Consider the following 56448-nt stretch of genomic DNA (forward strand, 5'->3'; position numbering starts at 1 on the left):
TTTTTAACGTGGGTTCAAAAACCGCGCAGCGGTCGTCCGGCGAAACCAGCCTGTCATGTCGCAGGCACAGGCGGGAATCGCCGAGACTGGCGCCGAAGGCGGACCCCAAAGCCGACAGTCCGGGGATGTCCCGTTCGATATCGGCCCTGGCGCGCCGGCAAAAACGACAGCGCGCGCAGCGGGCAGCGTCGTTTTGCCGCGCCATTACAAATTACCCAGCTGGTTCCAGAAATCGGCGAACACATGGGCGGAAAGGATATAACCGAGGATGACATTGACCACCACCCCAATCGTGAAAGCCCAGAACGGGCGCAGGCCGGTGCTGGCTAGGCGGGAGAATCGGGTACTCAGGCCAATGCTCAAAAAGCAGAAGATAAACGCCCAGGTCCGCAGCGCGGTAATCGGCGCGATAAAAGCCGGCGTCAGGGTTGTGCGGTATTCCGCCAGGGTATAGTGGCTGCTCAGCCAGGTGACGAACAGCGAGGCCAGCACAAATCCCAACACGAATTTCGGGAAACGCCGCCAGATTTCAGTCGCCCCGGTTTTGGCGTCGATCTCATTGTCCGCGTTGCGCCAGCGGGTGGTGGCGACGATGGCCAAGGCAAATGCCCAGATGCCGATCCAGATATCACGGCCGATCACCTTCATCAGGGTAAATGCCTGCACCGCGGCATCGGGTTTGCCGGCAATGGCGCCGGCGGAATGGGCGGCAAAATCGCTGTAGGTTTGCGCCGCCGCTATCCCGGCCGCGTCGGCAAACTCCGAGGTGCCGATCCAGGCGCCGGCGACGCCGGTGGACAGTCCCAGCGTGCGCGCCGCGAACGGCAGCACCAGCAGCGAAACGATCGCCCAGATAATCACCAGTGAAATGGCCACCGACGCCTGTTCGCGTTTGGCGCGCACCGCGCCCGCCACGGCGATGGCCGCCGACACGCCGCACACCGCGCCGCCGACGCCCAGCACCGCGGCGAAACGCTGCTCAAGCCCCAACAGGCGGGCGGCGAAATAAATAACAAAAAAAGTCACCAGCGACACGATGGCCGCCTGTCCGATCGCGACCGGACCGGCCCAGAGGATAAGCGTCAGCGGCAGCGTGGCGCCCAGCAGCACGATGCCGATTTTGATAAAATATTCCACCCGCAGGCTGTGCGCCAGCCAGTCGGGTATCTGCCAGATGTTCGACACCACCAGGCCCAGCACCAAGGCCAGCAGCGGCGGCTCCAGATTGTAGCGCGAGGCGCTGGCCCACGCGCCGAGCTGGAAAATAAACACCGCCACGATAAACAGCACGGTAAAACCGGCGAGGAATTTGCCGGGGCGGTGGCCGATAATGGCGCCGCTGACGGTAAGCAGCACCGCCCAAACCAGATACAGTCCCAAAAGCGACGGCAGGCGGCTGACCAGATCCCGGCCCGCTTCGCCAAGGGTGGTCCATTTCGCCGGCGCGGTGGCCAGCCATTTGATACTGCCGCCCTGTGAAAACAGGATAAACGCGGTGCTTATCAACAGCAGCGCCAGGATGATCGACCACCAGTCTTCCTGGTGCCACCAGCGGGACGTCCGCGGTTCTTCAGGCGGGACGAATGCCGCGCCGTTATGTTCGCTTATGCTCATTATTCCTGCCCTAATGAATGGAGAAGTGATTATTAGAATTATCAGCGGCTAAACGCCGCTGTTCCCCGGAAAATAGCGGAAATACGCCGGGCTGGGTATTACTATTAAGTTATGGTTAATAACTAATGATTATATATTGAGGGGTGGCCGGGATGTGAGTGGTACACACGGCATTTATTTTTTTTATTTCGTGAAATGTTTCTAATAAACCTGAAATCAAGCTATAGACCTGACGCCGGACTTTTATGCTCCGCTTTAGCCGCGATTTGCCTTGTCGCCGCTGAAAGCCTGTTTGCGCGCCATTGTCGGCATGGCATTATCCACTGACCCGCCGGTGCCATGTGATTAATCTGTTATTACACCAACCAGAATAATCAGGACCGCGGAGCAAAGTCATTATATCTTTCACCATAATGACTTAACCCATCCAGGAATCAATATCTAAGCTTGTTGTGTTTAGCGAGGCCGGTCGTCAGGAGGATAATTTCCGGCCTGTTACATGCCGGCACGCCGCTAGATATAAGCAGATCTGAACGTTTTTCAGCGCCATTTTTTCGACGCATTTCAATGAGGATATATATGGATATCTCCGCAATCTCATCCGCCGGTCTTTCACCGGGCCTTGTAAATGGAATTGACCACGCCGGTACGCAGAATCAGGCCCTGATTGCAGCATGGGAAACCTGGGCCGGGCTGGCGCCGGACGGCGCAGCCGAATATCGAGACAAAGCCGTGCTCCTGTTAAAAGATTGCCTGGAACGCGGTGCCGCCTACCTGAATCTTAACTGCCTTAATCTTTCCAGCCTGCCGGAAAGTCTGCCGCCGAACCTGGTGCAGCTCAAAGCCAGCGGCAATGCGTTCACTTCGCTGCCGGCAAACCTGCCGGCGGGTTTGCACGAACTGGACGCGGACAACACGCCGCTTGCCAGCCTGCCGGAAAATCTGCCGCCGGGGTTGAAAAGCCTCTATCTTAACGGCACAAACTTGTCGGCGATCCCCGACGATCTGCCGGCGGAATTAAAGGCGCTGCATCTGAATAATGTCCCCATCGACAGGCTGCCGGCAAACCTGCCGTCGGGATTGCTGCTGCTGTTTGCCGGCGGAACCAATCTGTCCGGTTTGCCCGCCAATCTGTCGTCGACATTAACGCTTTATATCAACAATACCCCACTGGCGTCGTTAATCGACCGGCATTTACCTGGCTTTCTGTCGCCCACGGGTAAGTTCAGCGTCGATGCCTTGCCTGCGGGAATGCTGCCTGAATGGATAACCGGGGCGATACCCGGCGCTGGGATAATCGACGGCGCCGCCGGGGCGATACCCGGCGCCGGGATAATTGACGGCGCCGTCGGGGCGATACCCGGCGGCGAATCAGCGGCCGGCGCGGCGACCGCGGGGCTGGCGGGCGTCATAACCCAATCGGAAGCACTCGATCTCAGTAATATTTCCCTCAGTCGCCAGGCGAGCGGCGAGGCAGCCACGCCTTTACCCGCTGACCCCGAGCCCGTAATGGAATAAAGCCCCGGAGGCCATGCGCCGCAGGCGCCTTTTCCGGCGCGCTGCGCTCAGGCGCTTCGCCTTCTTGACCCATCATCCCCGCGAAAAATGGATGAGGGGCATTGAACCAAAAAAGAAGACCGCCGCACGGTCTTCTTTTTTTGGTGCGCCAAGGGGCGGCCGGCGCGTGTCAAAGGACGGTATGGGGCGCGAACGCCGTTTGCGCGGCGGGTAACTTGCCCGGTTGCCATCCCAGCTCCAGCGAAATTTTATGCGCGGTCTCCATCACCAGCCCGGCCAACCCCTCCAGACGGTGGAGCGGCAAACGTTCCGCCGAGCCGGAAACGCTCACCGCGGCGAAAACCTGGCCGTTGGCGCCACGTATCGGCGCGCCGACGCAATGCACATTGAGCTCATTTTCCTGCAGATCAAAGGCGCAGCCCCGCGCATGGATACGTTTCAGCTCCGCCATCAGCGCCTCTTCGTCGGTAATAGTGTACGGCGTTCTTTCGGCCAGGGAATCACTGATAAGCTTGTTTATCAGGCCGGCGGGCTGCCAGGCGAGAAAGGCCTTGCCGACGCTGGTGCAGTGCACCGGCGCCGATTCGATACGGGTTATCATGGTATTGCCGCTGCTGTTCATTGCCTGCCGTTCCACAAGCGCCATCTGCGCGCCGTCAAATATGCATAAATGCGTGTTTTCGCCGGTGATCAGCTGCAACTGCGTGGCGTAAGGCCGGACATGGCTGTCGAGGTCCAGGTTTTGCAATACCAGGCTCCCGAGCTGGAACAATTTCATGCCCAGTTTGTAGGTATCCCGTTTACCGTTTTGTTCCAACAGACCGATATCACGCAGCGAGGATACCAGTCGGTGGGTCGTGGCGCGCGGTAACCCGGTGCGCGCGGCGATTTCCGCCGGCGTCAGATTGGCGTCGCGCTGAGAGAAGCATTCCAGTATTTGCAGCACCTTGGTCAGGCTTTTAATCGACGCCTGATGGGGTAATCCGGCGTCGGCGCTTTGTTTCATAACCACTCCTGCAAGCAAAAGGCTGACCGCACCGGCGGCCGATCCGCCGTTGCGTCCAGCTTACCATGTCCGGCGGTATTTTCCCCGCGCACCGGCTGTTTTCGCCCGTTGCCGCCTATAGCGCATCCGGCGCCAGTTCGACGGGCAGCAGCGCGGCGGGGAAATCCTGGTAGCATACCGGGCGCAGGAACCGGGCAATGGCCCCGGCGCCCACCGAGGTGGTGCGCGCATCGCTGGTGGCCGGAAAGGGACCGCCATGCACCATGGCGTAACCCACATCCACCCCGGTGGGGAAACCGTTGACCAGCAGGCGTCCGGCGCGGCGTTCAAGGACTGGCAGCAGCGCCCGCGCGTCGTCATGATCGGCCTCATCAAGATGCAGGCTAAGGGTCAGTTGCCCCTCCAGCGCCATTACCGCTTCCCGCAATTGCCGCTTATCCCGGCAGCGTACCACCAGTGAGGTGGGGCCGAACACTTCCTGGCTCAGCGACGGCTGGGACAGGAAATCGCGCGCATCCGCCACCAGCACGGCCGCCTGCGCCTGGTTGGCGCCCTTGGCCGGACGTCCCGCGGCAAGACGGCTTACGCCGGCCACGGCGGCGAGGGCCTCGGTGTTATCCCGCCAGGCCCGCCAGATGCCGCCGGTCAGCATGGTGGCGGCGGGTATGTCCTGCAGCGCCACGGCGACCTGCCGGCAAAAATGTTGCAGCGGTTCACCGTCGATAGCCAGTACCAACCCGGGGCTGGTGCAAAACTGGCCGGCGCCAAGCGCCAGCGACGCCACGTAGCCCGCGGCGATGGCAGCGCCCCGGTCGGCCAGCGCGGACGGCAACAGGATCTGTGGATTGATGCTGCTCATCTCCGCGTACACCGGTATCGGCACGGCGCGGCTGCGCGCCAGCTCCACCAGCGCCAGGCCGGCGGCGCGCGAACCGGTAAACCCCACCGCCTGAATGAGCGGATGCGCCACCAGCCGCCGGCCTACGCCATGTTCGGCGCCGTGCAGCAGGGAAAACACGCCGGGCGGCAGCCGCAGCCGCTCCGCCGCTTGCTGGATGGCCCGTCCCACCAGCTCGCTGGTGCCGGGGTGCGCCGGATGCGCCTTGACGACAATCGGGCAACCGGCCGCCAGCGCCGAGGCGCTGTCGCCGCCGGCTACCGAAAATGCCAGCGGAAAATTACTGGCGCCAAAGACGGCCACCGGCCCGAGCGCGATCTGGCGCCGGCGCAGGTCCGGGCGCGGCAGCGGCCTGCGGTCCGGCAGCGCTTTTTCAATCACCGTGTGCAAAAAATCACCGCGCCGCGCCACATCGGCAAATAGCGCCAGCTGTGCGAGGGTACGGGCGCGTTCGCCCTCGATACGCCCGCGCGGTAGCCCGGTTTCCTCCACGGCCCTAGCGATAAGCGTTTCCCCCAGCGCCATGATATTGTCGCCGATGGCCGTGAGAAAATCGGCGCGCAGCCCCAACGGCAGCGCGCGGTAATCATCAAAAGCGTCCTCGGCCAACTGGCATGCGCGATCGATTTGCGCAGGCGCAGCGGTATAAAATTCGGGCGCCAGCGGCCGATCGCCGGCGGGATCCACGGCGCGAAACCGCGTGCCGCCGCCTCGGGGCATGTCGTTGCCAATAATCAGGTTGCCTGTCAGTTCCATCGCTCACCCCCCTGCAAAGGCTGTGAAGTCAATAACGCTCGCGGTGATAACAATTGCGGGTATTATCCCGAATTGTGGGATATAGCGAGTAATTGTTAATGATTTATACCACTATGTAAACACGCAACCCGGGCTTTTTTTACCTGGCTGCGGGCGGACACATCGGGCGGATATCATTAAATTCGATATTTATCAGCAAAATAAAAATTTTTATTTCTGTAAGGCATGATGTGAGGATTTGATTATATTGCGATGGAATGTGATTTAAATCTCATATTAATGGATTGTATGTTGATAAAAAAACGTTAATCTCACATTAATGGATGCACATCATCTCGGTAACATTTTCATAACAGGAGCGAGCCATGAGTCACCACAACCACGCTGATTTAAAAGCAAAGCTGCGCGGCGTGTTGCCGCCCATAGCCATGCCGTTTGACGAACAGGGTGAACTGGTCAAAGGCGGGCTGAAAGCGCAAATCGATTTTATCATCAATAGCGGCGCGGGCGCGATTGTGGCCGGCGGCAGTACCGGCGAGGGCCATACGCTTTCCGACAGCGAGTTCCAACAGGCGATGACCGAGGCCTATGAAGCGGATAACGGCCGCGTGCCCTTTGTGGCGGGGCTTATCGTTAACAGCACCCGCCAGGCGATAGCCCGCGTCAAGATGCTTGAAGGCATGAAGCTCGATGCGCTGCAGGTGACGCCGGTACACTATTTGTTCAAACCCGACGCCGACGCCACGGTGCGTCATTTCCGGGAAATCTACGATGCCACGGGTGTTCCCATTCTGATCTATAACGTCATTCCCTGGAACTATCTCAGCCTGGAGCTGATGAGCCGTATCATGGATGAAGTGCCGGGGGTGGTGGGCATGAAGCAAAGCTCCGGCGACCTGAAATCGGTGTCCGACCTGTTGCTGAGCTGTCCGGACAAAATCATCCTCAGCGGGGTGGATGCGCTGCTCTATCCCGCCTTCGCCCTGGGCTGCCAGGGCGCGATTTCGGCGCTGACCAGCGCGCTGCCGTCGGTAGTGCATGCGATATTTACCGCCGTGGAGAACAACGATCACGCCACCGCCCGCGCCCTGCATTTCCGCCTGGCCCGGCTTTGGAACACGCTGCCGCACGATAATTTGCCCGCCTGCGTCAAATTTATCCAATCCCTGCAAGGGGTGCCGTTGTTCCAGGCGCGTCGGCCGATGCCGCCCGTCAGCGAAACGCTGAAACGGCAAATCGTCCAGGCTTTTGATCAACTGATGGAGTAACGCCGCTCGGTCCTGCCGTGCCGCAGGCTGATGATGTGACGGGAGACAATCATGACGAATGCGCGACAACCACGGCAGCCCCTGGCCGTAGATGTGCTGGTGGTAGGCGCCGGCTGCGCCGGTGTCGCCGCCGCCGTGGGCGCCGGGGAGGAGGGGGCCGCCACCCTGCTGGTCGACGCGGCGGGCTGTGTCGGCGATACGCTGGCGGGTCACTTACTGGAGCACGGCGGGGGGTTTTATACCATCGACGGGCAGCAGGTGGTGGCCGGGTTTGCCCAGCGGCTGGTGGGCCAGATGCGGCAAACCGGCGCCTCGCCCGGTCATGCGCATGACGATGCCGGCGACACCGCGACACGCGCGCCGATAAACCCTACCGCCCTTATGCTGACCGAGGCCCGGTGTCTGCACGACGCCGGGGTCGGGCTCTGGCTGCATGCGCCGCTGGTGGCGGTCAAACGTCACCGCAACAGGATTGTCTACTGCGCCTTCTCGACGCCGTCGGGCGTTCGCTGGGTGGCGCCGCGCATGGTGATTGACACCAGCGGCGACGCGGTGGCCGCACACCTTGCGCTGGCCGGTTTCCAGCCGGACACGGCGACTGAACGCCAGCCGGCATCCCTGCAGTTCACGCTGTCCGGCGTCGACTTCGCGGCGCTCATGCACTATGTCCGCGGCCATGCCGAGGAATTTCGCCCCGGCGGTCATTTTCCGGCCGCGCCCGAAGATCACGTTGATCTGTGGGGATTTGCCTCATTGCTGCGCCAGGGTTACCAGGAGGGTTCGCTGAGCCTGGCGCGCAACGAAATGCACATTGCCGGCTGGGCGAAACGCGGGGAATTGGGGGTCAACGTGACGCGCTATGACGGCCAGGAGCCGGACGGCGCGGACCACGCGGGCCAGGCCTGGCTGACGCTTTGCCGGCAAATCGTGGAGTATGACCACTGGTTTCGCCGCTGCGTGCCCGGCTGCGCGCGCGCCTACGTCAGCGCCATCGGCGGCCAGGTGGATGGGCGTGTTTCGCGCCGTGTGCTGGGGCGCTACACCGTGACGCAACATGATGTACTGCACGGCGTGCGTTTTCACGACAGCATCGCCTGCGGGGGTTTTCCCATCAAAAGCCCCTTTGCCGACCAACCGGATCTGGCGCCTGCCGATCGCCCCGGGCAGGGCTTCGAGGTGGCGTACCGCAGCCTGCTGCCCGTCAAACCGGACAATCTGCTGGTGGCCGGGCGGTGCCTGTCTTCGGATCACGCAGCGAATCGCGCGCTGCGCGTCACCGCCACCTGTCTCGCCACCGGCGAGGCGGCGGGCGTGGCGGCGGCGCTGGCGGTGCGCCAGGGATGTCCACCCGCCCTGATAGCGGTTGATCAACTGCGGCTTCGGCTGCGCCAGCGCGGCGCGATAGTCAGTCTGGACGGCGACGCCTCCTGAATAAACCCTGGCCCGTCAGCCCGTCTGGTTTTACAGCAAGAAAAACCGCCTCGAACAGAGAGCACCCATGGCAAGATACCGAAGGGTTTTTGATCAATCATTTAGGATAGCGATAGAATTTTTTGCCTCGTAGCGTTGCCTCCGCCGTTATTTTCCTGTGCTTTTTCTTATTGCCACCGATTGCCGCGGGATGTGAAGTTTTTGGTATTAGTTTGTCTGTATTTAACGTATTTTTTACTCTTCATCATGACCAGCCCACCCCGGCGTCGACCGCGATCCATGGGCCTGCTATCTGTACCCGTCATTCTGGATAGAAGGATAAATACGCTATGAAGAACATCGGATTTCTGTCGTTTGGGCACTGGACGCCTTCACCCCAGTCGGGGACCCGCTCGGCCGCCGATGCGCTGCTGCAATCCATCGACCTGGCCGTCGCCGCCGAGGATCTGGGCGCGGACGGCGCCTATTTCCGGGTACATCACTTCGCCCGCCAGCTCAGCTCTCCGTTTCCGCTGCTGGCCGCCATCGGCGCCAAGACCCGCCGTATCGACATCGGCACCGGCGTCATCGACATGCGCTATGAAAACCCGCACTACATGGCCGAAGACGCGGGCGCGGCCGACCTTATCGCCGGCGGACGTCTGCAGCTCGGCATCAGCCGTGGTTCACCCGAACAGGTGATTGAGGGCTGGCGCCATTTCGGCTACCGGCCCGCCGACGGCGAGACGGACGCCGACATGGCCCGGCACCAAACCGAGACGCTGCTTGAACTGCTGCGCGGCGAAGGTTTCGCCCAGCCCAATCCGCAGCCGATGTTTCCCAACCCGCCGGGACTGCTGCGTCTGGAGCCTTTCTCCGCCGGCCTGCGCGAACGTATCTGGTGGGGCGCGGGTTCCAATGCCACCGCGGTCTGGGCGGCAAAATTGGGTATGAACCTGCAAAGCTCCACGCTAAAGGATGACGAGACCGGAGAACCGTTCCATGTCCAGCAGGCCAACCAGATCCGCGCCTACCGGGCGGCCTGGCAAGAGGCCGGCCACGCGCGCGCGCCGCGGGTGTCGGTAAGCCGCAGCATCTTCGCGCTGGTGGACCAGCGCGATCGCGCCTATTTTGGCAACAGCAGCCGGGACGGCGACCAGATCGGCTTTCTCGACGAGAAAACCCGGGCCATCTTCGGGCGCAGCTATGCCGCCGAGCCGGATGTACTGATTAAGGAGCTGGCGCAGGATGAGGCCATCGCCGAGGCCGACACGCTGCTTCTGACCGTGCCCAACCAACTGGGCGTCGACTACAACGCGCACGTTATCGAGGCGATTTTGACCCATGTTGCGCCCGGCCTGGGATGGCGCTGACTATAACGGCATTGTCCGCGGGAGAATGGATAGGCAAGGGGATAGGCACCGCCATGCCGCTGGGCGTCGTCGCCATTTCCCTGGGCCTGGACACCGGCATTCTTACCCGCGTTTCCACCGCCTGCCGGACGCGGCGGGTGAGCATACCTTCAGCACCGAGTTTCTCGATGCCGGCGTAAACGCCTATGCCTTTACGTTTGGCTAGCGGCAAAGATCATCGACCCTGCCGGTTGTCGCTTATTCGCCAATCGGCAGGTATCCCTGCCATTCGGGGGTAAAGTGACTGCCGTCGGGATTTTCCGTCAGGTGAAGAAAGTAGCCGCCAATTTTATCCAGCAGCAGGCAATCGTCCACGTCTTTCAGGTTGTCTTTATGCTGTTGACCGGCGCCGGCAAGCAGGACGCTTAAGGCTTTCTGTTTCGCCTGCGCGGGGTTTTCCGCCACAAAAAGGTCGAATTCATGCAGCTCGGCGAGCGTAGCGGGCGAATAGCCACCGGCGTTGACGAAAAAAAGCCGCTTGCCGCCGCTGTACGGCTGCGCCGATAGATGGATATCATGACCATCCGCCCAGTCGATTTTTGCGTAGCCATCAAGATGGATTTTGTCTTTATCCCCGAACCACGCCGCGCGTAAAAGCGCTTTGGCATCCAGCGGCTGGTCAACGGCGGCAAACTGAATGTCATGTACCTCGATATTGGACCTGCCCGCATTGCCGCCCACATAAAACATATATAAATTCAAGATGTTGTCATCCTTTTGTCCGAAGTGGCATGTCGACCATGATACAAGCCTGCGCGGGTATGGCAATTGTTTCGTTTCACCTCGGTAGCGGCCGTTTTTTTGCTCCGGCTTTTTTGCTTTAGTGCGGCGGGATAATGCTTAACTAAATTTATCATTGCCAGCCAAAGGCCGGGAATGAATATTTCAGCGTGGTTAATATTCCTTCAGATATACTCAATTTACCTTTGCTGCTTATAACAGCATTCAGCCAATTTTGGCCTTGCCGCGCAATGCCAGGTAAAAAATTTCATGATAAGCTGTTGGCCGTCTGTTTATGATTTTCCGAGGTATGTCCCATGCTAGGACTTTCCCAATTGTTGCAAGCGGTAACCTTGGGTCTGGTGTTGCTGTTGCCGCTGGTCAATCCGCTGACATCGGTTGCGCTATTATTAAGTCTTTCCGGCAATATGACCTACAGGGAGGTCAAACATCAGGCGTTCCTGGCCTCGGTATACGTTTTTATCATCATGATCGTCGCCTTCTATGCCGGCCAGCTGGTGATGAATACCTTTGGCATATCCATCCCGGGGCTGCGGATTGCGGGGGGACTGATCGTCGCGTTTATTGGTTTTCGCATGCTTTTCCCCCATCCACGGCATGAGAAATCCTCCATCGTTGATGCCAAGCATCAGGAGATGCTGAACGAGGGTTCGGAAAGTATCGCCTTTGTGCCGCTGGCGATGCCGGGCAGCGCCGGGCCCGGCACCATCGCCATGATCATCAGTTCGGTCTCGACGTTAAAAGATAATTCGCTGGGTTTTGAAAGCTGGGTGCTTATGGTGAGCCCCGCGCTGACTTTCGCCACCATTTCATTTATTCTTTGGGTTTGCCTGAACGGCTCCGGCGTTATTATGCGCCTGATAGGTAAAAGCGGCATCGACGCCATATCCAGATTAATGGGATTTTTGCTGGTGTGCGTCGGCGTGCAGTTTATAATAAACGGTGTATTAGAAATTATCGCAGTTCATTAAGATTTTTTATAGCAAAACATTAAGCCGGCTTAAAATTAAAGCGGCTTAATTTTAATGAAGTTCCGGCGCGGGTAAATGAGCCCCTTTGTTTTCGCCTCATCAGATCTTGGTAATATGCCAGTAACAACTCTATAGTATGGTGGCTACCTCAGAATAGCGGCGCGAAATAGCGTATCAGTAGGTCGTGGACAACAATAATGCCGGGAGGAACTATGCCGGAATGGATACTGACCGCCATTTCCAGTTACGGATACGCGGCCCTGTTTATCGCCGTTCTGGTTGAAGGCCCGATGGCGACGGTCTTTGGCGCGGCATTGGCATCTCAGGGATTGCTGCATATCGGCGGCGTCTTTGCCGTAAGCGTGGCGGGCGACCTGACCGGGGACGTGATTCTGTACGGACTTGGCAGGAGCGGTCGCGTGACGACGTCATTGCTGGGGCGCCGCTTTGGCCTGCGGGACGGCGGGCGGCTGGCGCCGTTCCTGGCGCGGTTTCGCGCCCATCCCGGCCGTATTCTGGTCACGGCGAAGCTCACCCACGCGGCGGGATTCCTGGTGCTGTTAAGCGCCGGCGCGGCAAAGATTCCGTTCTGGCTGTTTCTTGGTTTCAATCTTCTGGCCACCCTGCCCAAGTCCGGCCTGTTTGTGCTGCTGGGATGGATTGCCGGCGCGGCGTGGGCGCGTATCGATTTTTGGCTGTGGCTGTTTTCCTGCGTGTTTCTGGCGGCGCTCGGCATCGCCGTGTTGATTTATCTGCGACGGAACAGCGGAGTTGCGCTGCCAGGGGGGTAATGACATGCGCATTGCGGTATTTACCGACAGCTTTTATCCGGAGCTGGGCGGGATCCAGGATTCGGTATTATCCGGATGCCGGGAGTTGGGCAAGCGCGGCCATCAGGTGATTATTTTTGCCCCGCGCGCCACCGCCCATGACTTTGGCGTGGCCGGCGTACCCGCGCGCGAAATCGACGCCGGGAAAAATGTACGTATCCAGCGCCTGTTTTCGCTGCCGGTGCCCAGTTCGACCGGTCAGTCACGTCTTCTGGTGCCGACCTGGCGGCGCTGGCGCCAACTGCAACGCTTCGCGCCGGATATCATCCATACCCATACCTTTCTCGGCGCGGGCCTGGAGGCGCTGCGCGCCGCGCGCCAACTGGACATTCCGCTGGTGGGGACCAATCACTGGGCCATCGGGGAGTTTGCCGGCTATACCCCGTTTTCGGCCAACTTCTTCCGCAACATCAGCCTGCGGGCGGTAACCCGCTACTATAACCATTGCGCGCTGGTCACCGGCCCTTCTCATTCCGTGATTGATGAAATGTGCGCGTTTGGGCTGCGCAGTCCCCACTGCGTGCTGTCCAACCCGGTCGATAGCGCGCAGTTCCACCCGGTGTCCGCCGAACGGCGCGACGCGCTTAAACGGGCTTACGGTTTCAGTGCCGCAACCATTGTTTACGCCGGCCGGCTGGCGGATGAAAAAAAGATCGATGTGCTGATCCGCGCGCTTAAGCTTATCGCCGCGCAGGTGCCCGATGTGATGCTGGTGCTGGCGGGGCACGGCTCCGCCCGTCATCGCCTGGAGTACCTGGCGCGCGCCCTGGGGGTTGAGGATCGGGTCAGGTTTATCGGCACGCTGGATAAAGCCGCGCTGGCGGATGTTTTCCATGCGGCGGACATTTTCGCCATCGCCAGCACCTCCGAAACGCAAAGCATGGTGCTGATTCAGGCGATGAGCGCGGGGCTGCCGGCGGTGGGCGCCCGCTGGCGCGCGCTGCCGGAATATATCGACGCGCAATCGGGTTTCCTGGCGCAACCGGGCGACCATGAGGATTTTGCCCGCCGGCTCACCCACTTATTGCGCGCCAAGGCGTTACGCCGGCAAATGGGCGAGCATGCCGCCCGCAAGACTACGCATTTTTCCATCACTACCGTGACAAGCCGCTGGGAAGAGATTTATGCCCGGATCGGTCTGGCAGTACCCGAGGGGATGTCGCGTATTTCAGGAGCGTGATTATGAAACTCAGTTTAATAATTCCTGCCTATAACGAAGAGCTGTATCTTGCGACCTGCCTGCACTATGCCATCGCGGAACTGACGGCACACGCCAAGCAAGGCGAGTTTGAGATTATTGTCGTTAACAACGCCAGTACCGACCGGACGGCGGAGGTCGCCGCGCGCTACAGGCAAGTCCGCGTGGTTTACGAACCGATAAAAGGCCTGACCCGCGCCCGGCAGAAGGGGCTTGAGGCGGCGTCCGGCGACATCCTGGCCTTTATCGACGCCGATACGCGCATGCCCGCCGGCTGGCTGATGAAAGTGCTGGATGCCTATGCGCGGCGAGTCGATCTGGTCTGTGTCAGCGGCCCGTACCGTTATTTTGACCTGCCGGGAATTAAAAGCCTGTTGGTGAAATTTTACTGGCTGGCGCTGGCGAAACCCACGTTTTGGTTCACCGGGTATATGGCGGTGGGCGGCAATTTCGCCGCCAGTAAACAGGCCCTGCTGCGCATTGGCGGCTTCGATACCTCCATTGCGTTCTATGGCGAGGACACCAATATCGCCCGCCGGCTTGCCGACGAGGGCCGGGTGTATTTTGACCTGGGCATGATAATGGAAACCTCGGCGCGCCGCCTGAAAGAGGAAGGTTTTATCACCACGGCGATACGCTATGTGGTCAACTTTATGTCCGAGGCCATCCGCAATAAACCCGCCACCTCCGAATATCGGGATATTCGCTAGGTTAACCCGGCTTATCGCGTCCAGGCGCCGCCCGCCGCGACCGGTGTCCCCCCCTGGGCGCGGCGCAGGAAAACACGGGTGCGCTCATGGCGCGGCTGCCTGAAAATACGCTGCGGATCGCCGTATTCAACTATGCGCCCCGCTTCGGTAAAGTACAGCACATCGCTTATCTCCTCGGCGAAGCGCATCTCATGCGTCACCAACACGCAGGTAATGCCGTCGCGCACCAGGTCGCGAATGACATTTAAAACCTCTCCCACCATTTCCGGGTCCAGGGCGGAGGTGACTTCGTCAAACAGAATCAGCTCGGGCCGCATGGCCAGGGCGCGGGCGATAGCGACGCGCTGTTGCTGTCCTCCGGACAGTTCGCCGGGATAGGCTCCTCCCTTATGCTCCATATGGACCTTGCGCAGCAATTCACCGGCGCGCGCCGTGGCCTCCTGGCGCGACAGGCCCAGTACTTTTATCGGCGAAATCACCAGGTTCTCCAGCACGCTTAAATGTGGGAACAGATTGTATTGCTGGAAGACAAATCCCACGCGCTTACGCAGTTCGACAAACTCTTTCTCCGTCTTCAGGGCGTGGACCGGGATGCCGCAGACCTGTATTTCGCCTTGCTGCGGCCGCAGCAGCCCGGTAATGCTGCGTAAAATGGTCGATTTGCCGGAACCGGAAGGACCGATAATGGCCACGGACTGTCCTTGCCGAACGGAAACGTCGATGCCCTTGAGCACCTCATTGTCATTAAATGAAAGATGCACGTTGCTCAGCTGTATCAACGGCCGATCGGACGGGGCACGGGCTGCGGGACAAATCATATCAGAGTCGGTCATGCTGTTTTTCCAGTAGCCGCGTCATACGGGCGATCGGGTAGCAATAGATAAAAAAGAAGAATAACAACGCGAAATACACCAGCACGGTGAAGTCGGTGCGCGCCACCGTATTGCTGGCGATAGTGGCCATGTCGACGATGTCATGCACACCCACCAGCGAGGCCAGCGACGTGCTCATGGTAATACCGGCGTACAGGTTCATCCACGGGGGCAGCATGCGCCGCACGCACTGCGGCAATATCACGTAACGCAAGATCTGGCGGCGGCGGAACGCCAGCGACTGCGCCGCCTCCCATTGCGCGCTGGGAATGGACTGTATGGCGCCGCGAAATATTTCAGCGATAATGGCGCTGGCGGACAGCCCAAGCCCGATAACGACCTTGAGCCAGTCCGGGAAGGGCAGGTAAAAATGGAACAGGGCAAATTCAAACGGAAAAACATAGGTGGTGAAATAGATAAGCACCAGCACCGGCGCATTGCGGAACACCTGTACATAGCCGCGCACCAGAAGACGCAGCAGCCGGGACGGCGACAGCGATAACGCGCCGAAGACCAGGCCGACAAGCGTGCCCAGCAGCATGGCCGCCACGCTGATTTCAATATTGGTCAGCAGACCGCTGAGCATTGCCGGCAGCCAGTGCCATAACAGGCCGACCGGCAGCGGCGCGCTACCGGTGGCCAGCCACATCATATTGACGGCCGCCACCAGCAGGAAGATAACAAACCAGGGGTCGGAATACAGGGCCGAGGCTATATTCCGCCCGCGCGTGTTAGCGGTGAACAGCCTGACGGAAATATCATTGGCCATAACCGGGCATCCTCAAATGATTTTCCAGCCAGCGTCCCGCGACGCTGACCAGCCAGGTGAGCAGGCCGAAATAGAGCAGGATCAGCAGCAACAGTTCCAGCACGTTGTCGCGCTGGGACCAAATCATAATGGACTCGTACGTGATGTCCCCAACCGCAATCGCCGAGGCAATGGCGGTCATTTTCACCAAATCCACCAGATTATTCACCAGCGACGGCAGCGCGAAACGCACGGCCAGCGGCAACTGTACGCACCAAAAGGTTTGCCGGCCGGTAAACGCCAGGGAGCGCGAGGCTTCCAGCATTACCGGCGGCACGGCGCCAATGCCCGCGCGCAGGGCCTCCGCATGGAACACCGCCTTGTGCAGGGCAACAACCAGCACCACCCACATCAATGGCGTTATGGGGCTGGTCCCGCCGGTGATTTTTTGACTGATCAGCATATTAAGGACCAGAAACGCGCAGTAGAGCTGTATCAACGCCGGGGTATTACGCATTAATTCCACCAACGCGCCGAGCGGGGCGACTATCCAGCGGGACTTGCGGGTCAGGGCCGCGGTGATGAGCACGCCGATCAGCAGGCTAAGCGGAATGGTCAACAGGCAGAGTTTGAGCGATACCCAAAGGCCGGCGGCAAACGCCTGCCGGTCGACGGGGTCCAGCATAAAAGAATAGTTCAGGCCCAATGGCCTGAGGGAGGCCACCAGCCAGGCCAGTACCGCCATCATGCGCCACCCCTTCCAGCGCCGCGCCACGCTGTTGAATCCCGGCTCACGCGCCCTGATACTTCTGATGTAATTGCTGCAACAGCGGTTGGGGCGGTGCAATGCCCAGCCGTTTTTCCGTGGCGATAAGCCACCCGGTCCGGTGCCAGGATTGAATCACGCGATCGACGGCGGCGGTGGTGTCCGTCTCGCCTTTACGCGCCCACACCACCGAATCGGCGGGCAGGATTTCATCGGCGATCGGCGCGTGGTAGTCCGCCCATTCCCCGCCTTTACGCGCCAGGGGCTGTAGCAGCGTCGAGTCGTGAACGGCCGCCACGCACTGCCCGCCCTTCAACGCCAGCAGCGAATCAGCGGAACTCTTGAAGCCCTTGGTAATGGCGCCGTACTCCGTGGCCAGCGGCTTGGCGAAGCTGCTGCCCTGGGACACGCACACGGGTTTACCGCGCAGATCCTCCCATTTGGCGATGCCGCTGTTTTTCAGCGTCAGGGCGGTGCCGCCTACCCGATAAAACGGCGTGGGAGCATAACCCATGCTTTGCGCCCGCTCCGGGTTAAGGTCCATGGAGGCGATAAGCAGATCGACCTTGCCGGCCAGCAAGAACTGTGTGCGCGTGGCGGTTTGCACCGGCACCAATTCGGCTTCCACCCCCAAATCCTGCGCCAGTTTGCGCGCCAGCTCGGGATTCCAGCCAATTAGCCGCTGGGTTTGCGGATCCACCGAGCCAAAATCGCCGCCGTTGACCAGTACGCCGATCGCCACTTTGCCGCGCGATGTGATTTTATCAAGCGTGGAGTCGGCTTTGGCGGTAACCGGCAATAAAGCCACCAGCGCCATAGCCGCCGCCAATTTTAGCCACCTGTTGGCCGGGTGGGTTATTTCCTCGGTCATAATTTTGCATCTTCCTTATTTAAAGTCACGCCGTCCAGCAGACGCTTATAATACGAATGCCCGGTATTGAGCGCGCCGATCGGGTTATGGGCCAGGACCCGGTCCTTCACAATCAGGTAGGTGACCGGCGCTTCGGAGTTCTTGATAAATAATGAGTCATGTCCGACACACAGGCCGCTGATGACATTCAGGTCCGTTTTTTCCTGATTGCATAACTTAGCCTGCATAACCGGGTTGCACATGGCCTCATAATTGCCTGGTTTGATTTTATCCCGCTCAGCGATGCCCACGTCGCACTTGTCTTGCGCCCCCACTTTGCACAATACGCCGAACACGTCCAGGCCATTGGCGCGTAATATACTGGCAAAAATGCGGTTTTCCCTGATAAGCCCGGCGCAGGATGCCAGTCCGATTTTTTGCGCGCCGATTTTTTTGGCAAATACGATAATTTCCTCCACCCGGGTTAATTGGCCGTAATACTGGCCTTCAACCTGGGCGGACGCTTGCATAATCTTGGCGACCAGCGGATCGTCGTGATACAACGCCAGGCTTTCTTGCAAAATGGCTTCGTTTTCCGCTGAGGTGGTCAAACATTTTCTGGGAAATTCTTTATCCCGGGTCTGGCAGTTAAGAAAATTACATTCGGTACAGGTAAATTTATTGGCCATGACGGTTTTCCGCCTCCCCCTAAAAACACCTTATTAAATATAAGGTATTCGCCGGTAAAACCAACCAACCATTCCGTATATCGATATGATAATAGTGAGAATCGATCGACAAAACAGTTTGTATCCGTTTTCAACTAAAAATTAACATTGCGCTAATTTTATTAACCATAAATTAGCTATGGAGAAAATGACATTTCAATATTTAAAATTGTTCTTTGACTCTTTTTAGTCTCCATGAAAAGGTGATGTTCCAATAATGACCCTTGACCGTGTTAACGGGAATATCAGCTAAGGAGAACATGTGGCACAGATAAGCATTGGCGAGAAAGCGCATAATTTCCAATATGCCTCTCCCTGGGAGGGTAAAAAGGATTTTTTTACCCAGACCGTGAATCATCGGTCTCTGCTGTTATTTCTGCGTTATTTGGGCTGCACCACCTGCCAGCTGGAAATACATAATCTTATTCAGGATGACCAGAAATTCAAGCAGGCAGGCGTTGACGTGTATGTGGTTTTGCAAAGCAGCGCCGCGACTATTACCGGCGAGGTAAAACAGGGAGATATCCCCTTTGAGCTGGTGCTGGATCCGGACCAGGTATTATACCAAACCTACGGTATCGGCTCGCGCGATCCCGACAAAGCCAGGACCCCGGAGCATCAGGCCAAGGTACAGGCCGCCAAGGCGTTGGGATTGACCCATGGTAAATATGAAGGCAATGAGCTACAGCTGCCGGCAACCTTTATTATCGGGCCGGATCATATCGTCGAATATGCCTATTACGGTAAAGAAGGATCCGATGTCCCCGCGCATGATGTGCTGTTGAAAAAAATTGGGGATGTATCAGTGTAAAGGTCGGCACTGGAGGTTTATTTTATGGGGCACAATAAGCGTTATGATGCAGGTAAATAATATCACCAAGCATTTTGGCAAACAAAAAGTTATCGACAATATCAGCTTCTCGTTAAAAAAAGGGGAGGTGGTGGTGATACTTGGCCCCAGCGGATCGGGAAAAACGACGCTGCTGCGCTGCCTGAATTTTTTAGAGCACGCGGACACAGGAAATATGCGCATCGGCGATGCCGAGGTCACTATCGGCGCATCAGGCAAAAAAGACATCCTGCGGTTCCGCCGTAAAATCGCCATGGTCTTTCAGTCCTATAACTTATTTAATAATAAAACCGCCTTGCAAAATGTCATTGAAGGCCCGCTTATTGTGCAAAAACGCGCCCGGGAAGAATGCATCGCACAGGGGAAAAATCTGCTCGACAGCGTGGGTCTATCAACCAAATACCACAGTTTTCCGTCCCAGCTTTCCGGCGGCCAGCAGCAGCGGGTCGGTATCGCCAGGGCAATGGCGTTAAATCCCGATGTTATTTTATTTGATGAACCGACCAGCGCGCTGGACCCTGAACTGGTCGGCGAAGTGTTATTCGTTATGGCCAGGCTGGCGAAACAGGGCGTCACCATGATTGTGGTCACCCATGAAATGCAATTCGCCCGGGAGATAGCCACCCGCATCCTGGTCATGGATCACGGCCACATTATAGAAGAGGGGCCACCGGCGGACATTTTTAATGCGCCGAAAGAGGAGCGCACCAAAAAACTGCTCAAGCGCACCGCCCCGTTGCTTACCTATGAGATCTGACGCCGGCGTTGCCGCCGGCCATAATTTAATGACAGCCAGGGTTGAATAAATGAAGAATCCAATAAAAAAAATGGCGCCTGCCGCGCTATGCGCCATGGTGCTTTCCGCGGTGCTGGCCAATATAGCCGCCGCCGCTCCCCGGGAAGTTATCGTCGGCGCCCGTAATGGTTTCCAGGGCGTGGCCTATGTCGATGAAAACGGCAACTACACCGGCCTGGAGGCGGAAGTGTTGAAGCAGGTTTTCAAGGCGTTGCCGCAGTATAAATTCGACATCCGCTATCTGGAGCAACGCTCGCTGTTCCCCAGTCTGCTGACCAATAAGGTCGATATGGTGCAGGGCAATCTGCGGCGCAATGAAGTGCGCGAAAAAAACGCCATCCGCACCCGGGTTGCCCATAACTGGACGCCTTACGTCATTACCGTGCCCGACGCCAATACCCAGATTCATTCTTTGGCGGATTTAGAAGGCAAACGCATCGCCCAGAATAAAAACTCCGGTCAGGCGGGCATTATGGAACAGTATATCAAATCCCATAATGCCAATATCGAGATTGTCTATAGCCCGGAGATGCTGACGTTGCTTGCCGACGGACAGGTTGACGCCGTTATTTCGCCGGTATTCAATGTGCCGCAGTTTAATGCGGCACATAAAAATTATAAATTAAAATACGTCGGCGAACCGGTGGGCGGGGAGGCGGGTACGCCGGATAATGACCCCAACGCCTATTTTTGGTTCAGGCCAGATGATAAGCAATTACGCGATGATGTCAGCGCGGTCATTGCGAAACTGCGGGCGGACGGTACGCTGAGCCGGCTGTCACGGCAGTTTTTGAGCGAGGATTATCCGGCCAGGATTGACCAGAAGGCGGAAGAAAACCTGACGCAATAATCGGCTGAAATTTAGCATGTCCGCTATGGATTTTATATTGCAACGGCCACATCGGTCTCTCACAAGCGGCTAAAAGAGTCATTATTATGGGACAGTTATTTGAACTTCATTATGTGTTTGCCGCTTTTCCTCGGCTGCTCCCTTTTATCCCCGAAACGCTCTTTTTGCTGTTCATCTGTATTGTGGCCAGTTTGCTGCTGGGCACCCTATTCGCCTTACTGCAGCTTTTTCCGTTACCGCTGCTGTCCAGGCTGGTGGCGGTAATAGTGTCCTTTGTGCTTGGCATGCCATTGCTCACCTTGCTGTTTCTGTTTTATTTTGGTTTGCCGGAAATATTTTTGCCGCTCGGTATCGATTTCACCCGCACCAATGGCATTTATTTTGTGGTCCTGGCGTTTGGTTTGCATTACGCGGTCATGGTGTCAGAGTCTATTCGCGGCGCGGTAAATAGCGTGGGCAAAGGCCAGTTTGAAGCGGCTTTTTCCATTGGCCTGACCGCCATAGCGGCGTTATGGCGCATCATTATGCCCCAGGCCATGCGGGTGCTGTTGCCTAATTTGGCGAACATTTATTTGCGCGCCATCAAAAGTACTTCAATTGCTTTTTCCGTGGGCGTGGTGGATTTGATGAGCCAGGCGCAGGTTATCGGCCAATCCACCGGACACAATTTCGAAAGCTATTTGGCGGTAACGGTTATCTATTACCTGTTTTATCTTATCCTCAGCGCATTTTTTAAATTGATGGAAAAGTGGTCGTTAGGGCTGAGTTAACCACGGCGCTATTGATTATTTGCAAAATGCTTTCTGGATAACCTGGGGTGGTGTGATGCGTTTTGATCTGGATTTTATGCTATTGGTGATTAAAGAAGTTATCTACAAGCTGCCGGTCAATATCATGCTGGCGACCAACGCTTTTGCGCTGGGATTGTTTCTGGCGGTGGTGATTACGGTTATCAGGTTTTATCGATTGCGTTTTGTCATCAAAATAATCGATTTTTATATATCGCTGGCGCGGGGTATCCCGCTATATCTGCAAATCGTATTGTTTTTTTTCGGCCTGCCGATCGTGTTGAAAACCCTGGCCGACGCGCTGGGCATGGAGTTCAGCATCCGGCATTTTTCACCGGCGGCGTCGGTCGTGGCCGCGCTGACCTTTAACGTCACCGCTTCGCTGTCGGAATCGCTGCGTGGCGGGGTTGCCGGCATCAGGCGCGGGGAAATCGAGGCCGGCCATTCCATCGGCATGACCCTATGGCAAATTTTGCACCGGGTGGTGGTTCCCCAGTCCGCCGTGCTCTGCCTGCCCAATTTCTGCGTGTTGTTTATCGGCCTGGTCCACAGCACCACCCTGGCGTTTGGGGCGACGATTATTGAAATGAACGGCCAGGCGAGCCTGTTGGCCGATGACAATGGCCGCTATTTTGAGGCTTTTCTCGCGGCCGGGATATTTTTTTGGGCCATTACCCTGGTTATCCAGAAGATATTTAAATTATTGGAAAATCATTTTATTGCCAAGACAAAACTGAATCATGCCGACGCGCAGTAAATATCCGTAAGGCTCATAGCGAACGCTTTCGCGGGAAAGTTTTTAACAATATTCGATACCATAAACCCCCGCCTGTTATCCGGCGGATGAATAGTATTATGCCATTAGAGGTCCCAATGATGAAAATTACACAAGTTGAAGTATTGCATATCCATGAAATTGCCACCGATGGCCACAAGGGGCAGCGTCCCGTGCTGGTACGCATCGATACCGACGCGGGTATTTACGGGTTAGGGGAGGTGGGCCTGGCATACGGTTCCGCCGGCAGGGCGGCTTTTGGTATTATCCAGGATTTAGCCCGGCATATTATCGGAAAAGACCCGTTTAATATCGAAGGCATTTGGGAAACATTATTTAAAGAAACTTTCTGGGGGCAGGGCGGGGGCGCGGTTATTTTTGGCGGCATCAGCGGTATTGATATCGCCCTCTGGGATATCAAGGGCAAAGCTCTGGGTGTGCCGGTATATCAATTGTTGGGCGGCAAAACCCGCGATAAAATCAGGAGTTATGCCTCGCAAATACAGTTGGGATGGTCCTCAAAGCGTGTGCCGGCGGCGCACCCGGAAGAATATGCCGCCAACGCCAGAACCGCGCTGAACGCCGGGTTTGATGCGGTAAAAGTGGACGTTATCATGTTCGATAAGCTTGGTAAAAGCGTCGGCAGGCTCGAAGGCCCGCTGCCCCAGGCCACCCTGCGCCTGGCGCGGGACAGGGTAAAGGCGATCCGGGAAGAGGTCGGCCCCGACGTGGATATCATTATTGAAAATCACGCCCGCACCGATATCACCAGCAGCATTCAGCTGGCGAAGGCCATCGAGGAATTTGCCATATTTTATTATGAGGAAATCAATACGCCGCTAAATCCTAAACTGCATAAACTGGCCAAAGAAAAAATCAATATACCCATCGCCTCAGGGGAGCGCATTTATTCCCGTTGGGGATTCCTGCCTTTTCTTACCGACCGCTCGCTGGATGTGGTCCAACCTGATTTGGGCACCAGCGGCGGATTGAGCGAAGTTAAGAAAATCAGCGAACTGGCGCATATTTACGAAAGCACGGTGCAAGTCCATATCGCGGGTTCGGGGGTTATCGCCGCCGCGGCGCTGCATTTGGAAGCGGCAATCCCCAATTTTATCATTCATGAACATCATCAGAAAACCTTGATTCCCGGTTACATCGAATTATGCGAGCACAATTATCAACCGGTTAGCGGGCATTTCGCCGTGCCTGAACTGCCCGGTATCGGCCAGGAATTAACCAAAACCGCGTATCAAAAAGCGGACCGGATCACGATAAAATAAGCGCCACGCCGGGTGCAACGTCAGCGATCCCGGGCGCTGGGACCGTTATTCCCCCGCGCCCGCCGCGCTATCAAACGCGCGATCGATATCCCGCGTTAAATCCTGCGGATTTTCCAACCCGATATGCAGGCGTATCAGCGCCGTGTCGCCTTGCCAATCGCCATGCTTGCTTAGCAGCGCCGGATCGGCGATGGTCGCCAGGCTTTCGTAGCCGCCCCAGGAGGCGCCGATGGCAAACAGCGACAGCGCGTCCACGAACGCCGCGGCAAACCCCGGCGCCTTTCGGCGCACGGTAAAAGACACCAGCCCGCTGGCGCCGGTAAAATCACGTTGCCATAACGCATGGCCCGGATCCGACGGCAGCGCCGGATAAAACACCCGCGCGACCTCGGCATGACCCGCCAGATGCCGGGCCACCTCGGTGGCATTGATCTGGTGGCGCGGCATGCGTACCGCCAGGGTGCGGATACCGCGCAGCGTGAGATACGCATCGTCCGCGCCCACGGTCAATCCCAGCGCATCGTAGGCGGCGCCAATCCGCGCCGCCAGTTCGGGACCGTCGACCACCACGACCCCCTGCATGACGTCCGAATGTCCCGCCAGATATTTGGTGGCCGCCTGGAGCGAAATATTAGCGCCCAGCGCCAGTGGTTTGAAAAAATAGCCGCCGCTCCAGGTATTATCCGCGGCCACCAGGATCCCGCGCCGGCGGGCCAGCGCGACTATCGCCGGGAAATCCAGCACCTCATACAATAACGAGCCGGGGGATTCCAGGTAAATTAGCCGCGTGTTCGGCCGGACAAGCGCCGCCAGATCGTCCCCGGACGGTGAAAAATACTGCAACTGTATGCCATAACGCGACAGCAGCGCCCGGTCGATACGATGTATCGGCGAATAAACGCTGTCCGCCACCAGGATATGGTCGCCCGGTGACGCCAGCGCGATAAACACCAGGGAAATCGCCGACAGGCCGGAAGGCGTGAGGAATGCGCGATGGCCTCCCTCAAGGGTCGAGACCGCCGACTCCAGCGCCTGATGGGTATCCATGCCGTGGCGGCCATAGCTGGCGACGCGTTCACCCGCGCTGTGTCGTTGATGATAGTCGGCCATGGTGGCGACCGAGGCGAAACGCACGGTGCTGGCGCGCACCACCGGGATATTGACCGGCCCGGCGCCGGCGGGGTCGGGTGCGGGCGCGCCGCTATGGATCAACAGGGTTTCCGCCCGCAGGGGGGGCTGCGGGGGCTGCGGTTTTCCGCTCATGCCTTGCTCCTGTCGGGCGTCATCTGGGTGGCGTTGTAAGGGGTGACGGCGCCGGTGACCGGATCGAACGCCACCCGTCGCACCAGCGTTTCCAACGGACGCCCGTATAAATGCAAATGCCGGGTCGTGCGCTTGCCGGTGACATGGATGCTATGGATATCCTCCGGCAGGAAGGCGATGGGCGTGCCCGGCTCAACCACCACTTCCCGCAGCAGGCGCAATTCGGCGTGATCCGGCCTGCCATGATCGTCATGGCGCTCATAGATGCGGTTCAGTTCCTGTCCTTCGACGGCGGCAATGGCGGCCCAGGTGGTATGGTTATGCGGCACCGAGTTTTTATCCGCCAGCAGCACGTTCAGATAGAGCGCGATGTCGTCATCGCCGTCGTGCGCGTTAAGACGGTAGCGCGCGGAGGCTTCGCCGTCGGCCGTCGGCGGCGGAAAATCGCGCGCGCTGAATAAGCTTTCATCCGCGGCCAGTCGCGCCAGACGCTGGGTCACCTGCTCCAGCAACGGACGGGATAATGGCTGTCCGTCCAAAATGGCGCGGATCTCCCGCAGCGTATCTTCTACCGCTTGCCGACGGCGTGAGGCCGATATATCCAGGGTAGTCATGACTCTTCTCCCATAAGTGAGTAAACGATGTGGTGCTTAAGCGACGGTAGAAACCCTCTTTATTCCCGGAACGCCTCCCGCCGGGTGCGGCGTATCGCCGGCAGCGCCACCAGCAGGACCAGTCCGGCCGCCGCAGCCAGCAGGGACGCCGACAGCGGGCGGGTGACGAACGTGCTTAAGTCGCCGTGGGACAACAGCAGGGCGCGCCGGAAATATTCCTCCAGCAGCGGCCCAAGGACGAACCCCATCAACAGCGGCGCGGGTTCGCAGTCCAGTTTCAACAAAACGTATCCCAGCAGGCCGAAACCGACCGCCTGCAGTACGTCGAACACCGCGTTTTGCACCGAATACACGCCGATGCAGCAAAACACCAGGATCGCCGGATACAGAAAGCGGTAGGGGATGCGCAGCAGGCCGGCCCACAGGCCCACCAGCGGCAGGTTCAGGATCACCAGCATCAGATTGCCAATCCACATCGAGGCCAGCAGTCCCCAGAACAGGGCGGGATTATTGGTCATGACCTGCGGCCCCGGCTGGATATCATGGATCATCATCGCGCCCACCATCAGCGCCATCACGGCGTTGGAAGGAATGCCGAGCGTCAGCAGGGGAATAAACGAGGTCTGCGCCGCCGCGTTGTTGGCGGCTTCAGGCCCGGCCACGCCCTCAATGGCGCCGTGGCCGAACTCGGCGCTGAATTTGCTGATTTTTTTCTCCAGCGCATAGGCCGAGAACGAGGCAAGCGTCGCGCCGCCGCCGGGTAATATCCCCAGGATCGAGCCAAGCAGCGTGCCGCGATAAATAGCCGGCCGCATGCGTTTAAAGTCGGTTTTATCCGGCCAAAGCGTGGAGATTCTGCTGACGTCGACCCCGTTGCCGTCGTTGTCCTCCAGATTGCGGATGATTTGCGCAAAACCGAAGATGCCCATCGCCAGCGCGACAAAGCTCAGCCCGTCGGACAGTTCGGCAATGCCCAGGGTAAAGCGCTGGGCGCCGGAATTGATATCGGTGCCCACCAGGCCCAGCAGCAGTCCCAGGACAATCATGGACAGCGCTTTCAGCAGTGAGCCCGACGACAGCACCACCGCGCCGATAAGCCCGAGAAACATCAGCGAGAAATACTCGGCCGGGCCGAAGCGAAAGGCGACTTCGGTCAAGGGTATGGCAAAGGCCGCCAGAACCAGCGTGGCGACGCTGCCGGCAAAAAACGACCCGATGGCGGAGGTGGCCAGCGCCACGCCGGCCCGTCCCTGCCGCGCCATTTGATGCCCGTCGAGGGTGGTGACAACCGACGCGGACTCGCCGGGGATATTCAACAGGATGGCGGTGGTGGATCCGCCGTATTGCGCGCCATAATAAATACCGGCCAGCATAATCAGCGCCGCCTCCGGCGGCAGGGCGTAGGTCGCCGGCAATAGCATGGCGATAGCCGCCACCGGCCCCAGGCCGGGCAACACGCCGATCAGGGTGCCGAGCGTACAGCCGATAAAGCAGTACAGCAGGTTTTCCCAGGACAGCGCGGTACTGAAACCCAGCATCAGATGCGTTAATAACGCCATAACCAAACCCTAGTGGCTAATAAACGCGGGCCAGACCGGGATTAATTGATCCAGTCCCCAGATAAACAACGTCACATTCAGCATGACCAGTACGGCCGTATTGGCAAGCGCGCCCCTGAGGGTGAACTGGCTGCTGGCCCTACTGGCAATCAGCACCAGCAGTGATACCGAAATCACCAGCCCCGCCGGCTCGAGCAATAGCGCGAATACCGTGGCGGCGCCCAGTACCCACAGCACTTTCCCCGCCCGCCACGGCGGCGCGGGGGCCGCCATGCGGCGGGCGGATAAAGAGAAAAGGATGACCAGCAGACCGAATGCCGCCAATAAGATCCCAAGGCAAAGCGGGAAAAACCCCGCGCCCATCCGGGAGGCGGTGCCCATCGGGTATTGCCCCGCCAGGACGCTGAAACCGCCGCCCGTCAGGAAAAAAAAACAGCCGGACCAGAAATTCCGCCGATGGCGTATGGCCGGCAGGCCGCCGCGGCGCACCGCGTCGATTGTAAGGGAAGTGATATTCACTATGGTTCCGCCTGTAAGAGCCGCCGCCCGCGGCAGCCGCTATCATTGAATACTGATGCCCGCGTCGTGGACGATTTTGCCGTAACGCGTCGCGTCAGCGGCCAGTGTCTCGGCCAACTCTTGCGGCGTGCCGGCCTTTACGCCGTAACCCAGGTTCTCCAGTTCGCGCTTCACCCCGGGTGAACGCAGCACCTCGGCGAAGTCGCGGTTCAGCCGGTCGACGACGGCGGGGGGCGTGCCGGCCGGCGCCAGGTACCCCTGCCAGCTTTCAACGCTATAACCCGGCTGGCCCGATTCGGCCATGGTCGGCACCTCGGGCAACGCCGGCGACCGGTATGTCGTGGTCACCGCCAGCGCTTTTAACCGCCCGCTTTTAACATATTCGGTTACCGCCGCCAGGGTAATCAGCGTGGCGTTGGTATGGCCGGCGATAACATCCACCGCCGCCGGTCCGCCGCCGGGATAGGGGATATAGGTCACCTTGCCGCCGGTGCGCTGATTGAGAATTTCATGGGCAATCTGGGCAATGCCGCCGTTGGTGGGCAGCCCCAGGCTGATGGCGCCGGGTTTTTCCCGGGTTTCGGCCACATACTGCGCAAACGTAGCGATGCCGAGATTGGGATTGACCACCAGGATTTGCGGATTGACCACCGCTTTGATGACAGGCGTAAAGGCGGCGGAATCATAGGGCAATTTCTTGAACAACAGCGCGTTAAGCGTCAGCGCTTCGCCGGTTTGCAGCAGGGTATAACCGTCGGCGGGCGCCTTCGCCACCTTGGCGCTGCCGATGGTGCCGCTGGCGCCGGGGACGTTTTCCACAATGACCGCTTGGCCCCATTTCTCACTGAGCTTTTCCGCCAGCACGCGCGTAAGTTTATCGGCGCTGCCGCCGGCGGCCACCGGTACAATGATTTTGACCGGCTTTTGCGGAAATCCGGCGCGGTCCTCGGCGTTGGCCACCCCAAGCGTTGCAATCAGCAGACCCAAAGCCAGGGTTTTGTACGGTAACATGGGACGTATCTCCGGTAATAAAAGCCTGTTTGAATTATCTTACCGGCGAAAGGGACGTTAATTAACTGATTAAACCGGCTATGGTTAGCAACTATTGGTCTAGACGCGGGAAACGCCGACCCACCCGCGCCAACCGGCGCTTCCCAAACGCCGGAGGCCATAGTAAGCTTATTTCTCACATAATATTAACATGAGCTGAAAGGTAATAATGTCCATACTGCAAGGCACTGAACGTATTTTAACCACCCATGTCGGCAGTCTCCCGCGCCCGGTAAAATTGCTGGATCTGATGAAGTCGAATATCGACGGCGCGGATAATCAGGTGGAGCTGGAAAGCTGTATCAAAGACGCGGTGATCGAGTCGGTTCAGCAGCAGGTCGATGACGGTATCGATATTGTCACCGACGGAGAACAATCCAAGGTCGGCTTTTTTGCCTATGTCCGTGACCGCCTGAGCGGTTTTTCTCCTCGTCCGGGGCAGCGCTATACCGCTTTCGACGCGGAGGTCGAGGCGTTCCCCGACTATTACAAACACTACTTCGGCGAGGCGATGCTCGGCGGCAACCTGGTGCCTTTCGTGCCGGTGGCCTGCACCGGCACGATTGCCTATCACGGCACCGCGCAATTACAGCGCGATCTGGCCAATCTGACGCAGGCGCTGGATAAAGCCGACGCCCACGCGGCGTTTATCCCGTCGGTGGCGCCGACCGGCGTGGGCAGCAACGAGTTTTACCCCAGCGAAGGCGAGTACCTGGCCGCGGTCGCCGAGGCGCTGCGCGTTGAGTACAAAGCGGTGATTGACGCCGGGTTCAGCCTGCAAATCGACGATCCCTTCCTGCCCGATTTGTTTGCCGATCGCGCCCTGGACAATAGTGCTATCCACCGCAAGGCGGGTGAATATGTCGAGATCCTCAATCATGCGCTGCGGGGGCTGCCGCAGGAAAAAATCCGTTATCACACCTGCTACAGTATCAACGAAGGCCCGCGCATTCACGATGTGCCTTTCGTCGAGTTTGTGCGCTATATGCTCAATATCAACGCGGCGGATTATTCCTTCGAGGCGGGCAATGTCCGCCATGAGCATGAATACCACCTCTGGGAAGAGATAAAGCTGCCGGCGGGTAAGCGATTGATACCGGGCGTGATCTGCCATGCCAGCAACACCGTGGAGCATCCGGAGCTGATTGCCGAACGCCTGGTCCGCTTTGCCGAGCGCGTGGGACGGGAAAACGTCATCGCCGGGGCCGACTGCGGCTTTTCATCGCAGGCGACCTATAGGACGGAAGTGCATCCCACCGTGGTGCGCGAAAAATTCCGCGCCATGCGCGCGGGCGCCGACCTCGCCAGCCAACGGCTGTGGAAAAAATAAGCAGGCGCCGTCTCAAGGCCGGATAGGGTACGGTGGGCACCATGGCACACCGACCCGGCCCTGAGGCCGCCAAGGTGATGTGGTCTAGCAATAATGCGTCCTATTGCGGCGGCGGCATCAATGCCGCCGCCCGGCGATGACCCTTTACGCCGCCACCGCACGCGTAGGCTACCCCGGCGTTCCTGCATGTCTTTGCCCCCTTTACCATTTCACCTGATCGCGCTGCCAGGCCAGCGTGCGATCGCGAACATAAAACAGCAATGTGATCAGCGAGGAAAACAGCAGCGCCATCACAATCAGCGCGGCGTACATATTGGCGTAGGCGGCCCAGCCCTGCGCCCATTGCAGATACCAGCCCAGCCCTGATTTCACCCCCATCATCTCCGCCGCCACCAGCACCGAAAACGAGGCGCCCAGCCCCATGAACAGGCCGACGAAAACGTGCGGCAGCGACGCCGGCACCGCCACCCGCAGAATCAAAAACAGCGTATTGGCGCCAAGCGTGCGCGCGACGTCATAGTAGCGGGTGTCGACGCTGGCCACCCCGGACCAGGTCAGCACCGTCACCGGGAACCAGGTGGCGAGCGCGATAAGGAAAATCGCGGCGGAAAAGCTCGACGGAAAAAAGTACAGCGACAGCGGCAGCAGCGCGGTCGACGGCACCGGGCCGAGGAAGCGCAGGATCGGATGGACCCAGTACCCCAGCCCGCGCGACCAGCCGATGGCGACGCCGGTCACGAAACCGCTCAGGCTGCCGAAGAAAAAACCCAGCGCCAGCAAGCGCATCGAGTGCACAACGCTATCGCCCAGCCGCTGCCAATCGGTGGCATAGGCCTCGACAAGCCCGCGCGGCGGGGCAAAAAACGGCACCGGCAGCAGGCCCAGTTTGGCGGTAGTGACTTCCCAGACCGCGATATACGCCGCCAGCGCAATCAGCCAACGGCCGGCCCATAGCAGCGGCTGCAGCAGCCAGGGCAACGAGCACAGGCGCCCGGCCGCCGCCGCCAGCGTCAGCAGCGCCGCCAGGGCGATAAACAGCTGATGGGTTTCAGTGACGAATCGCGGCGGCGCGAAGCCCTGGGGCTTGTCGGGCCACCACGCCATCAGCGCCGCCAGCGCCCACCAGGCGATTACCGCGACGATAAGCGGCGGCGACAACCGCAGGCGCGTGGTTTTATCTGCGTACAGATGCACAGCTTCACTGGACATGCTTTCTCCTGATAACTCGCCGCAGCAGGCTCACGCGGCGGCGTGGTGTTCGTGATGAGCCGCGTCCGCGGGGATCAAATCGGGTACATAATGTTCGGCAAATCGCTGTGCGTCGGTATCGGGCCGGATGACGTTGATGGTCTTCAGCTCATTGACATAGAAGGCCACTTCCTGGCGCAGCCGCGCGCCGGTGGAATGATGTTGATGGGTATGTTCCCGCAGCATGGCGGCAATATCCCCCGGCGCCACCGTTCCCGGCACGAAGGGGGCGAAAATTTTGGCGGTCTCGTCCGGATGTTCGGCGGTCCACTGCTGGGCATCGACTATCGCCTGGGTAACGGCGCGGGCAATCGCCGGGTTTTCCCGGACCAGCGAGCCGCGCAGCCCCAGCACGCAGCAGGTGAGATTGGCGTATTCGCCGCTGAGATTGTTATCCACCTCCAGCAGGTCGTAGCGTTTTTTCAGCAGCCAGCCCTGCGGATCGTCACTGGCGATGGCCTGCACCTCGCCCTTGCGCAACGCCTCGCCGAACAGATCGGCCGGGTACTGTACCCAATTGACCTGCTTATCGGGATCGATACCCTGCCTGGCCAACTGAATGGCGAAAAAGTTGCGGATCGGACTGGCCTGGTCGCTGACCGCCACCGATTTGCCCACCAGATCCTTAACACCGCCGATACCGGCGGTTTTCGGCGCCAGCAAGCGCATGCAGCCGCCGTGCGTGCCAACGGTAAGATCGACGTCAAAGCCCTGTTCCAGCGGTTTTAGCCAGCGCAGCGCCATGCCGATGCCGCCATCCGCCTGCCCGGTGGCGATGGCCTGCAACAGCGCGTCGGTGGGACCGCTGAAATTGACCGGTTCGACGTTCAGGCCGTAGCGTGTGAAAAACCCCTGTTTCAGCGCCACCGAAATGGGCGACTGGCAGACCGCGGTCTGGCCCCAGGCCAGCTTGATGGTTTTCAGTTGCGTATCGGCCGCACGCGCAAGCGTAGGTAATAACGGACTCAGGCTGAGACCCGCGCCGACAAGACCCACATTGCGCAAAAAATGCCGCCGGGAAAACGTTAAATTATTGTTGCCCATTTTTGTTATTTACCTATTTGAGGATGTTTATAATTATTACTATCCGCATAAAGGTGCGAAGAATTAAATAACATTTTCTCATATTCAAATGTGATTATTTATTTGCGTTTTACGGCTTAACTTAATTCATTATTCGCATTTCCTTTTTTCTTCCGCCGGCGTTAGGTTGCTTAGCTACAGGAGAAAAATAATGGCATCTATCCCGCTGGAAAATAGTCGTGGCCTGGAATTGAATGTGGCGAATGTCAGCCACCAGTTTTATTTGGGCGGCAAAACGTTACCGGTATTGGATCGGGTCTCGCTGAAGGTGCGCGCCGGGGAATTTGTGGCGCTGCTGGGGCCTTCGGGCTGCGGTAAATCCACCTTGCTGCGGCTGGTCGCCGGCCTGGATTCACCCACCTCGGGCGCTATCACCGAAGACAATGTGGCGCTGGTGGCCCCGGCGCCGTCCAGGGTGGTGGTCTTCCAGGATCCCACGCTTTACCCCTGGCGCACGGTCTATGACAACGTCGGCCTGGGATTGCAGACCGGGAAAAAGCGGCCGCCGGACGCGCGATCGCGGATTGAACGCATCCTGCAGCGGGTAGGGCTGGCGGAGTTCGCCAATGCCTGGCCCAGCCAGCTTTCCGGCGGCATGGCCCAGCGCGCGGCATTGGCCAGGGCGCTTATCAACCATCCGCGCCTGCTGATCCTGGATGAACCGCTGGGCAAGCTGGATTCCCTGACGCGAATCCATATGCAGCGCGAACTGGTCGATTTATGGCGCGAGCAGCGCTTCAGCGCACTGATGGTGACGCATGACGTGGAGGAGGCGCTGCTGATGGCCAATCGCGTGATTATCTTCAGTCCCCGGCCGGCGTCCATCATCGACACCATCGAGGTGGAATTACCCTATCCGCGGCGCCGCAGCGATCCGCGGTTAATCGCCCTGCGTACGCAGGCTTTAGCGCAATTAGGCGCGGAATCAGCCATGGAAGAACCATCATGAGCAACTTGCAACAGTATTTGGTGCAAAAACGCGCGGCGTTGCTGGCGCGCAATGCCGTCGATCCCGCCACCCTGGCGCCGGTGACGCTGAAAGCGCGCGCCACGGCGGAAGGGCGCAGCGGCATCCGTCATATCCGTATCCGCCAGCATCATATTATCAGCGATAGTCCGGCGGATTTTGCCGGCTACGACCTGGGGCCGGCCTCGCCCGAGATTTTCCTCGGCTCGCTGTCCAGTTGTCTGACGCATATTTTCCTGATCCACGCAGCCGACCGCCAGATCCCGCTGTCGCGCCTGGAAGTGGAGGTACAGGCGGAAATCGATCAGCGCGGCGGCAAGGCGCCCGGCTTTGAAACGGTGCCGTTCTATCCCTACAATATTCGCTATATCGTCGAACTGGACTCCAGCGCCAGCGAAGCGGAGATAGCCGCCCTGCACCACGCGGTGGAAACCTGGTGCCCGGTGCTGAACCTCATCAAAAACCCGCAGTCGCTGGAAGGCACGCTGATTTATAAACACGTCGCCTGACATCCCCGCCAATACGGCGGGTCTCGCCAGGCCGCCCGCGCCGGGTGTAAAAACTAGTAGCGGGCGGGCTTGGCCGCAAATTTCGACAGGGTCGCGTAGGTGAGTTTTTCAAGATACTTCATCAACCGGCGCACCGCCAGTCGCGCGGCCCGCTCATCTCGGGCGATAATCGTGTTCAACACATCGCTGTGGCATTTCGCGCCTTCGGCGAAGGCTTGGTTTTGCTGGATATTTTGATACCAGAATCGTCGCGACTGGGCATGACTGGTCATCATGATCTGGGTCAACATGCTGTTGTGCGCGGCTTTGACTTCATTTTCATGAATCTGGCGATTATATTTAAGATATTGAATCGTATCGCCCTTGGCCGCCGCCTGAAGAATGCCGCGGCTGAGGTGGGCCATGACGTCAAGCTCTTCGGCGGTTGCGCGCACGCAGGCGCATCCGACCATCAACTCTTCCAACGGTTTTCTCACCTCCAACAGCTCAAATTGCTGGTGAATGTCGGTACCGCAGACCATAGTGCCGCGACGGGGCTGCATTTCCACGAAACCAATCTGGCGCAAACGTTGCAAGGCTTCACGAATTGGCGTGCGGCCCATATTGAGCTGGGTCGCCAATTGCTGCTCTGACACCATCGTATTGGGCGGTAGTTGCCGCATCACGATCATCTCTTCCAGCTGTTCAAAAGCGATATCCGTCAATCTCAGCTCGGGTTCCGGCCGCATGGCCACGATCGCGTCCCCTTTTTTTGCACTCATCCACATATCCTTTCCGTTGCACTTGACACTGAATAGTATACATATTAAACATGTCGACATCTGACATATCAGGAGTCGACAATATGGATATCAATATAACCGATCGTCGCGGGGTCCAGGCCCGTGATTGCGATGTGCTGGTCGTTGGCGGCGGCGCAGCCGGTCTGGCCTGCGCGGTAACGGCGGCGCGACAGGGTTTGAACGTCATTTTGCTGGAGCGTTATGGCTATTGCGGTGGCGGGGCGGTCGCCGGCCTTTCGGGGACAGTGTGCGGTTTATACCTGGCGAGTGAAACGGCGGAGCAAAAGCCGCAGCAGATTGTTTTTGGTTTTACCGAGACGTTTTGCCAGGCATTAGAGGCCCGGGGCGGCCTGAGTGAACCGCTGCGTTACGGCAAGACGTGGACGCGCGTTCATGATCCGCTGAAATGGCGAATGACGGCCGATGATTTATTATGCGATGCCGGTGTAAACGTGATTTACCACTCGGTTGCTATTGGCGTGTTGCTTGACGGCGGCGAGAAAGTCGATGGCGCCATGGTCTGGACCAAAGAGGGATTATTGCGCATCAACGCCGGGATAACCGTTGACGCCAGCGGCGATGCCGACGTCGTCGCGATGGCGGGCCGGCCCGATATCATAGGGGACCAGGGCGTGGTGCAGAATCCCACCATGATATTTCATTTACAGGGTGTGGATGTGCCCCGGTTTCTGGCCCGCCATGGTGCCGATACCATTATGGATGAATCGGTTTCCGCGCTGATTTATGAGAAGAACCAGTCGGGAGCCTATGCCTTGCCCCGCAATAAAATCTGGCTGTTCCCCACCACCCAGCCGGGTGAACTCCTGTGCAACTGTACCCGCATTACCGGTTGCGATAATCGTGAACTCAACGCCCTCTATTACCGTGATTTTACCGAGGCGGAAATAAACGGACGACGGCAGGCTATGGAATATGCGCGGTTTTTCCGCGATAACCTGACCGGATGCGAACACGCCTGGTTAAGCGACACCGCGCATCAGGTCGGTATCCGCCAGAGCCGTCAGCTGCGGGGGCGGAGGGAGCTGAAAAACGCCGATGTGGTCAATGGCCGCAAATGTGCCGCCGCCATTGCCCGTTCCGCCTGGCCAATCGAGCTTCATGCGGGGAGCAAACCCAAAGTGGAATGGCTGCTGGACGATTATTACGACATTCCCTACGACTGTTTTGTGCCCGCATCAGGGCGGGGATTGCTGGTCGCCGGGCGCTGCCTGTCGGCCGAGCATGAAGCGGTCGCCTCCGCCAGGGTGACCGCCCAATGTTTTGCCTACGGCCATGCCATCGGCCACGCCGCCGCGATTGCGGTGAATAACGGCCTGGATCCCGATGAGATCGACCCATTGGAGATTCGCCAATTTTTGCGCCGCGATGGCGCATCTCTGGAATGACCCAGGAGTGTTAAATCATGTTGAGTGTTGAAACCCACGGCGCTACCCGTCGTCTGATCCTCAGTCGCCCCGAGCGCAGGAACGCCTTGGGCGGTGAAATCATGTCCATGCTGTTGGCCGAATTGAAACAGGCGGAGCGGGAGCCTCAAATCCGGGCCATTGTGCTGACCGGCGCGCCCCCCGCGTTTTGCGCAGGCAGTGATTTAAAGGAGCTGGGCGGATTATCCATAGCCGATATGTGTCTGCACGAAGCGGATACGGCCGCGGTTGCCCGCTATTTCGCGGTGCTGAGCAAGCCGATTATCGCCGCGGTCGAGGGTTACGCGCTAGGGGGCGGTTTTATCCTGGCGGCGTCTTGTGACGTGGTGGTCAGTGCTGCCGATGCGCGCTGGCATTTGCCTGAAGTGTCCAACGGCTGGTTGCCGCCATGGGGCCTGCAGGCGCTGATTGCCCGCACCGGCGCGCATCGCGCGCGCGCGTTGTGCTGGGGCATTGCCGCCATGGACGGCGCCCAGGCACAGGCCATCGGCCTGGTCGACCAGATCTGTCAACCCACGCGGGCCGATGAGCAGGCCATGGCCATCGCGGAAAAATTCGCCTTGCTGCCGCCATCGGCGGTGGCTTCGTGCAAGCGCTATTTTGATCCCCTTTTGAATAATAATGCGGACTATCTTGACCGCCTCGCTTCCCGGCACTTTGCCGACGATTGCCTTGGCGGCCAGGCACAAACCGTCCTCGCCAAATATGGAGAAAAAAAATGAATAAAATCATGACGGCGGAACAGGCCGTCGCCGGTATTCAAGACGGACAAACCGTGGCGGCGGTGGGCGTAATCGGGTGGATTGTGCCGGACCAGACGCTGAAGGCATTAGGCCAACGTTTCAAAAATACCGGCGCGCCGCGCAACCTGACTTTTTATTTCCCCTGCGGCACCGGTGATGCGGTAAATATCAAGGGCATGGACCATGTAGCGCAGCCAGGACTGATGAAGCGCATTGTCTCAGGTTCGTATATCAATCCCGTCGATCCCGCCACCGGTAAGCGGCCGGCCCTGATGGGATTGATACAGGATAATAACGTTGAGGCCTATTCATGGCCGATCGGCGCTTCCATGCAATGGCTACGTGAAGTGGCGCGAAAATCTCCCGGCTATATTTCCCGCATCGGCTTAGGCACCTATGTCGACCCCGATTTTGGCGGCGGCAAGTTTACCGCCCGCTGTGAAGAAGACTTAATCCGTAAAATCCATATTGATGGAGAAGAGCTGCTTTATTACCCGACATGGGATATTGATGTGGCCATAATCCGCGCCAGCAGCGCGGATGAGTTTGGCAATCTTTCTTTCGAGGAGGAGCCGTTGCTGTCGTCTGGCATAGCGCTGGCGCTTGCCGCCAAAGCCTGCGGCGGCAAAGTCATCGCGCAGGTAAAAAATATCGTCAAGCGGGGTGAACGCCTGGCCAACGACATTCGTCTTCCGGGTATTTTTATCGACAGCATCGTCCAGGATCCCGATATGCACATGGGCAGCAATGTCGGCGACGACAAACATTATCTGCAACCTGCCGTTGCGTTTACTCATTTGCCGGATATTCCCTTCGGTCCGGATAAAGTTATCGCCCGCCGCGCCGCAAAAGAAGTGCGCCGGCAAGAACTGTCGATATTCGGGTTTGGCGCGGCGGCGGATATTCCGCTGGTTATGGTCGAGCAGGGTATTATCGATCCCGGCAATTGCTATGAGGATTACTGGTTCACCACTGAGCACGGATCTTATGGCGGTATTGTCATGAATGGCTGGCAATTCTCCGCCAATCGCCATCCTGACGCATTGCTGGACGGCTTGACGCAATTTGATGTAATCGATGGAGGATTATGTCGTTTTGCCGCCCTAGCGTTCGCGGAATATGACGCGCGCGGCAACGTCAACGTCAGTAAATTTGGCAAGGCCAACCCCGGCGCGGGAGGCTTTACCGATATTGCCTTTAACGCGCGGCGCCTGGTTTTTACCGGCTCGTTCACCACCGGCGGCCTGGATATTGCCTATCAACAAGGAAAGATGCATATCCGCCAGGAAGGCAAGGTCAGTAAATTTGTTCATCAGGCGCAAAGCATTACCTATGCTGTCGGACAGGGGATAAAGAAAGGGCAGGACGCGCTGATTATTACCGAACGGGCGGTGTTTGAAGCGACGGCGGACGGCCTGATATTAACCGAAATTGCCCCGGGCGCGGATTTGCAGCGCGACATTCTTGATAAAATGGAGTTCGCTCCCGTTGGTATCCTTGATCCGCTTCCTTTGATGGAATCATCATTATTCGTTGAATAATAATTAATGAGGCCTGTTATATTCAACAGGCCTTGAGCCGTATCTGTCCCTATATTAGCCGCAAACGGCGGGCGCCGTTAATACTGTTATTATCGGTCTCGCCGCCGTCGGCTAAACCTACAATAAATTATATGGCGACAAGCCAGAGGGTACTTCTATGCTCAAGCGTTTACGGTGGACAATGGTTTTTATGTTGTTTATGGCCGGCGTCATCAGTTATCTGGATCGCGCGGCGCTGTCCGTTGCCGCCCCTTTGCTGACCAAGGATTTAAACCTGGACCCGGCTGAACTGGGTATTGTATTCAGCAGCTTCTTCATTGGCTATTCGCTGTTCTGTTTTGTCGGCGGACACTTATCCGATCGCCTGGGGCCAAAAAAAGTCTTGCTGGCGGCCATGCTGGTGTGGTCGCTGTTCTGCGCCTTAACGGCCGGCGTGGCCGGTATCCTCTCCTTGTTGGTGGTCCGGGTAATCTTCGGCATGGGGGAGGGGCCTTATGCCACATGCACCAATAAAATCATCCACCAATGGTTTCCGGTCGAGAAACGCACCACGGCGGTGGGTTTGGCTAACGCGGGTCAACAGGTGGGCGGCGCCATCGCCGGTCCGTTAGTCGGATTGATTGCCGTCACCTGGGGGTGGCGCGTTCCTTTTCTTCTTATCGGCTTTTTGGGGTTGATATGGCTAATCGTGTGGCGTTTTACCGCCAGCGACAAGCCGCAACTGCATCCCTGGCTGCGCGGCCGCCTTGACGAGTCAATCGACCCTACGCCCTCCGTTGCCCGCGAGGACACGCCCGCTGTTTCCCTGGGGCAATATTTGCGCCGGCCGACCGTTCTTGCCACGTCCTTTGCCTTTTTCGGCTACGCCTATGTTCTTTACTTCTTCCTGTCATGGTTCCCGAGCTTCCTGATGATGGAGCGTCATCTGAGCCTGGCCAGCATGAGCTGGGCGAATATTGTGCCCTGGGTGTTCGGGGCCAGCGGCATCATCTTGGGCGGCCTGATTTGCGATTTGTTGTATCGAAAACTGAAAAAAGGCATTCTCGCCCATAAAATCGTCATCGTGGTCAGCCTGTTGATTTCCGCCTGCTGCGTCGCCCTGGCCGGGCAGGCTTTCAGCGTCGCCGTGGCCATTGGCCTGATGTCGGGCGCCGCCTTTTTCACCAACCTTACCCTGAGCGCCTATTGGGGCATTATCTCGGATACGGTGCATGCCAGCCGCATCGGCAGCGTGGGGGGATTTATGCATCTGGTGGCTAATACCGCCGGCATTATCGCGCCCACGTTAACCGGTTTTCTCGTCAAGGCCACCGGGACATTCCAGAGCGCTTTTCTTATTTCCGGCGCCGTTGCGTTGCTCGGCGCGCTGGGGGTGGCTATTTTTGTCCGCCAACCCACTCTTTATACAGCGCGTCGCCGATCGTCCGACATTCGTGCCGACGGTTAACCAGGGGCGATGATAGCCAGATTAAAGCGGATGATACATAATCGTATACCCGCTTTTCTTTTGCAGGAGTCCTGTGGTGTCCGATCCTTTTGCGCAAGTGGTTGCCTTGCTCCAGCCGAGCACACCCTATTCCAAGATTGCCAGCGGCGCGGGCCGCTGGCGCGTTCAGCGCTCTGAGCCGGGACGGCCATTTTACTGCGCGGTTCTCGAAGGTGCCTGCCGGCTCGCGGCCGATGGCAACGAACCGCTGATCCTGGCCGAGGGTGACTTTGTCCTGATCCCGGCGGTGCATAACTTCTCGACGTCCAGCCTGCTTGCGGCGGGTCCGCAAGACCTCGTCGTCGCGCCAACCCTATTGGCCAATGGCGAATTCAGGCTAGGTAATGCGCATGGCCCCGCCGAGGTTCGCTTGCTGATAGGCTACTGCGTTTTTGATTCTCCCGACGCGGCGTTGCTGGTTTCGCTGCTGCCCAGGTTGGTGCATGTCCGCGGCGAAAAGCGGCTGGCCACCATCCTGCAGCTGGTGAGGGAAGAAGCGCGTTCGCAGAGGCCCGCGCGCGATATTATCCTGGCGCGGCTGCTGGAGGTGCTGTTTATCGAAGCCCTGCGCTCAACGGTTGGGACGTCGGCGTCGCCCGGACTTTTGCGCGGGCTGGCCGACGACCGCGTCGCGGGCGCATTGCGCGGCATGCATGAAACGCCGTCACGCCCCTGGACCGTTGCGCAATTGGCGAAAGAAGCCTCCCTCTCGCGATCGGCGTTTTTTGAGCGTTTTCATCGTGCCCTGGGCGTCGCCCCGATGGAATACCTGCTCGCCTGGCGCATGGCATTGGCCAAGAATTTTCTGCGTAGCGGAAACCTGGCCATGACCGAAGTCGCCCAGCGGGTCGGCTACAGTTCGGCCAGTTCGTTCAGCGTGGCGTTTAACCGCTATGCGGGGCTGCCCCCGGCCCGGTACGCGCGCGAACAGGGCGAAGGGGCCGAGTAAACAATCCGGCGCTAGCGGTCATGCAGCAACAGCTCGCCGCACCCATACCGGCGCGTCCGCTCAAGCGTCGCCATGACATCCCGGTAAGCATGCTCGATCGCCTGCGGGAGGGGGATGTTTTTCAGCATATAGCCGGTCAACGCCGCGCTGAAAAGATCGCCCGTCCCTTTCGGCGTGGCGTTGATGCGCGGATGCGCGAACACCTGTTCCTGGTCGCGGGTCACCATAATGACGCGCATCGCTTGTTCGCTATCGTCGAGGGGCGCCGGCGCGGCGCTGGTGACCACGACCCACCGGGTCCTGCCGGTGAGCAGGGTACGGGCCGCGGCGATGGCCTGGTCTATCGTGGTGATGCGGCGCCCGGTTAATGTTTCCAGCTCAAAGCAATTGGGCGTCATCCCCTGGGCGTGTGGCAGCAGGGTGTCAAGGTAGGCCCGGGTCATCCTGGGGTCGACGTAGATGCCGGTATCATAATCGCCGATAACCGGATCAATGATAACCATAATCTCCGGGCGGCGGGCGACAAGTTGCGTTAACCATTCGGCCAATATTTCCGCCTGCGAGGGGCCGCCCATATAGCCGACCAGGACGGCCCGGGTCTGCCCGGCCACGCCACGGTCATCAAGTCCCCGCAGATAGCCCCTAAACCATTCATCCGGCACCGCGCCGCCGTACAGGGAGGGGTAGTGCGGCGTATTGCTGAACATCACCGTGGGCACCGCCGCGGCGCTGAAACCCATGCGTTGCAAGGTTGGAATGGCGACACTGTTGCCCACGCAACCATAGACCACCTGGGACTGGACGGATATCACATCCACCGGCAGGGTTTTTAGCGACTCGTTGATCATAAAAAATATGCCTTAACCTGATTCTCGTGCATCACTGCGCCTACCCGGCGATAACGGACCCGGACCCCGGCCGGGTTTTTTCATGCATCGCATGCCGGGCTTAGCCAACCCTATAGTACTGTATTCCTTTGGGCAATACTCCCTGCCGCGACCGGTGTAAACAATGAAACAACAGGGATTTTTTTCCTCGCGCAAGCGCTATTTTCAGCGCGACGCATCATGGCGCCTGATTTTAGGGCGCGCGGCGCTGGCGTCAACCGGGCAATGAACAGATTTCGCTGTAATAATGGCGCGGGGCTGCTTAGTATGGCAGATGCCTTTTATCAGCACGGGATGATAGTGATGACCATTGAAAATCCAACCATTGCCCTCGTCGGGCCGGGTGCCATCGGCACGACCCTGGCGGCGGCGCTGCATGAAGCCGGACGCACGCCAACCCTCTGCGGGCGCACGGCGCTTGAGCGCCTGGAGCTGCGCTTCGACGGCGGTCGTATCCTGGTGCCCGGGCCCGTGCATACCGATCCGGGCTTGATCAAGCATACCTTCGACCTGGTTTTCGTCGCGGTCAAGACGACCCAGGTGGCGGCGGCGGCGCCGTGGCTGTACGCATTGTGCGGCGCGAAAACGGTGGTCTGCGTACTGCAAAACGGCGTTGAGCAGCAAACGCTTTTCGCGCCGTTTTTATCCGGCGGCCCGGTGCTGCCCTCGGTGGTATGGTGTCCCGCGCAACGGGAACCGGACGCCTCGGTATGGCTGCGCGCCGAAGCACGCCTCACCCTGCCGGACACGCCGGCGGCCAGCCTGGTGATCGCCGCTTTGCGCGGCACCCGTTGTTCGGTCGACCTGGCGCAGGATTTTACCTCCGTCGCGTGGCGAAAACTGCTGCAGAACGCGGTCGCGGGTTTAATGGTGCTGGCCGGTCGCCGTGCCGGCATGTTCGCGCGCGCCGATATCTCCGGTCTGGCCCTGGCCTACCTGAGGGAATGTCTTGCGGTGGCGCGCGCCGAGGGCGCATTGCTGGGCGACGACGTACCGCAGGAGATCCTCGAGGGCTTTCATCGCTCCCCGCCCGACCTGGGCACCTCCATCCTTGCCGACCGCCAGGCCGGCAACCCGCTTGAATGGGACTGCCGGAACGGGGTGGTGCGCAGATGTGGCCAGGCTCGCGGCATTCCAACGCCGATAAGCGATCTGGTGGTGCCGCTGCTGGCCGCCGCCAGCGACGGACCCGGCTGATTCGAGCGGATGGTCTTTCGCGCCGGGGCCGCGTAAGCCCTGGCGCGCTTCGGGTCGGCATCCTTATCTTCCCCAGGCTCAGCCCGGCCAAGCAGAGGCCGAACCGCGCCCCGTCATTGTCGCGGCGCATTAAAAATGTTTTTATAAACAAGATATAGATCACACTTAGTATTTCTTCTTTAAATCAATAGATTAACCATGATTTTTGTATTTTTGCTTAAAAGTCGTTGTAATTGCAAATCCACGCCGTTGACATCAATGCACACGTGTGCATAAATTAAGTCAATCGCGGCAAAGAATAACGGTTGTGAAAAGAGCGCTTACGCATTGGTATTCATTTAAGCAGGTTAAATTTAAGTGAATCGCCGTTTTTGGGTAAACAACGGGCAGCTGTTGAATAATTGACAATTCTTATTGTTGATGGGTTTAGTGCGCGTTTAAAAACCATGCCGGTCTAAAGTTGGCCAGAGAAGGGTGACATATGGGAAATAGTTTTATAGACCTGTCGGCTGAACATCAGGCCATCCAGGAGGTGCTGCAAAATATGGGACTATTGCATGCGGGTAATACCTGGCATGCCACCGCCCTGACCGGCGGCGTATCCTCTAATATTTTAAAAATCACCGTCGGCAATCGGCAATTCTGTCTTAAACAGGCCTTGCCTACGCTTAAAGTCGCCAAAGAATGGCACGCGCCATTGGAGCGGATTTTTGCCGAAATCGACTGGATGAAAACCGTTGCGCGGATTGAACCCCATGTAGTGCCAAAGATATTGGGCGTGGATAACCGGCATCTCTGTTTCGTCATGGAATATTTGCCTGCGGAACACTATCGCAATTGGAAATCCCAGCTATTGAACGGCGAGATTGATGTTGGTTTCGCCGAACGAATGGGGGGCATTCTTAATAACATACATAAACAAACGGCAAAGAATAACGAACTGGCGAGAATGTTTGCCTACGATGAGAACTTTTTCTCGCTGCGGCTGGATCCCTATCTTGGGGAAATCGCGCGCCATTGCCCTGAGCACTCCGCCTCTATTCTATCCATATTGCATCGCACCCAAACCACGAAAATCGCTTTGGTTCATGGTGATGTCAGTCCAAAGAATATTCTGCGCGGACCGCAAGGCCCGGTGATCCTGGATGCGGAATGTGCCTGGTACGGCGATCCCGCTTTTGATTTGGCATTCTGCCTCAATCATTTTTTACTGAAATCCGTTATCGCAAAAAAGAGCATTGATAAACAGCGGCTGCTGGCTTCGTTTCAGGCCCTGAGTGAAAAATATATTGCCGATATAGATTGGGAGCCTGCGGCGGATTTGAATCTGCGCGCGGCAACGCTTTTGCCTTGTCTGCTGCTGGCGCGGGTTGATGGAAAATCACCGGCCGAATATATACAAGGCCGGGATGCGGATCGGGTGCGCCAGGCAAGTTTCACCTTACTTGACCGTGGATATACGCAATTAAAAGATATCCAGGAATTCTGGAAGAAGGAGATAGGTTTATGAGTAAAATAAAAAATATCGTTGCCCGGCGTATATGGGATTCCCGCGGCTGGCCGACCGTTGAAGCCGAAGTTCATTTAGATAACGGCGTTATCGGCCGGGGTTTGGCCCCGGCCGGCGCCTCGCGCGGTATGCATGAAGCCGTTGAACTGCGCGACGGCGGCGCCACGCTCTCGGGCAAGGACGTGCGGCAGGCATTGTTGAATATCAAACATGAAATCGCCCCCGCGCTGATCGGCCTGGACGTCACCGACCAGCGGTTAATCGATAATACCTTGATTGAACTGGATGGCACCGGCAACTTTGCCCGTTTGGGCGCCAATGCCACCGTAGCCTGCTCGATGGCCGCTATATACGCGGCCGCGGGCCACGCGCATGTGCCTTTGTGGAAATATCTTGCCGGCGGCAACCCTGTCGCCATGCCTTTGCCGCAGATTCAAATTTTCGGCGGCGGGGCCCATGCCGGCCGGCGTATCGATATCCAGGATCTGATGGTGATTGCCAACGGCGCAACCTCCTTCCAGGAAGCCCTGGTGATGACCGCCGAGGTCTATCACAGCGCGGGTCGAATCATGGAGCGGCGCGGGCAGTTAAATGGCGTCGCCGATGAGGGCGGCTGGTGGCCCGCGTTTTCAAATAACGAGCAAGCGCTTGATACGCTGGTTAAGGCGATTGAGGGCGCGGGTTACACGCCGGGCCAGGATGTGTCCATCGCGTTGGACATCGCGTCGTCCGAGTTTGGTCAAAACGGACGTTATCGTCTGGCGCTGGAGTCAACCGAATATGACTCGGACGGCATGTGCGAATTATTACTCGGCTGGCTTGACCGCTATCCCATTATTTCCATTGAAGACCCGTTAGCTGAAGATGATGAGGCGGGATTGATTGCCTTTACCAAAGCGGCGGGCGCGCGCGTTCAAATCGTCGGTGATGACTATTTCGTGACCAATGCCGATCGGGTCAAGGCCGCCGTGGCGAAAGGAGCCTGCAACGCCGTGCTGTTAAAACCCAATCAGGCCGGCACCCTTACCCAATTATTCAATGCCTGTGAACAGGCAAAGTCGGCCGGCTTTGGGACGATTATTTCGGCCCGCTCCGGGGAGACGGAGGATAATATCATCGTACATTTAGCCCTGGGCCTGAATGCCGGGCAATTAAAAGTGGGCTCCATAACACGCGCCGAGCGTACCTCGAAATGGAATGAGGCCATTCGCCTGGAAGATTCAAACGATTTGGGTTTTTTAGGGATAAGGGCACTGGGAAATAAATAACTGAAGGTTTACATGATTTATTAGCTGAACAGGCGTTATCTATAGGTTTTATTATCCTATATCCTGCCGTTTTTTGACTGTCTGTTCTGGTTATAGGAATTTTTGCAATTCAATATTTGCAATCAGGAGATTCAAATGACCGAATACGGCAGTGAAACTTTACCCGTGGCTGAAAAAAAGGTGCAGGTAAAACCCATCATTCAGGTGGGGGCGGGCAACGCGCTCGAAATATATGATTTTATGATCTATGGGTATTATGCCCGTTATATATCCCAGGCATATTTTCCTTCAGATAATGAATATACTTCACTTATGCTAACGCTGATGACCTTTGCGCTGGGTTTCTTTGCCCGGCCATTCGGGGCGATTATATTAGGATCCTATACCGATCGGCATGGACGAAGAAAAGGCTTGGTTTTATCGCTGTTTTTAATGTCGCTCGGGATCCTGTGTATTGCCCTCACGCCGACCTATGCCGCCATAGGCGTGGCCGCGCCGATTATTGTACTGTTAGGCCGGCTGCTGCAAGGGTTCTCCGCCGGTGCTGAATTAGGTGGCGTGGTGGTCTATTTAGCCGAAATATCACCGCCCCATCGCCGGGCTTTTTATACCTGCTGGCAGGTGGGTTCGCAGCAGTTTGCCGTCATGACGGCGTCGATTGTAGGCCTGGTCCTGCTTTATGCCATGCCGACCGCGCAACTGCACGACTGGGGCTGGCGTATCCCCTTGCTCATTGGCTGCGCCGTTATTCCGCTGATGTTCTGGTTACGTTCAAATCTCCAGGAAACCGCGGTTTTCGCCAAGAAAAAAAGAACGCCGACGGTAAAGGAAATTTGCTCTAGCCTGACCACCGGATGGCGCACCATAGTGACCTGTATGGGCATGGTGGCCATGGCGACCGTTACCGCGCAAACTGTTACCACCTATGCGCCAACCTATATCAAAAGCCTTAACCTGGGGGAAAACGTGGGTTTTATTACGTTATTCTTCGTTGGTTTGTCTATTTTATTCTGGTTGCCCATCACCGCGTCTATCGCCGATCGCGTCAACCGGCGCACGATGATGATAATAGTGACGCTGCTGGCCGCCGTCACCGCTTATCCTCTTCTATCATGGCTTTCAGCGGAACCCACCATCCTTAAGTTTGTGGTGTTCGAGCTGTGGTTCTCATTTATTTACGCCTGCTATAGCTCGGTACAGGTCGCCGCCATGGTGGAAATGGTGCCGGCGCATGCCCGCACCGCGGGTTATTCCTTTGCGCAGGCGGTAGCCGCCGCCGTCCTGGGCGGGTTGACCCCGGCCATTTACACCTGGCTGAACCATGCTTTCAACAGCAATGCGATGGTCGGGGTCTGGCTTGGTTTCAACGCGCTGCTGAGCCTTATCGCCGTATTGACGCTTGACCATAAACAAACAAAGATAAATCAATTCGTTGAATTGCATTGAATGTGCTCGCCGCGCTAGGGCGCGCGGAGATGGCACGCGTAAGGTTTTAATTCATCCGGTAGGTATTATATGAAAATAGTTATTTTAGATGGCGGCGTGCTCAATCCCGGCGATCTTTCATGGACGCGGCTTGAGCAGTTGGGAGAGATACAGGTTTATGAAAATTCGGCGCCGGAGGAGGTGGTGGAACGCATAGGCCGTGCGGAGATCGCTATCGTCAATAAGGTGTCTTTGGGCCGGAAAGAATTTGAGCGCTGTCCTGAGCTCAGGTTTATCGGCGTTACGGCGACCGGTTATAATAACATCGATCTTGCCGCCGCCGGAAACCAGGGTATCGCCGTGGCCAATGTTCCCACCTACGGCACGGTTACCGTGGCGCAATTTACCACTTCGCTGATGCTCGAACTCTGTAATCACGTGGGTGAACACGCGCTTGACGTCCGCGCCGGCGGCTGGAGCCGAAAAACCGACTTTTGCTATTGGCTGAAACCAATGATCGAGGTCGCCGATAAAAGCGTCGGCATTATCGGCTTCGGCCGCATTGGCCAGGCGTTCGGCATGGTTGCCCAGGCGCTCGGGATGAAGGTCCTGGCCTATGATGAGCATCGCGACCTGTCGCTGGAAAATGAGCGGGTCCGATATGTCGATTTGGACACTCTGTATGCGCAAGCGGATATCATCAGCCTGCACTGTTTATTGACCGGCAAAACGCAGGGCATGATTAACGCCGCCGCCATCGGCAAAATGAAAAAATCGGTGTTGATCCTGAACGCCTCACGGGGCGACCTGGTCAATGAAGCGGATTTGGCCGCGGCGTTAAACAGCGGCCGCGTCGCCGGCGCGGCGGTGGATGTGCTATCGCAGGAGCCGCCGTCGCCGGATAATCCGCTGCTGTCCGCCAGGAACTGCCTGGTTACGCCGCATATTGCCTGGGCTTCGGTCGAGGCGCGCGGGCGGATTCTCGCCATCACCGCCGACAACGTCAAGGCGTTTATCAACGGTCACCCGCAAAATCGGGTTGATACTCTCTAACAGCACATGGGGTATTGAAAACAGCATAATGGAAAATTCAATTACCAACGCGGCGGATGTGATTCGCGCGGCATGGGAAAATGGCAAAGCCGGGCAACCCATCCGCGCTGCTTTCAGTGATGACGATACCGTCAGCGGATATAGGATCCAGGAATACAATGATACCCTTTGGCAGGCGCAAGGGCGCCGGCGGGTCGGCCGCAAGCTGGCGTTGACCAATAAAGCCGTGCAGCGGCAATTCGGCATGTCCCGGCCCTGCCATGGGAATATCTATGCCGACATGGTATTGGTGGAAGGAACCGAAATCACCAGGCGGGCCTCCTCCGAGCAGCGCGTCGAAACTGAAATAGCGGTGGTGCTTAAAAAAGACCTGACGCAGACCACTCATACCATCCTGGATATTATCGACGCCTGCGATTATATATTGCCCGCCTTTGAAATTGTGGATAGCCGCTTTATCGGCTGGAATGTCAGGTCCTGTGATTTTATCGCCGATAATACCTCCGCCTGCCTGGTGGTTTTTGGCACCAAACCGGTCAGGTTGTCTGATTTTGATATGACGCGCAGCCTGATGACCACCAAAAGAGGTGATGAGGTGGTCTCTGTAGGCGCCGCGGCGGCGTGCCTGGGCCATCCCTTGCACGCCCTCAAATGGCTTGCCGATGAACTTGTTCGCGCCGGGAATCCGCTCAGGGCGGGGGAATTCGTCATCACCGGCGCGCTGGGGCCGGCGGTCGCCGCCGCGCCCGGCGATACGTTTACCGCCGAGATCACCGGCCTGGGTTCGGTTACCACGGTTTTTGCTCGATAATCAGCAAAATCTCTCGCCAGAATGGCAGGATAAATCATGACACGACAGCGTGAACTGCAGCAGAATCATTTTAAGCATGCGATTAAACAGGGGCAGGTTCAACTGGGTTTGTGGACGCAGCTGGGCAGCGCTATTGCCGCGGAAATCCTCTCCGGCTGCGGCTACGATTTCATGGGTTTGGACGCGGAGCATGGCCCCAGCGAGTATATGGATATCTATGCCCAACTGCAGGCCTGCGCCGCCGGCGGCCCGACACAGCCGGTGGTCCGGCTGCCCAACCAGGATATCTCGCTGATAAAACGCTATCTCGACGCCGGGGCGAATACGCTGATGGTGCCGCAGGTGGATACCCCGGAACAGGCCGAAACGCTCGTCTCGGCGGTGCGCTATCCGCCCCGGGGCATTCGTGGTTATTGCGGCGCGCCCAGGGCGTCAAACTTCGGCAGGATAAAAAATTACGCCGCCGTCTGCGAACGCGAAATTTGCCTGATCGTGATGCCGGAGACCATCACTGCCCTTGATAACCTTGAAAAAATGGCTGCGATTGACGGCATCGACGGCTTTTTTATCGGCCCGGGGGATTTGGCCGCCAGTCTGGGATATATCGGCCAGCCCATGCATCCGGAGGTCATCAAGACCATTGAAGAGAGCGGCAGACGAATTAAGGCCGCGGGTAAAGCCGCCGGCATTCTGTGTACCGATGAACAGCAAACGCGGCGCTATATTGAAGTGGGTTTTCAGATTATCGCGATCGGATCGGATCAGGGGCTGTTAACCCAAGGCGCTGAAAACCTGTTGGCAAAATTTCGGCAATAAGCAGGGTCAACGAATCAGGTGGTTTTTTGCTCTAATGGCGGTATGTTTGGATGCGTATATTACCTACGCATCCGTTTTTTTATCCAGGTTACCGTTCTGACCGGTTCACGCCGGTTGAATCGCCAAGCGCCAGCCGTGGCGTAAATAGCTGGTTTTCTGTCGAGCGGATAAATTCATCATGGGTTAAAGTCAATTCGCTGTCCATGATGTGGCGAATCATATCCACGCAGGCGTCAGTCACTTCTTTTTCCGGTAGCACGACCGTCGTGAGCTGCATATCCAGCAAACTTCCCCAGGGCACCAGGCCATAGGCCACCACGGAAAGATCCTGCGGAATGCGAACGCGCAGCGCTTTGGCGGCGGTCAACATGCCCATGGCGTAACGCGGGCTGCCCAGCACCAGCGCGCTTGGCGCGTGGTCCACGCTCATGATCCGTTTAAAGGCGGCGGTGCCGAACTCGGCCTGCGGCGGTCCGATATGGATAATATCCTTGAGCGCCGCCTGCTCCGCACTCGAGAAATGCTGTAAAAACCCCTGCAATCGTTCAAAGCCGGTGCTCAGGTCGGTGGATGACCCTATATAGCCAATCCGGGTATGGCCGAGTCTGCGCAAATGCACGGTGGCGAGACTGATGCCATAACGATCGTCAATCGCGATAAGCGGCGCCTGGATGCCGTCATGGCGGCGGAGCAGCTGCACCGCATGGGTACGGGTGATAAGCTCCCGCGTTTCGGGCAGGGGATTTGCCGAGGGCGCAATAATAATGCCATCCACGCTTGCGGCCATCATCCGGCGCAAAACGTGATATTCCGTATCAGGGTGATCTTCGGTAATGGCCAGGATCATTTGCCACGATCGTTTACCCGCCTCGCGGGCGATGGCATTGGTTACGGAAATAAAAAAGTCGTTCTGGATATCGGGAATAATGACCCCAAAAGCGCCGCTTGTCGCATTACGCAATGCCTGCGCGGCGCTGTTGGGAATATAGCCATATTTTTTTGCAGCCTGTAGCACGCTTTCTCGGGTGGATTGACTGATTGCCGGGTGACCGTTTAAGGCACGGGAAACCGTGGAATGAGACAATCCCAAAATAGCAGCCAATTTCTTTATCGTCACCGAGCTACCTTTAATTCGGCCAGGTCCTGGTTTCCCTAACTTATGTATAGTATTAAAATACTTAATAATATTACCATCAGTCACACTGAAACCCTCTGTGCCGACTTTATCATAACCGGTATGCGGCTAACAGCGACATAGGTCCGGAACCCCAACCATAATTCGCGGCAATCTTCCGCTTTTTAGTCAATGTACGCCGCCCGGCCCTCGGGCACACCGCTATCAACACCGCATACCCGGCATTATCGGTGCTTGACAGGTAATCTACCAACTAGTAGGATGACAAGCGTTGTAACCCAAACCGCAATGGCGCGATTGAATCATTGCCAACAACCTAATTTATTGATTAACAGGAAAAAATATGACGGATATTCATTTTAAACAGCCCAGTCCGGCCCAGGGAAACCAGTGGCTTAAACCTTATTATTTCACGCGCGCCATTGTTTCAATCCTATGGGTAGCGGCAGCGTTCACCGTCGGCACCCATATTCCCGCGGTCGCCGCCGGATTGCTGGTTATCTATCCCGCCTGGGACGCCGTGGCCAATTTCGTGGATTCACAACGAAACGGCGGACTGAAGCGAAATCCGACCCAGGCGCTCAACGTGGTCGTCAGCGCACTGACGACGGCGGCCGTGGCGTTCGCGCTCGGGATGGGCATGAACCTGGTGCTGGCCGTTTTCGGCCTGTGGGCGGCGCTGTCCGGCCTGTTCCAACTGGCGACGGGCGTTCGCCGCTGGAAACGGTATGGCGCGCAATGGGCCATGATACTCAGCGGCGCGCAATCGGCGCTGGCGGGCGTCTTTTTTATCAGACAGGCAAGCGGCCCCGGCATGCCGGGCATTACCGACATCGCCCCCTATGCCGCCTTCGGCGCCTTCTATTTTCTCGTCTCGGCCCTGTGGCTTACGGTATCCGACGCGCGACGCCGAAAAGCTGATTTAATCAACGATTAACCCATAGCATTATTATTAAAGCCGCTGGCATAGTCGTTTACTGGACAATAAAGCTACCAACTAGTAGCATGATTAGCTGATTTCAACAGCCAGCCTGGCTTCGCAAACACGTATCGGCATTGGATTTTTACCATGAACACAGAACTGTCGCCTAAAGCCACGGAAATCGTCATGCACGCGAAATTGCTGCTCGCGGCGGGCGGCTACAATAGTTTCAGCTACGCCGATATTTCCGAACGGGTGCATATCAGCAAGGCCAGCATCCATCACCATTTCCCGAGCAAGGCGGAACTGGTCCGGGTCGTGGTCGCGCGCTACCGTGAGGAGGCGCGGGTCGGCATGGCAATGCTCGATAGCCAAGTGTCCGATCCCCTGGCCGAGCTTCATGCCTATACGGATTACTGGTCCACCTGTATCTATGAGGGGACGTCGTCGTTTTGCATTTGCGCCATGCTTGCCGCCGAACTGCTCACCATCCCCGGCCTGGTTGCGGAGGAAGTCCGCGGCCATTTCCAGGATCAGACCATTTGGCTGGGGACGATTCTTCAGAAAGGCGCAGCGCAAGGGCAGTTCCGCCTGTGGGACAGCCCGGTCGTTGAGGCGGGAACCTTTATGGCCACGGTTCACGGCGCGATGCTGGCCGCGCGGGCCTATGGCGATCCCCAGACTTTCCAGGCAATCGTACGGCCCGCCATCAGCAAACTGACCCAGGCGGCATGACCGGCCGCGCCGGGGTCCTGTTCACACGCCCAACCGGTAACTGTGCAGCCATGAGAAATGCCGGCTAAGGCTATTGAGCACAGCGTGTCGTTCCAGGCGCGCGGGTCCCTCGGGAAGGTGCAGGCAATCATTGAGCCTGCGCGAGGATTTCTGAATTCTTTCCCCGCGCGCTTTCCGCTCCAGCTGGTAGCTCGCGAGCTGCGTTTCGATGGAGGAAAGGGAATCATCATTCAAAATATGCGCGAGGGCGACCGCGTCTTCAAACGATGAAATGGCGCCCTGGCCGTGATGCGGCATCATCCCATGCGCGGCATCACCGATCAGCACCACGCGCCCACGATACCAGGACGGCATCGGGCTGACCTGGAACATCCCCCAGCGCTCGGACAGATTAACGTGTTCAAGAAGCTGGCCGACGGCGGGGTGCCAATCCTTGAACTTCCCGGCAATGGCCGCGGCATCGGACGGCACCCGCCAGGCATCCTGTCGCCATGTTTCCGGACCTTCCATGAACACCACTATCGTCTGGTATTCAAAGTCTTTTCCGATGGGGAAATTCAGCACGTGCCGGCCATCGCCCATCCAGTCGGTAAATGAACAGGGTTCGGGAAGCAGATCAAGGTCGGCCGTCCTGGCCATGCCGCGAAACGCACTGTTGCCGGTAAACACGGGCGTGGCCGATTCACAGACTGCCTGGCGGACCACCGATTTGATGCCGTCGGCGCCGACCACCAGATCCGCGGTGTCAAACGAACCATCAGCCCAGTATAGCTTCGCCTCGCCCCCCTCATCCTCCAGCCGGATAAGCTGTTTGCCCAGCCGGATTGTGGTGTTCCCCATCGCCTCAAGCATGGCCGCCTGCAGGTCGGTACGGAATGCGCCATAATAGGGATAACCGTATTCGTTCCTGTACCAGTTATCACGGGCCAGCGGCTGGCAAGCCGCCACGCCGCCGTCTTCATTGCGGAAAAAAGCGGCTTCGGTTTCACAAGAACGTTCAGCCATACGGGCTGCAATGCCCATTTCCTCAAACAGGCGGGTACCGTTCGCCCACAGAGAAATCCCGGCGCCAAGCTCAAGCAGTTCATTAGCCTGCTCATACACAATAACGTCGTGCCTGCTGTTTTTCATGGCGCAGGCAAATGCCAGTCCGCCCATGCCTGCCCCAACTACTGCAATTCGTGCCATCGTATTACCTCCGCGCATAAAAGGCCGCCATGCCATGGCGCCTTTTATTTATCAGCGTTAGGGTGATTAATCAGAGAATCCTTTATTTCCGCCAAGACGTATTCCGGTAATATCAATCACTATTGCGCCGGATACGTTAAATAACTCATGCCAGTAATCCATTCCGGTACGGATTCATAGGCGACATAATCAGGCCGCGCGCCTTTCATCGCCCCCATGAGGGCCACCCAATTAAGCGCCTCGTGCCCGCCATGACCGCCGCGCTCCTCCACTTCGTCAAAGGTCAGCGCGCGCATATAGTCAACATCACCCGCCGCAAAACGCGCCAGCATTTCCCTATCCCATTCTTCATTTACCAAAGGGTGGCTATGGCCGAGAGGCCATTCCATTTTGCTCATCATATCAATTTCATATTGGGCAAAATCCGTATATAGCGTTGGGTCGTTTATCAATGCTTCCTTGCCGACGGTCTGGTAAACTTTCATCCGCTGTAGCAGCTTATCCTCTTCCGGCGCGCCTTCCGTCCATACCGGCGGCCAGTGCGATAGCCCTCCCGTCGCCAGAAAGTGAATACGATAGTCATCAGGCAATGAATCAATGATTTCGCGAACTTTCACGCCCAGATCGTAAGCCCGGGAATAAGGCATAAGCGGCGGGGAGAAGACATTGATATAGACCGGCACCACCGGAATAGTAAACTCAGGATTGATGAATACCAGGGGCATCATCAGGTTATTACCGTATTCAATCGCCCCCATGCGGGTGGCGTCGAATCCGCCATGGATCAGTTTTTCAAGCAGGGTTTGGGCGATGTCGGCATTGCTCGCAATGCTGTGCTGGCGATCAAACTTCAGCGCTTCCATCATGTATTGCGCCGGCCCGATATTCGCCTCGCTGATGGGGATGCCAAGCGTAGGCATCAGGTTTCTGAAATTGTTTTCAAAGTGATCGTCCAAGAAAGCGATAATAAGATTCGGTTTCGTGTCGTCGATACAGCGTTTTAATCGCGCATGGATATCAGCCAGACGTTTGCGCTGTGCAGGCGAGGGCGCATCCGCCCAGCCGAGGGCGCCGGGAACATGGGACATACTGATGGCACTGACAATCTTAGCCATAACATAACCTCTTTATTTGAAAACGTGACAGGCAAAAGTGAACACCGCCGCCGGGACAGTGCCTTGGCCAGGTTGTTTACACTGGCGATATTAAATAATCGTATTGGTTAACTCGCCTATTTCGGCCATCGAGACCGTGACTTTATCGCCTATGGCTAAATACCTCGGCGGGGTAAAACCCAATCCAACGCCCGCAGGCGTACCGGTGGCGATAATATCCCCCGGCAATAGCGTAATATTTTGTCCAATGGTTTTGATTAAGGTCGGGATGTCGAAAATCAGATCCGAAATGGCGGCTTCCTGGCGTGGTTCGCCGTTTACGGTACAACGTATTTTCTGGTTGGCGGGGACGCCAAACTCATCAGCGGTCACCAGCACCGGGCCCATCGGGCAGAATCCGTCGATGCCCTTGCCGAGCAACCATTGACTATGGCGTTTTTGCAGCTGGCGCGAGGTGAGGTCATTGACCAGCGTATAGCCAAAGACATAGGTCATGGGATCGTCGCTGTCCGACACGCGGCCTTTTTTTCCCAGCACCACCGCGAGTTCCGCCTCGTAATCGATGGTATTGCAGGGGTCAAGCGTACTGTCCACCGTAGCGCCCGGGCCACAAACGGAAGTTGACGGCTTGCTGAAGATAATCGGATAAGCGGGAACATTTCCCGCCGCGGCGCTTGAATCAAACCCGCTGTTGCCGAACTCCTGCGCATGAGCGTAGTAATTTTTGCCGACGCAGAAAATATTGCGCCGGATAGCGGGAATAGGCGCCATTAAATGAACGTCCGCCAGGGGCAATCCGCGCGCATCGGAATCGACGCATATTTTTTTCAGCAGATGTTCAACGGCGGCATATTGCTCAATAAGTACATTCATATCATCGGTATTAACGATGTCCGTAATATCAATGACGTTACCCGAATTATGGATGACGCCAATTTTTTTCACGCCCAAGAGCAAATAGGTTACCAGTTTCATATTTCACCTTACGATATTCTACGGTGTTAATCACGCGACCGGGCAACGGCTTCTACTTCAATCAGAAATTCCTCTTTTACCAGCCTGTCTACCACCAGAAGGGTATTCGGCGCATAGTCCGGCGTCGCGAACAGGGTGGGGAACAGCGCTCGGCGGTTTTTCATAAAATTGTCGATGTGCTGAGATGCAACCAGATAGGTATTGAATTTCACCACATCGTTGTAATCACACCCCACCGCCGCCAGCACGTCGGTCAAATTTTTAAACACCTGGGCAAACTGTGCGTCAAAATCGCCTTTGCCGACGACGTTTCCTTCCAGGTCCACGGAAAGTTGACCGGAGATAAAATACAGATCTCCCGCGCTGACTTTTGTCAGGTTGGAATACAGGCCTTGCGCGGGACTGGCGTTGTCCGGATTGATATAGGTCACTTTATCAGACACGGTAATACTCCTCTGGGGTTATCTGAATAAAAAATATTGTATAAAAAACGGTTATTCGTCGGCGAAATCACCGTGGATCCTGCCGGCGAAAACGATCGAGGATCACCGCCAGAATAATGACGATACCCACGGCCAGGGTCTGATAATAGGCGGATACGCCGACCATATTCATCACGTTTGACAGCAGTGTTAATACCACGACACCGGTTATGACCTGGCGAAGATTGCCCGCGCCCCCGGTC

At 57.6% G+C, this 56448-nt stretch carries 57 protein-coding genes (1 of these 57 only partly in view); 32 read left to right on the forward strand and 25 right to left on the reverse strand.

The window, feature by feature from the left end; translation table 11 throughout:
- Positions 1-205, reverse strand: a 205-nt coding sequence (locus VGC33_RS01475) for a hypothetical protein (RefSeq protein ID WP_331118296.1), incomplete at its 3' end; no start/stop codon positions are given.
- Positions 205-1614 (reverse strand): YeiH family protein, encoded by a 1410-nt coding sequence (locus VGC33_RS01480; RefSeq protein WP_331118298.1) that lies wholly within the window; start codon positions 1612-1614, stop codon positions 205-207. The genes VGC33_RS01480 and VGC33_RS01475, both read right to left, overlap by 1 nt.
- Before the next feature lie 579 nt (positions 1615-2193).
- On the opposite strand from VGC33_RS01480, the gene VGC33_RS01485 reads away from it, so the two are divergent.
- Positions 2194-3132, forward strand: coding sequence for a leucine-rich repeat domain-containing protein (locus VGC33_RS01485; RefSeq protein WP_331118300.1), 939 nt, complete (start codon positions 2194-2196; stop codon positions 3130-3132).
- Between the two features lie 169 nt (positions 3133-3301).
- On the opposite strand, the gene VGC33_RS01490 is transcribed toward VGC33_RS01485, so the two are convergent.
- Both VGC33_RS01490 and VGC33_RS01495 read right to left on the reverse strand, forming a co-directional pair.
- Entirely contained in the window at positions 3302-4138 is an 837-nt protein-coding gene (locus tag VGC33_RS01490) for an IclR family transcriptional regulator (RefSeq protein ID WP_331118302.1), read from the reverse strand.
- Between the two features lie 115 nt (positions 4139-4253).
- Positions 4254-5792: an aldehyde dehydrogenase (NADP(+)) gene (locus tag VGC33_RS01495; RefSeq protein WP_331118305.1), complete on the reverse strand. Its 1539-nt coding sequence runs from the start codon at positions 5790-5792 to the stop codon at positions 4254-4256.
- A gap of 365 nt (positions 5793-6157) precedes the next feature.
- Here VGC33_RS01495 and VGC33_RS01500 point away from each other — a divergent pair, with 365 nt between their 5' ends.
- The 4 genes from VGC33_RS01500 to VGC33_RS01515 all read left to right on the forward strand — a co-directional run bounded on the left by VGC33_RS01500 (position 6158) and on the right by VGC33_RS01515 (position 10022).
- Positions 6158-7060, forward strand: a complete 903-nt coding sequence (locus tag VGC33_RS01500; RefSeq protein ID WP_331118307.1) for a dihydrodipicolinate synthase family protein — start codon at positions 6158-6160, stop codon at positions 7058-7060.
- A 51-nt stretch (positions 7061-7111) separates the two neighbouring features.
- A complete protein-coding gene (locus VGC33_RS01505; RefSeq protein WP_331118309.1) occupies positions 7112-8491 on the forward strand; it encodes an FAD-dependent oxidoreductase in 1380 nt (459 codons plus the stop codon).
- A gap of 329 nt (positions 8492-8820) precedes the next feature.
- Entirely contained in the window at positions 8821-9843 is a 1023-nt protein-coding gene (locus tag VGC33_RS01510) for an LLM class flavin-dependent oxidoreductase (RefSeq protein WP_331118310.1), read from the forward strand.
- Complete coding sequence (locus tag VGC33_RS01515; protein WP_331118312.1) at positions 9834-10022, forward strand: hypothetical protein; 189 nt, start codon at positions 9834-9836, stop codon at positions 10020-10022. The genes VGC33_RS01510 and VGC33_RS01515 overlap by 10 nt, the downstream gene beginning before the upstream one ends.
- Positions 10023-10080: 58 nt before the next feature.
- Here VGC33_RS01515 and VGC33_RS01520 read toward each other — a convergent pair whose 3' ends face one another.
- On the reverse strand, positions 10081-10584 hold the full coding sequence (locus tag VGC33_RS01520; RefSeq protein WP_331118314.1) for a DUF1543 domain-containing protein: 504 nt from the start codon (positions 10582-10584) through the stop codon (positions 10081-10083).
- A 335-nt stretch (positions 10585-10919) separates the two neighbouring features.
- On the opposite strand from VGC33_RS01520, the gene VGC33_RS01525 reads away from it, so the two are divergent.
- The 4 genes from VGC33_RS01525 to VGC33_RS01540 all read left to right on the forward strand — a co-directional run bounded on the left by VGC33_RS01525 (position 10920) and on the right by VGC33_RS01540 (position 14332).
- A complete protein-coding gene (locus VGC33_RS01525; protein ID WP_331118316.1) occupies positions 10920-11594 on the forward strand; it encodes a MarC family NAAT transporter in 675 nt (224 codons plus the stop codon).
- Positions 11595-11806: 212 nt separating this feature from the next.
- On the forward strand, positions 11807-12385 hold the full coding sequence (locus VGC33_RS01530) for a DedA family protein (RefSeq protein WP_331118318.1): 579 nt from the start codon (positions 11807-11809) through the stop codon (positions 12383-12385).
- A gap of 4 nt (positions 12386-12389) precedes the next feature.
- Positions 12390-13604 (forward strand): glycosyltransferase, encoded by a 1215-nt coding sequence (locus VGC33_RS01535; RefSeq protein WP_331118320.1) that lies wholly within the window; start codon positions 12390-12392, stop codon positions 13602-13604.
- Positions 13605-13606: 2 nt separating this feature from the next.
- Positions 13607-14332 carry a glycosyltransferase family 2 protein gene (locus VGC33_RS01540; RefSeq protein WP_331118322.1) on the forward strand — a complete coding sequence of 242 codons (726 nt, stop codon included), beginning with the start codon at positions 13607-13609 and terminating at the stop codon, positions 14330-14332.
- Between the two features lie 11 nt (positions 14333-14343).
- On the opposite strand, the gene VGC33_RS01545 is transcribed toward VGC33_RS01540, so the two are convergent.
- Genes VGC33_RS01545 through VGC33_RS01565 form a run of 5 tightly spaced genes read right to left on the reverse strand, consistent with a single transcriptional unit; the run spans position 14344 to position 18257 of the window.
- On the reverse strand, positions 14344-15165 hold the full coding sequence (locus VGC33_RS01545; RefSeq protein WP_331118324.1) for an amino acid ABC transporter ATP-binding protein: 822 nt from the start codon (positions 15163-15165) through the stop codon (positions 14344-14346).
- Positions 15152-15973 carry an amino acid ABC transporter permease gene (locus VGC33_RS01550; protein ID WP_331118326.1) on the reverse strand — a complete coding sequence of 274 codons (822 nt, stop codon included), beginning with the start codon at positions 15971-15973 and terminating at the stop codon, positions 15152-15154. Before VGC33_RS01550 ends, VGC33_RS01545 begins: the two co-directional genes overlap by 14 nt.
- Positions 15963-16700 carry an amino acid ABC transporter permease gene (locus VGC33_RS01555; protein WP_331118328.1) on the reverse strand — a complete coding sequence of 246 codons (738 nt, stop codon included), beginning with the start codon at positions 16698-16700 and terminating at the stop codon, positions 15963-15965. Before VGC33_RS01555 ends, VGC33_RS01550 begins: the two co-directional genes overlap by 11 nt.
- Before the next feature lie 43 nt (positions 16701-16743).
- Positions 16744-17589, reverse strand: coding sequence for a transporter substrate-binding domain-containing protein (locus VGC33_RS01560; protein WP_331118330.1), 846 nt, complete (start codon positions 17587-17589; stop codon positions 16744-16746).
- The gene (locus VGC33_RS01565) at positions 17586-18257 is read right to left on the reverse strand and encodes a DUF1847 domain-containing protein (RefSeq protein WP_331118332.1); all 672 of its coding nucleotides are present in this window, start codon (positions 18255-18257) and stop codon (positions 17586-17588) included. The genes VGC33_RS01560 and VGC33_RS01565 overlap by 4 nt, the downstream gene beginning before the upstream one ends.
- Positions 18258-18558: 301 nt before the next feature.
- On the opposite strand from VGC33_RS01565, the gene VGC33_RS01570 reads away from it, so the two are divergent.
- From VGC33_RS01570 to VGC33_RS01595, 6 genes are all read left to right on the forward strand, one after another.
- Positions 18559-19107: a peroxiredoxin-like family protein gene (locus tag VGC33_RS01570; RefSeq protein ID WP_331118334.1), complete on the forward strand. Its 549-nt coding sequence runs from the start codon at positions 18559-18561 to the stop codon at positions 19105-19107.
- A 43-nt stretch (positions 19108-19150) separates the two neighbouring features.
- Positions 19151-19903 carry an amino acid ABC transporter ATP-binding protein gene (locus tag VGC33_RS01575; RefSeq protein ID WP_331118336.1) on the forward strand — a complete coding sequence of 251 codons (753 nt, stop codon included), beginning with the start codon at positions 19151-19153 and terminating at the stop codon, positions 19901-19903.
- A 49-nt stretch (positions 19904-19952) separates the two neighbouring features.
- Positions 19953-20792 (forward strand): transporter substrate-binding domain-containing protein, encoded by an 840-nt coding sequence (locus VGC33_RS01580; protein ID WP_331118338.1) that lies wholly within the window; start codon positions 19953-19955, stop codon positions 20790-20792.
- Positions 20793-20878: 86 nt separating this feature from the next.
- On the forward strand, positions 20879-21562 hold the full coding sequence (locus tag VGC33_RS01585; protein WP_331118340.1) for an ABC transporter permease subunit: 684 nt from the start codon (positions 20879-20881) through the stop codon (positions 21560-21562).
- A gap of 55 nt (positions 21563-21617) precedes the next feature.
- Positions 21618-22337, forward strand: a complete 720-nt coding sequence (locus VGC33_RS01590) for an amino acid ABC transporter permease (protein WP_331118342.1) — start codon at positions 21618-21620, stop codon at positions 22335-22337.
- A gap of 119 nt (positions 22338-22456) precedes the next feature.
- Positions 22457-23638, forward strand: a complete 1182-nt coding sequence (locus tag VGC33_RS01595) for a mandelate racemase/muconate lactonizing enzyme family protein (RefSeq protein WP_331118344.1) — start codon at positions 22457-22459, stop codon at positions 23636-23638.
- A gap of 45 nt (positions 23639-23683) precedes the next feature.
- On the opposite strand, the gene metC is transcribed toward VGC33_RS01595, so the two are convergent.
- The 5 genes from metC to VGC33_RS01620 are packed head-to-tail and all read right to left on the reverse strand — an operon-like array spanning position 23684 to position 28604.
- Positions 23684-24901 (reverse strand): cystathionine beta-lyase, encoded by a 1218-nt coding sequence (gene metC / locus VGC33_RS01600; protein ID WP_331118346.1) that lies wholly within the window; start codon positions 24899-24901, stop codon positions 23684-23686.
- The gene (locus tag VGC33_RS01605; protein WP_331118348.1) at positions 24898-25515 is read right to left on the reverse strand and encodes a cysteine dioxygenase family protein; all 618 of its coding nucleotides are present in this window, start codon (positions 25513-25515) and stop codon (positions 24898-24900) included. Before VGC33_RS01605 ends, metC begins: the two co-directional genes overlap by 4 nt.
- A 59-nt stretch (positions 25516-25574) precedes the next feature.
- On the reverse strand, positions 25575-27074 hold the full coding sequence (locus tag VGC33_RS01610; RefSeq protein WP_331118350.1) for a tripartite tricarboxylate transporter permease: 1500 nt from the start codon (positions 27072-27074) through the stop codon (positions 25575-25577).
- Positions 27075-27083: 9 nt separating this feature from the next.
- On the reverse strand, positions 27084-27593 hold the full coding sequence (locus tag VGC33_RS01615) for a tripartite tricarboxylate transporter TctB family protein (protein WP_331118352.1): 510 nt from the start codon (positions 27591-27593) through the stop codon (positions 27084-27086).
- Between the two features lie 42 nt (positions 27594-27635).
- Positions 27636-28604 carry a tripartite tricarboxylate transporter substrate binding protein gene (locus tag VGC33_RS01620; protein WP_331118354.1) on the reverse strand — a complete coding sequence of 323 codons (969 nt, stop codon included), beginning with the start codon at positions 28602-28604 and terminating at the stop codon, positions 27636-27638.
- Positions 28605-28812: 208 nt separating this feature from the next.
- Between VGC33_RS01620 and VGC33_RS01625 the strand changes: the two genes are divergently transcribed.
- A complete protein-coding gene (locus VGC33_RS01625; protein ID WP_331118357.1) occupies positions 28813-29973 on the forward strand; it encodes a cobalamin-independent methionine synthase II family protein in 1161 nt (386 codons plus the stop codon).
- Positions 29974-30174: 201 nt separating this feature from the next.
- Here VGC33_RS01625 and VGC33_RS01630 read toward each other — a convergent pair whose 3' ends face one another.
- Positions 30175-31182, reverse strand: coding sequence for an ABC transporter permease (locus VGC33_RS01630; protein ID WP_331118359.1), 1008 nt, complete (start codon positions 31180-31182; stop codon positions 30175-30177).
- A 30-nt stretch (positions 31183-31212) separates the two neighbouring features.
- Entirely contained in the window at positions 31213-32265 is a 1053-nt protein-coding gene (locus VGC33_RS01635) for an ABC transporter substrate-binding protein (RefSeq protein ID WP_331118361.1), read from the reverse strand.
- A gap of 190 nt (positions 32266-32455) precedes the next feature.
- Here VGC33_RS01635 and VGC33_RS01640 point away from each other — a divergent pair, with 190 nt between their 5' ends.
- Complete coding sequence (locus VGC33_RS01640) at positions 32456-33253, forward strand: ABC transporter ATP-binding protein (protein ID WP_331118363.1); 798 nt, start codon at positions 32456-32458, stop codon at positions 33251-33253.
- Positions 33250-33780, forward strand: a complete 531-nt coding sequence (locus tag VGC33_RS01645; RefSeq protein WP_331118365.1) for an OsmC family protein — start codon at positions 33250-33252, stop codon at positions 33778-33780. Before VGC33_RS01640 ends, VGC33_RS01645 begins: the two co-directional genes overlap by 4 nt.
- A gap of 53 nt (positions 33781-33833) precedes the next feature.
- On the opposite strand, the gene VGC33_RS01650 is transcribed toward VGC33_RS01645, so the two are convergent.
- Positions 33834-34541 (reverse strand): GntR family transcriptional regulator, encoded by a 708-nt coding sequence (locus tag VGC33_RS01650; protein WP_331118367.1) that lies wholly within the window; start codon positions 34539-34541, stop codon positions 33834-33836.
- Positions 34542-34624: 83 nt separating this feature from the next.
- On the opposite strand from VGC33_RS01650, the gene VGC33_RS01655 reads away from it, so the two are divergent.
- From VGC33_RS01655 to VGC33_RS01675, 5 genes are all read left to right on the forward strand, one after another.
- On the forward strand, positions 34625-35968 hold the full coding sequence (locus VGC33_RS01655) for an FAD-dependent oxidoreductase (RefSeq protein WP_331118369.1): 1344 nt from the start codon (positions 34625-34627) through the stop codon (positions 35966-35968).
- A gap of 17 nt (positions 35969-35985) precedes the next feature.
- A complete protein-coding gene (locus tag VGC33_RS01660; protein ID WP_331118371.1) occupies positions 35986-36729 on the forward strand; it encodes an enoyl-CoA hydratase/isomerase family protein in 744 nt (247 codons plus the stop codon).
- Complete coding sequence (locus VGC33_RS01665) at positions 36726-38291, forward strand: CoA-transferase (RefSeq protein ID WP_331118373.1); 1566 nt, start codon at positions 36726-36728, stop codon at positions 38289-38291. The genes VGC33_RS01660 and VGC33_RS01665 overlap by 4 nt, the downstream gene beginning before the upstream one ends.
- 181 nt (positions 38292-38472) lie before the next feature.
- Positions 38473-39738, forward strand: coding sequence for an MFS transporter (locus tag VGC33_RS01670; RefSeq protein ID WP_331118375.1), 1266 nt, complete (start codon positions 38473-38475; stop codon positions 39736-39738).
- 76 nt (positions 39739-39814) lie between these two features.
- Positions 39815-40726 (forward strand): AraC family transcriptional regulator, encoded by a 912-nt coding sequence (locus tag VGC33_RS01675; protein ID WP_331118377.1) that lies wholly within the window; start codon positions 39815-39817, stop codon positions 40724-40726.
- Between the two features lie 11 nt (positions 40727-40737).
- On the opposite strand, the gene pdxK is transcribed toward VGC33_RS01675, so the two are convergent.
- Positions 40738-41574, reverse strand: coding sequence for a pyridoxine/pyridoxal/pyridoxamine kinase (gene pdxK, locus VGC33_RS01680; RefSeq protein WP_331118379.1), 837 nt, complete (start codon positions 41572-41574; stop codon positions 40738-40740).
- A 342-nt stretch (positions 41575-41916) separates the two neighbouring features.
- Here pdxK and VGC33_RS01685 point away from each other — a divergent pair, with 342 nt between their 5' ends.
- The 7 genes from VGC33_RS01685 (at position 41917) to VGC33_RS01715 (ending at position 49693) form a co-directional block, all read left to right on the forward strand.
- The gene (locus tag VGC33_RS01685) at positions 41917-42810 is read left to right on the forward strand and encodes an oxidoreductase (RefSeq protein ID WP_331118427.1); all 894 of its coding nucleotides are present in this window, start codon (positions 41917-41919) and stop codon (positions 42808-42810) included.
- 481 nt (positions 42811-43291) lie between these two features.
- Positions 43292-44320, forward strand: coding sequence for a phosphotransferase (locus VGC33_RS01690; protein ID WP_331118381.1), 1029 nt, complete (start codon positions 43292-43294; stop codon positions 44318-44320).
- Positions 44317-45588: a phosphopyruvate hydratase gene (gene eno / locus VGC33_RS01695; protein WP_331118383.1), complete on the forward strand. Its 1272-nt coding sequence runs from the start codon at positions 44317-44319 to the stop codon at positions 45586-45588. The genes VGC33_RS01690 and eno overlap by 4 nt, the downstream gene beginning before the upstream one ends.
- Positions 45589-45723: 135 nt before the next feature.
- Positions 45724-47034, forward strand: a complete 1311-nt coding sequence (gene tcuC, locus VGC33_RS01700) for a tricarballylate/proton symporter TcuC (protein WP_331118385.1) — start codon at positions 45724-45726, stop codon at positions 47032-47034.
- A 69-nt stretch (positions 47035-47103) separates the two neighbouring features.
- On the forward strand, positions 47104-48066 hold the full coding sequence (locus VGC33_RS01705; RefSeq protein ID WP_331118387.1) for a D-2-hydroxyacid dehydrogenase: 963 nt from the start codon (positions 47104-47106) through the stop codon (positions 48064-48066).
- Between the two features lie 28 nt (positions 48067-48094).
- A complete protein-coding gene (locus VGC33_RS01710; protein ID WP_331118389.1) occupies positions 48095-48877 on the forward strand; it encodes a 2-keto-4-pentenoate hydratase in 783 nt (260 codons plus the stop codon).
- 36 nt (positions 48878-48913) lie between these two features.
- Positions 48914-49693, forward strand: coding sequence for an HpcH/HpaI aldolase family protein (locus tag VGC33_RS01715; protein WP_331118391.1), 780 nt, complete (start codon positions 48914-48916; stop codon positions 49691-49693).
- Between the two features lie 88 nt (positions 49694-49781).
- Here the strand turns inward: VGC33_RS01715 and VGC33_RS01720 are convergent, their stop codons facing one another.
- Positions 49782-50894 (reverse strand): LacI family DNA-binding transcriptional regulator, encoded by a 1113-nt coding sequence (locus tag VGC33_RS01720; protein ID WP_331118393.1) that lies wholly within the window; start codon positions 50892-50894, stop codon positions 49782-49784.
- Positions 50895-51171: 277 nt separating this feature from the next.
- Between VGC33_RS01720 and VGC33_RS01725 the strand changes: the two genes are divergently transcribed.
- Both VGC33_RS01725 and VGC33_RS01730 read left to right on the forward strand, forming a co-directional pair.
- Entirely contained in the window at positions 51172-51765 is a 594-nt protein-coding gene (locus VGC33_RS01725) for a DUF308 domain-containing protein (protein WP_331118395.1), read from the forward strand.
- 132 nt (positions 51766-51897) lie between these two features.
- A complete protein-coding gene (locus VGC33_RS01730) occupies positions 51898-52485 on the forward strand; it encodes a TetR/AcrR family transcriptional regulator (protein ID WP_331118397.1) in 588 nt (195 codons plus the stop codon).
- A gap of 21 nt (positions 52486-52506) precedes the next feature.
- On the opposite strand, the gene VGC33_RS01735 is transcribed toward VGC33_RS01730, so the two are convergent.
- The 5 genes from VGC33_RS01735 to VGC33_RS01755 form a co-directional block, all read right to left on the reverse strand.
- Positions 52507-53673 (reverse strand): FAD-dependent oxidoreductase, encoded by a 1167-nt coding sequence (locus VGC33_RS01735; protein ID WP_331118399.1) that lies wholly within the window; start codon positions 53671-53673, stop codon positions 52507-52509.
- Between the two features lie 119 nt (positions 53674-53792).
- Positions 53793-54788, reverse strand: a complete 996-nt coding sequence (locus tag VGC33_RS01740) for a DODA-type extradiol aromatic ring-opening family dioxygenase (RefSeq protein ID WP_331118401.1) — start codon at positions 54786-54788, stop codon at positions 53793-53795.
- Positions 54789-54878: 90 nt separating this feature from the next.
- Positions 54879-55763 (reverse strand): fumarylacetoacetate hydrolase family protein, encoded by an 885-nt coding sequence (locus VGC33_RS01745; protein ID WP_331118404.1) that lies wholly within the window; start codon positions 55761-55763, stop codon positions 54879-54881.
- 26 nt (positions 55764-55789) lie between these two features.
- A complete protein-coding gene (locus VGC33_RS01750; protein ID WP_331118406.1) occupies positions 55790-56206 on the reverse strand; it encodes a RidA family protein in 417 nt (138 codons plus the stop codon).
- A 67-nt stretch (positions 56207-56273) separates the two neighbouring features.
- Positions 56274-56448: the 3' portion of an ABC transporter permease gene (locus VGC33_RS01755; protein ID WP_331118408.1), read on the reverse strand. Its footprint extends 809 nt past the window's final position; only the last 175 of its 984 coding nucleotides appear in the window; the start codon falls outside the window, past its right edge; its stop codon occupies positions 56274-56276.

This window comes from Acerihabitans sp., assembly GCF_036398755.1.
Taxonomy (GTDB): domain Bacteria; phylum Pseudomonadota; class Gammaproteobacteria; order Enterobacterales; family Enterobacteriaceae; genus Acerihabitans.

Bases quoted from the DNA above. Each gene is read 5' to 3' on its own strand.
- VGC33_RS01480 (WP_331118298.1), bottom strand. From the start codon at position 1,614: ATGAGCATAAGCGAACATAACGGCGCGGCATTCGTCCCGCCTGAAGAA.
- VGC33_RS01485 (WP_331118300.1), top strand. From the start codon at position 2,194: ATGGATATCTCCGCAATCTCATCCGCCGGTCTTTCACCGGGCCTTGTA.
- VGC33_RS01490 (WP_331118302.1), bottom strand. From the start codon at position 4,138: ATGAAACAAAGCGCCGACGCCGGATTACCCCATCAGGCGTCGATTAAA.
- VGC33_RS01495 (WP_331118305.1), bottom strand. From the start codon at position 5,792: ATGGAACTGACAGGCAACCTGATTATTGGCAACGACATGCCCCGAGGC.
- VGC33_RS01500 (WP_331118307.1), top strand. From the start codon at position 6,158: ATGAGTCACCACAACCACGCTGATTTAAAAGCAAAGCTGCGCGGCGTG.
- VGC33_RS01505 (WP_331118309.1), top strand. From the start codon at position 7,112: ATGACGAATGCGCGACAACCACGGCAGCCCCTGGCCGTAGATGTGCTG.
- VGC33_RS01510 (WP_331118310.1), top strand. From the start codon at position 8,821: ATGAAGAACATCGGATTTCTGTCGTTTGGGCACTGGACGCCTTCACCC.
- VGC33_RS01515 (WP_331118312.1), top strand. From the start codon at position 9,834: ATGGCGCTGACTATAACGGCATTGTCCGCGGGAGAATGGATAGGCAAG.
- VGC33_RS01525 (WP_331118316.1), top strand. From the start codon at position 10,920: ATGCTAGGACTTTCCCAATTGTTGCAAGCGGTAACCTTGGGTCTGGTG.
- VGC33_RS01530 (WP_331118318.1), top strand. From the start codon at position 11,807: ATGCCGGAATGGATACTGACCGCCATTTCCAGTTACGGATACGCGGCC.
- VGC33_RS01535 (WP_331118320.1), top strand. From the start codon at position 12,390: ATGCGCATTGCGGTATTTACCGACAGCTTTTATCCGGAGCTGGGCGGG.
- VGC33_RS01540 (WP_331118322.1), top strand. From the start codon at position 13,607: ATGAAACTCAGTTTAATAATTCCTGCCTATAACGAAGAGCTGTATCTT.
- VGC33_RS01545 (WP_331118324.1), bottom strand. From the start codon at position 15,165: ATGACCGACTCTGATATGATTTGTCCCGCAGCCCGTGCCCCGTCCGAT.
- VGC33_RS01550 (WP_331118326.1), bottom strand. From the start codon at position 15,973: ATGGCCAATGATATTTCCGTCAGGCTGTTCACCGCTAACACGCGCGGG.
- VGC33_RS01555 (WP_331118328.1), bottom strand. From the start codon at position 16,700: ATGATGGCGGTACTGGCCTGGCTGGTGGCCTCCCTCAGGCCATTGGGC.
- VGC33_RS01560 (WP_331118330.1), bottom strand. From the start codon at position 17,589: ATGACCGAGGAAATAACCCACCCGGCCAACAGGTGGCTAAAATTGGCG.
- VGC33_RS01565 (WP_331118332.1), bottom strand. From the start codon at position 18,257: ATGGCCAATAAATTTACCTGTACCGAATGTAATTTTCTTAACTGCCAG.
- VGC33_RS01575 (WP_331118336.1), top strand. From the start codon at position 19,151: ATGATGCAGGTAAATAATATCACCAAGCATTTTGGCAAACAAAAAGTT.
- VGC33_RS01580 (WP_331118338.1), top strand. From the start codon at position 19,953: ATGAAGAATCCAATAAAAAAAATGGCGCCTGCCGCGCTATGCGCCATG.
- VGC33_RS01585 (WP_331118340.1), top strand. From the start codon at position 20,879: ATGGGACAGTTATTTGAACTTCATTATGTGTTTGCCGCTTTTCCTCGG.
- VGC33_RS01590 (WP_331118342.1), top strand. From the start codon at position 21,618: ATGCGTTTTGATCTGGATTTTATGCTATTGGTGATTAAAGAAGTTATC.
- VGC33_RS01595 (WP_331118344.1), top strand. From the start codon at position 22,457: ATGAAAATTACACAAGTTGAAGTATTGCATATCCATGAAATTGCCACC.
- metC (WP_331118346.1), bottom strand. From the start codon at position 24,901: ATGAGCGGAAAACCGCAGCCCCCGCAGCCCCCCCTGCGGGCGGAAACC.
- VGC33_RS01605 (WP_331118348.1), bottom strand. From the start codon at position 25,515: ATGACTACCCTGGATATATCGGCCTCACGCCGTCGGCAAGCGGTAGAA.
- VGC33_RS01610 (WP_331118350.1), bottom strand. From the start codon at position 27,074: ATGGCGTTATTAACGCATCTGATGCTGGGTTTCAGTACCGCGCTGTCC.
- VGC33_RS01620 (WP_331118354.1), bottom strand. From the start codon at position 28,604: ATGTTACCGTACAAAACCCTGGCTTTGGGTCTGCTGATTGCAACGCTT.
- VGC33_RS01625 (WP_331118357.1), top strand. From the start codon at position 28,813: ATGTCCATACTGCAAGGCACTGAACGTATTTTAACCACCCATGTCGGC.
- VGC33_RS01630 (WP_331118359.1), bottom strand. From the start codon at position 31,182: ATGTCCAGTGAAGCTGTGCATCTGTACGCAGATAAAACCACGCGCCTG.
- VGC33_RS01635 (WP_331118361.1), bottom strand. From the start codon at position 32,265: ATGGGCAACAATAATTTAACGTTTTCCCGGCGGCATTTTTTGCGCAAT.
- VGC33_RS01640 (WP_331118363.1), top strand. From the start codon at position 32,456: ATGGCATCTATCCCGCTGGAAAATAGTCGTGGCCTGGAATTGAATGTG.
- VGC33_RS01645 (WP_331118365.1), top strand. From the start codon at position 33,250: ATGAGCAACTTGCAACAGTATTTGGTGCAAAAACGCGCGGCGTTGCTG.
- VGC33_RS01650 (WP_331118367.1), bottom strand. From the start codon at position 34,541: ATGAGTGCAAAAAAAGGGGACGCGATCGTGGCCATGCGGCCGGAACCC.
- VGC33_RS01655 (WP_331118369.1), top strand. From the start codon at position 34,625: ATGGATATCAATATAACCGATCGTCGCGGGGTCCAGGCCCGTGATTGC.
- VGC33_RS01660 (WP_331118371.1), top strand. From the start codon at position 35,986: ATGTTGAGTGTTGAAACCCACGGCGCTACCCGTCGTCTGATCCTCAGT.
- VGC33_RS01665 (WP_331118373.1), top strand. From the start codon at position 36,726: ATGAATAAAATCATGACGGCGGAACAGGCCGTCGCCGGTATTCAAGAC.
- VGC33_RS01670 (WP_331118375.1), top strand. From the start codon at position 38,473: ATGGTTTTTATGTTGTTTATGGCCGGCGTCATCAGTTATCTGGATCGC.
- pdxK (WP_331118379.1), bottom strand. From the start codon at position 41,574: ATGATCAACGAGTCGCTAAAAACCCTGCCGGTGGATGTGATATCCGTC.
- VGC33_RS01685 (WP_331118427.1), top strand. From the start codon at position 41,917: ATGACCATTGAAAATCCAACCATTGCCCTCGTCGGGCCGGGTGCCATC.
- VGC33_RS01690 (WP_331118381.1), top strand. From the start codon at position 43,292: ATGGGAAATAGTTTTATAGACCTGTCGGCTGAACATCAGGCCATCCAG.
- eno (WP_331118383.1), top strand. From the start codon at position 44,317: ATGAGTAAAATAAAAAATATCGTTGCCCGGCGTATATGGGATTCCCGC.
- tcuC (WP_331118385.1), top strand. From the start codon at position 45,724: ATGACCGAATACGGCAGTGAAACTTTACCCGTGGCTGAAAAAAAGGTG.
- VGC33_RS01705 (WP_331118387.1), top strand. From the start codon at position 47,104: ATGAAAATAGTTATTTTAGATGGCGGCGTGCTCAATCCCGGCGATCTT.
- VGC33_RS01710 (WP_331118389.1), top strand. From the start codon at position 48,095: ATGGAAAATTCAATTACCAACGCGGCGGATGTGATTCGCGCGGCATGG.
- VGC33_RS01715 (WP_331118391.1), top strand. From the start codon at position 48,914: ATGACACGACAGCGTGAACTGCAGCAGAATCATTTTAAGCATGCGATT.
- VGC33_RS01725 (WP_331118395.1), top strand. From the start codon at position 51,172: ATGACGGATATTCATTTTAAACAGCCCAGTCCGGCCCAGGGAAACCAG.
- VGC33_RS01730 (WP_331118397.1), top strand. From the start codon at position 51,898: ATGAACACAGAACTGTCGCCTAAAGCCACGGAAATCGTCATGCACGCG.
- VGC33_RS01735 (WP_331118399.1), bottom strand. From the start codon at position 53,673: ATGGCACGAATTGCAGTAGTTGGGGCAGGCATGGGCGGACTGGCATTT.
- VGC33_RS01740 (WP_331118401.1), bottom strand. From the start codon at position 54,788: ATGGCTAAGATTGTCAGTGCCATCAGTATGTCCCATGTTCCCGGCGCC.
- VGC33_RS01745 (WP_331118404.1), bottom strand. From the start codon at position 55,763: ATGAAACTGGTAACCTATTTGCTCTTGGGCGTGAAAAAAATTGGCGTC.